50 protein-coding genes (1 of these 50 running past the window's edge) are annotated in these 57,671 nt (G+C 62.6%); 10 read left to right on the top strand and 40 right to left on the bottom strand.

Going from position 1 to position 57,671, the window contains the following annotated elements; genetic code table 11:
- Positions 1 to 594 precede the first annotated feature (594 nt).
- The 3 genes from BLT26_RS04835 to BLT26_RS04845 all read right to left on the bottom strand — a co-directional run bounded on the left by BLT26_RS04835 (position 595) and on the right by BLT26_RS04845 (position 6,049).
- On the bottom strand, positions 595 to 2,997 hold the full coding sequence (locus BLT26_RS04835) for an outer membrane protein assembly factor BamB family protein (protein WP_091509450.1): 2,403 nt from the start codon (positions 2,995 to 2,997) through the stop codon (positions 595 to 597).
- A 416-nt stretch (positions 2,998 to 3,413) separates the two neighbouring features.
- On the bottom strand, positions 3,414 to 4,610 hold the full coding sequence (locus tag BLT26_RS04840; protein WP_091509454.1) for a pyridoxal phosphate-dependent aminotransferase: 1,197 nt from the start codon (positions 4,608 to 4,610) through the stop codon (positions 3,414 to 3,416).
- Entirely contained in the window at positions 4,607 to 6,049 is a 1,443-nt protein-coding gene (locus BLT26_RS04845) for an amidase (RefSeq protein WP_091509457.1), read from the bottom strand. The genes BLT26_RS04840 and BLT26_RS04845 overlap by 4 nt, the downstream gene beginning before the upstream one ends.
- A 325-nt stretch (positions 6,050 to 6,374) precedes the next feature.
- Here BLT26_RS04845 and BLT26_RS04850 point away from each other — a divergent pair, with 325 nt between their 5' ends.
- On the top strand, positions 6,375 to 7,001 hold the full coding sequence (locus BLT26_RS04850; RefSeq protein ID WP_091509461.1) for a DUF2799 domain-containing protein: 627 nt from the start codon (positions 6,375 to 6,377) through the stop codon (positions 6,999 to 7,001).
- Between the two features lie 84 nt (positions 7,002 to 7,085).
- Here BLT26_RS04850 and BLT26_RS04855 read toward each other — a convergent pair whose 3' ends face one another.
- The 3 genes from BLT26_RS04855 to arfB form a co-directional block, all read right to left on the bottom strand.
- Positions 7,086 to 7,664, bottom strand: a complete 579-nt coding sequence (locus BLT26_RS04855) for an HD domain-containing protein (RefSeq protein ID WP_091509465.1) — start codon at positions 7,662 to 7,664, stop codon at positions 7,086 to 7,088.
- Positions 7,665 to 7,737: 73 nt separating this feature from the next.
- Complete coding sequence (locus BLT26_RS04860) at positions 7,738 to 8,793, bottom strand: Ldh family oxidoreductase (protein ID WP_091509469.1); 1,056 nt, start codon at positions 8,791 to 8,793, stop codon at positions 7,738 to 7,740.
- A 54-nt stretch (positions 8,794 to 8,847) separates the two neighbouring features.
- Positions 8,848 to 9,264, bottom strand: coding sequence for an alternative ribosome rescue aminoacyl-tRNA hydrolase ArfB (gene arfB / locus BLT26_RS04865; RefSeq protein ID WP_091509473.1), 417 nt, complete (start codon positions 9,262 to 9,264; stop codon positions 8,848 to 8,850).
- A 113-nt stretch (positions 9,265 to 9,377) separates the two neighbouring features.
- Between arfB and BLT26_RS04870 the strand changes: the two genes are divergently transcribed.
- Both BLT26_RS04870 and BLT26_RS04875 read left to right on the top strand, forming a co-directional pair.
- Positions 9,378 to 11,360, top strand: a complete 1,983-nt coding sequence (locus tag BLT26_RS04870; RefSeq protein ID WP_091509477.1) for a BCCT family transporter — start codon at positions 9,378 to 9,380, stop codon at positions 11,358 to 11,360.
- A 50-nt stretch (positions 11,361 to 11,410) separates the two neighbouring features.
- Entirely contained in the window at positions 11,411 to 11,926 is a 516-nt protein-coding gene (locus tag BLT26_RS04875; RefSeq protein WP_091509480.1) for a GNAT family N-acetyltransferase, read from the top strand.
- 127 nt (positions 11,927 to 12,053) lie between these two features.
- Here the strand turns inward: BLT26_RS04875 and BLT26_RS04880 are convergent, their stop codons facing one another.
- From BLT26_RS04880 to BLT26_RS04890, 3 genes are read right to left on the bottom strand one after another with little or no spacing between them, the layout of a single operon-like run.
- Positions 12,054 to 13,760 (bottom strand): sodium:solute symporter family protein, encoded by a 1,707-nt coding sequence (locus BLT26_RS04880; RefSeq protein WP_091509484.1) that lies wholly within the window; start codon positions 13,758 to 13,760, stop codon positions 12,054 to 12,056.
- 9 nt (positions 13,761 to 13,769) lie between these two features.
- Positions 13,770 to 14,087 carry a DUF4212 domain-containing protein gene (locus BLT26_RS04885; protein WP_091509488.1) on the bottom strand — a complete coding sequence of 106 codons (318 nt, stop codon included), beginning with the start codon at positions 14,085 to 14,087 and terminating at the stop codon, positions 13,770 to 13,772.
- 37 nt (positions 14,088 to 14,124) lie between these two features.
- Complete coding sequence (locus tag BLT26_RS04890) at positions 14,125 to 15,453, bottom strand: DcaP family trimeric outer membrane transporter (RefSeq protein ID WP_217631372.1); 1,329 nt, start codon at positions 15,451 to 15,453, stop codon at positions 14,125 to 14,127.
- A 261-nt stretch (positions 15,454 to 15,714) separates the two neighbouring features.
- On the opposite strand from BLT26_RS04890, the gene acs reads away from it, so the two are divergent.
- Both acs and BLT26_RS04900 read left to right on the top strand, forming a co-directional pair.
- A complete protein-coding gene (acs, locus tag BLT26_RS04895) occupies positions 15,715 to 17,673 on the top strand; it encodes an acetate--CoA ligase (RefSeq protein ID WP_091509494.1) in 1,959 nt (652 codons plus the stop codon).
- Positions 17,674 to 17,888: 215 nt separating this feature from the next.
- Positions 17,889 to 18,599, top strand: a complete 711-nt coding sequence (locus tag BLT26_RS04900; protein ID WP_091509500.1) for a response regulator transcription factor — start codon at positions 17,889 to 17,891, stop codon at positions 18,597 to 18,599.
- Here BLT26_RS04900 and BLT26_RS04905 read toward each other — a convergent pair.
- Complete coding sequence (locus BLT26_RS04905; RefSeq protein WP_091509504.1) at positions 18,565 to 22,023, bottom strand: hybrid sensor histidine kinase/response regulator; 3,459 nt, start codon at positions 22,021 to 22,023, stop codon at positions 18,565 to 18,567. The two genes, BLT26_RS04900 and BLT26_RS04905, sit on opposite strands and share 35 nt — an antisense overlap.
- 177 nt (positions 22,024 to 22,200) lie before the next feature.
- On the opposite strand from BLT26_RS04905, the gene BLT26_RS04910 reads away from it, so the two are divergent.
- Positions 22,201 to 22,497 carry a DUF1540 domain-containing protein gene (locus BLT26_RS04910; RefSeq protein WP_175453027.1) on the top strand — a complete coding sequence of 99 codons (297 nt, stop codon included), beginning with the start codon at positions 22,201 to 22,203 and terminating at the stop codon, positions 22,495 to 22,497.
- 147 nt (positions 22,498 to 22,644) lie between these two features.
- On the opposite strand, the gene BLT26_RS04915 is transcribed toward BLT26_RS04910, so the two are convergent.
- Positions 22,645 to 23,337 (bottom strand): single stranded DNA-binding domain-containing protein, encoded by a 693-nt coding sequence (locus BLT26_RS04915; protein ID WP_091509508.1) that lies wholly within the window; start codon positions 23,335 to 23,337, stop codon positions 22,645 to 22,647.
- A 232-nt stretch (positions 23,338 to 23,569) separates the two neighbouring features.
- Here BLT26_RS04915 and BLT26_RS04920 point away from each other — a divergent pair, with 232 nt between their 5' ends.
- Entirely contained in the window at positions 23,570 to 23,863 is a 294-nt protein-coding gene (locus BLT26_RS04920; RefSeq protein ID WP_091509512.1) for a DUF1540 domain-containing protein, read from the top strand.
- 30 nt (positions 23,864 to 23,893) lie between these two features.
- On the opposite strand, the gene BLT26_RS04925 is transcribed toward BLT26_RS04920, so the two are convergent.
- The 15 genes from BLT26_RS04925 to BLT26_RS04995 form a co-directional block, all read right to left on the bottom strand.
- Positions 23,894 to 25,630 (bottom strand): AMP-binding protein, encoded by a 1,737-nt coding sequence (locus BLT26_RS04925; protein ID WP_091509516.1) that lies wholly within the window; start codon positions 25,628 to 25,630, stop codon positions 23,894 to 23,896.
- Positions 25,631 to 25,847: 217 nt separating this feature from the next.
- Positions 25,848 to 28,013, bottom strand: a complete 2,166-nt coding sequence (locus tag BLT26_RS04930) for a prolyl oligopeptidase family serine peptidase (RefSeq protein WP_091509518.1) — start codon at positions 28,011 to 28,013, stop codon at positions 25,848 to 25,850.
- Positions 28,014 to 28,348: 335 nt separating this feature from the next.
- Positions 28,349 to 29,347 carry a lipoyl synthase gene (gene lipA / locus BLT26_RS04935; RefSeq protein ID WP_091509520.1) on the bottom strand — a complete coding sequence of 333 codons (999 nt, stop codon included), beginning with the start codon at positions 29,345 to 29,347 and terminating at the stop codon, positions 28,349 to 28,351.
- Positions 29,340 to 30,059 carry a lipoyl(octanoyl) transferase LipB gene (lipB, locus tag BLT26_RS04940; RefSeq protein ID WP_091509522.1) on the bottom strand — a complete coding sequence of 240 codons (720 nt, stop codon included), beginning with the start codon at positions 30,057 to 30,059 and terminating at the stop codon, positions 29,340 to 29,342. The genes lipA and lipB overlap by 8 nt, the downstream gene beginning before the upstream one ends.
- A complete protein-coding gene (locus BLT26_RS04945) occupies positions 30,059 to 30,340 on the bottom strand; it encodes an HP0495 family protein (protein ID WP_091509525.1) in 282 nt (93 codons plus the stop codon). Before BLT26_RS04945 ends, lipB begins: the two co-directional genes overlap by 1 nt.
- 189 nt (positions 30,341 to 30,529) lie before the next feature.
- On the bottom strand, positions 30,530 to 31,678 hold the full coding sequence (locus tag BLT26_RS04950; RefSeq protein ID WP_091509529.1) for a D-alanyl-D-alanine carboxypeptidase family protein: 1,149 nt from the start codon (positions 31,676 to 31,678) through the stop codon (positions 30,530 to 30,532).
- Between the two features lie 103 nt (positions 31,679 to 31,781).
- Positions 31,782 to 32,654, bottom strand: a complete 873-nt coding sequence (locus BLT26_RS04955) for a septal ring lytic transglycosylase RlpA family protein (RefSeq protein WP_091509533.1) — start codon at positions 32,652 to 32,654, stop codon at positions 31,782 to 31,784.
- 177 nt (positions 32,655 to 32,831) lie between these two features.
- Positions 32,832 to 33,821: a lytic murein transglycosylase B gene (gene mltB / locus BLT26_RS04960; RefSeq protein WP_245720594.1), complete on the bottom strand. Its 990-nt coding sequence runs from the start codon at positions 33,819 to 33,821 to the stop codon at positions 32,832 to 32,834.
- Positions 33,822 to 33,913: 92 nt separating this feature from the next.
- A complete protein-coding gene (gene rodA / locus BLT26_RS04965; RefSeq protein WP_245720595.1) occupies positions 33,914 to 35,059 on the bottom strand; it encodes a rod shape-determining protein RodA in 1,146 nt (381 codons plus the stop codon).
- Positions 35,052 to 36,941 carry a penicillin-binding protein 2 gene (mrdA, locus tag BLT26_RS04970; protein WP_091509541.1) on the bottom strand — a complete coding sequence of 630 codons (1,890 nt, stop codon included), beginning with the start codon at positions 36,939 to 36,941 and terminating at the stop codon, positions 35,052 to 35,054. The genes rodA and mrdA overlap by 8 nt, the downstream gene beginning before the upstream one ends.
- 129 nt (positions 36,942 to 37,070) lie before the next feature.
- Positions 37,071 to 37,547 (bottom strand): 23S rRNA (pseudouridine(1915)-N(3))-methyltransferase RlmH, encoded by a 477-nt coding sequence (rlmH, locus tag BLT26_RS04975; RefSeq protein WP_091509544.1) that lies wholly within the window; start codon positions 37,545 to 37,547, stop codon positions 37,071 to 37,073.
- On the bottom strand, positions 37,544 to 37,885 hold the full coding sequence (rsfS, locus tag BLT26_RS04980; protein ID WP_091509547.1) for a ribosome silencing factor: 342 nt from the start codon (positions 37,883 to 37,885) through the stop codon (positions 37,544 to 37,546). Before rsfS ends, rlmH begins: the two co-directional genes overlap by 4 nt.
- A gap of 8 nt (positions 37,886 to 37,893) precedes the next feature.
- Entirely contained in the window at positions 37,894 to 38,586 is a 693-nt protein-coding gene (nadD, locus tag BLT26_RS04985) for a nicotinate-nucleotide adenylyltransferase (RefSeq protein WP_091509551.1), read from the bottom strand.
- 47 nt (positions 38,587 to 38,633) lie between these two features.
- A complete protein-coding gene (locus tag BLT26_RS04990) occupies positions 38,634 to 39,926 on the bottom strand; it encodes a glutamate-5-semialdehyde dehydrogenase (protein WP_175453028.1) in 1,293 nt (430 codons plus the stop codon).
- A gap of 110 nt (positions 39,927 to 40,036) precedes the next feature.
- Complete coding sequence (locus BLT26_RS04995) at positions 40,037 to 40,612, bottom strand: LON peptidase substrate-binding domain-containing protein (protein ID WP_091509555.1); 576 nt, start codon at positions 40,610 to 40,612, stop codon at positions 40,037 to 40,039.
- A gap of 126 nt (positions 40,613 to 40,738) precedes the next feature.
- Between BLT26_RS04995 and ypfJ the strand changes: the two genes are divergently transcribed.
- Both ypfJ and BLT26_RS05005 read left to right on the top strand, forming a co-directional pair.
- Positions 40,739 to 41,599, top strand: a complete 861-nt coding sequence (gene ypfJ, locus BLT26_RS05000) for a KPN_02809 family neutral zinc metallopeptidase (protein WP_091509558.1) — start codon at positions 40,739 to 40,741, stop codon at positions 41,597 to 41,599.
- Positions 41,600 to 41,690: 91 nt separating this feature from the next.
- Positions 41,691 to 41,972 carry a peptidylprolyl isomerase gene (locus tag BLT26_RS05005; protein WP_091509561.1) on the top strand — a complete coding sequence of 94 codons (282 nt, stop codon included), beginning with the start codon at positions 41,691 to 41,693 and terminating at the stop codon, positions 41,970 to 41,972.
- Between the two features lie 207 nt (positions 41,973 to 42,179).
- On the opposite strand, the gene BLT26_RS05010 is transcribed toward BLT26_RS05005, so the two are convergent.
- From BLT26_RS05010 to mpl, 4 genes are all read right to left on the bottom strand, one after another.
- Complete coding sequence (locus BLT26_RS05010) at positions 42,180 to 44,789, bottom strand: MMPL family transporter (protein ID WP_091509564.1); 2,610 nt, start codon at positions 44,787 to 44,789, stop codon at positions 42,180 to 42,182.
- A gap of 112 nt (positions 44,790 to 44,901) precedes the next feature.
- Positions 44,902 to 45,174 (bottom strand): Rdx family protein, encoded by a 273-nt coding sequence (locus BLT26_RS05015; RefSeq protein WP_091509568.1) that lies wholly within the window; start codon positions 45,172 to 45,174, stop codon positions 44,902 to 44,904.
- The gene (locus BLT26_RS05020) at positions 45,171 to 45,815 is read right to left on the bottom strand and encodes a flavin prenyltransferase UbiX (RefSeq protein ID WP_281245465.1); all 645 of its coding nucleotides are present in this window, start codon (positions 45,813 to 45,815) and stop codon (positions 45,171 to 45,173) included. The genes BLT26_RS05015 and BLT26_RS05020 overlap by 4 nt, the downstream gene beginning before the upstream one ends.
- A gap of 11 nt (positions 45,816 to 45,826) precedes the next feature.
- The gene (gene mpl, locus BLT26_RS05025) at positions 45,827 to 47,227 is read right to left on the bottom strand and encodes a UDP-N-acetylmuramate:L-alanyl-gamma-D-glutamyl-meso-diaminopimelate ligase (RefSeq protein WP_091509571.1); all 1,401 of its coding nucleotides are present in this window, start codon (positions 47,225 to 47,227) and stop codon (positions 45,827 to 45,829) included.
- Between the two features lie 161 nt (positions 47,228 to 47,388).
- On the opposite strand from mpl, the gene BLT26_RS05030 reads away from it, so the two are divergent.
- Complete coding sequence (locus BLT26_RS05030; RefSeq protein WP_091510973.1) at positions 47,389 to 48,651, top strand: 6-phosphofructokinase; 1,263 nt, start codon at positions 47,389 to 47,391, stop codon at positions 48,649 to 48,651.
- 123 nt (positions 48,652 to 48,774) lie between these two features.
- On the opposite strand, the gene BLT26_RS05035 is transcribed toward BLT26_RS05030, so the two are convergent.
- From BLT26_RS05035 to BLT26_RS05085, 10 genes are all read right to left on the bottom strand, one after another.
- The gene (locus BLT26_RS05035; protein ID WP_091509576.1) at positions 48,775 to 49,296 is read right to left on the bottom strand and encodes a DUF421 domain-containing protein; all 522 of its coding nucleotides are present in this window, start codon (positions 49,294 to 49,296) and stop codon (positions 48,775 to 48,777) included.
- 138 nt (positions 49,297 to 49,434) lie between these two features.
- Positions 49,435 to 50,442: an LLM class flavin-dependent oxidoreductase gene (locus tag BLT26_RS05040; protein WP_091509579.1), complete on the bottom strand. Its 1,008-nt coding sequence runs from the start codon at positions 50,440 to 50,442 to the stop codon at positions 49,435 to 49,437.
- A gap of 67 nt (positions 50,443 to 50,509) precedes the next feature.
- The gene (locus BLT26_RS05045) at positions 50,510 to 50,770 is read right to left on the bottom strand and encodes a hypothetical protein (RefSeq protein ID WP_091509583.1); all 261 of its coding nucleotides are present in this window, start codon (positions 50,768 to 50,770) and stop codon (positions 50,510 to 50,512) included.
- Entirely contained in the window at positions 50,767 to 50,958 is a 192-nt protein-coding gene (locus BLT26_RS05050) for a DUF3185 family protein (RefSeq protein WP_091510977.1), read from the bottom strand. Before BLT26_RS05050 ends, BLT26_RS05045 begins: the two co-directional genes overlap by 4 nt.
- A gap of 204 nt (positions 50,959 to 51,162) precedes the next feature.
- Complete coding sequence (locus tag BLT26_RS05055) at positions 51,163 to 51,660, bottom strand: DoxX family protein (RefSeq protein WP_091510980.1); 498 nt, start codon at positions 51,658 to 51,660, stop codon at positions 51,163 to 51,165.
- A 62-nt stretch (positions 51,661 to 51,722) separates the two neighbouring features.
- Entirely contained in the window at positions 51,723 to 52,484 is a 762-nt protein-coding gene (locus tag BLT26_RS05060; protein WP_217631373.1) for a class I SAM-dependent methyltransferase, read from the bottom strand.
- A gap of 102 nt (positions 52,485 to 52,586) precedes the next feature.
- Positions 52,587 to 52,970: a nuclear transport factor 2 family protein gene (locus BLT26_RS05065; protein WP_091509587.1), complete on the bottom strand. Its 384-nt coding sequence runs from the start codon at positions 52,968 to 52,970 to the stop codon at positions 52,587 to 52,589.
- 1,522 nt (positions 52,971 to 54,492) lie between these two features.
- Positions 54,493 to 55,104, bottom strand: coding sequence for a peptide-methionine (S)-S-oxide reductase MsrA (gene msrA, locus BLT26_RS05075; RefSeq protein WP_091509594.1), 612 nt, complete (start codon positions 55,102 to 55,104; stop codon positions 54,493 to 54,495).
- 76 nt (positions 55,105 to 55,180) lie between these two features.
- Complete coding sequence (locus BLT26_RS05080) at positions 55,181 to 56,350, bottom strand: iron-containing alcohol dehydrogenase (RefSeq protein ID WP_091509598.1); 1,170 nt, start codon at positions 56,348 to 56,350, stop codon at positions 55,181 to 55,183.
- Positions 56,347 to 57,671 carry the 3' portion of an aldehyde dehydrogenase family protein gene (locus BLT26_RS05085; protein ID WP_091509602.1) on the bottom strand. It continues 64 nt past the right edge of the window, so 1,325 of the gene's 1,389 nt are visible here — the last part of the coding sequence; the start codon falls outside the window, past its right edge; its stop codon occupies positions 56,347 to 56,349. The genes BLT26_RS05080 and BLT26_RS05085 overlap by 4 nt, the downstream gene beginning before the upstream one ends.

Below are 57,671 nucleotides of genomic sequence, written 5' to 3' on the forward strand. Positions count from 1 at the left end.
CAGTGTATTGACCAGGATGCTGATAGTTTCGCTTTCAGTCTGTAAACCTTTACAGCAGTATCCGTTGGAACCATACCAGAGGCTGACCACACTGGCCTTATAGTAATAACGACCATCATCTCTCTCGACAGGAATCTCAAAAATGCTGCTTGAGCTCGCGAGCTCCGTCTCAAGTTCTGTCCAACTTACCCCGTCTTTTGATTCAGAGACATAAAAGTTATATTTGTAGAAGCTACAGCCATCGGGGCAATATTCACTGGCCTTGACCCTGACGGTATAAATTCCATCATTGCTTTCAGAGCCGTCATTAATAGAGATGGACGGCGGGAAACCCTCAAAGGTCGTGGGATTACCCGTATAGCTCGTCTGCGCCGAAGCCATCGCTATAAAGCATGTGCACAACAACCCACACATGATCTTGATGGCGATTAAAAAAGCACTTCCCCGGAATCCCTTGCCCATCTAACTAAAGCCTTCTCGTTTTCTTGCAGGCATACGGCCGAACAGGCGCACGCCCTCTATCTTTAGAAATACTGTTTTTTGTGTGAAATGCTGGTTACCGGCACCTGGTCACCGGAACGCAACCCTGTCGGATCAGTCCACCTTTCTGTGCCAGAGCAGGCGGTCACCAGCCACGTCTTTTCTCGCGTCCAGCGCGAATACCAGGTTGTTTTCGGTGTGAAAAACCAACCTTTCACCCGACAGCGCAGGTTTGGCGGTCAGGGTTACCTGCCCGGGCAGCTCGTAGTGCCACAACTGTTCACCCCCACTGACACTCAATGCATAGACATGGCCCGCGTGAGTCGCGACGAAGACGGTGCTTCCATCCGAATGAAGCAGCGGGCTCGCTGTCACCGCGCCCTGCGTGCTGAATCTCCAGAGGACTTCCTTATCACCTGTCAGGGACAGGACCATGCCATCCTTTCCTTGCAGCCCGCGCCCAGTAACATTGGAGCCGAAAATTATTCTGTTGCCTGTTACCACGGCCTTGCCCATCACGAGGCCAGCGTCCTCAAGCACCCATTCCACTTCTCCACGGGGATTCACCTTGTAGAAGCTCCCATCGAACCCGGCAACATAGGCGTAACCTTCATCAGTCACTGTCAGCGAGGTGGCGATATGCTCCTGCACGGGGATAGTCGGAGCCGTCCACAGCTCCGGAGGAGCCGGGACGTCGAGCGTTACCTCGACGCGACGGGTAGTTTTACCGGCCGGACCTTCAGCGGTCAGTGTGTACCGCGTAGTGATTTGCGGAGATACCTCGAAGGTCGCTTCAGTAGCGAGCGCTGTTACCGGCTCACTCTCATCGTCAGCCGCGAGGGAAACCACACTGGCTCCTTTTACCTGCCAGCGAAGCTCCACCCGCTCCCCGGGAGTGCCGATCACTGCCGGAGAGGCGATAAATGTCTCGATGGAAACCGCCGGGAAACTGTTTTCGTCCCCGGGATCACTGCCAGCGGCTATTTCCTCCGCATCGTTGATGCCATCACCATCTGTATCGCGCTGGTTTGCAGCACAGCCGTTGCCGTCAGCAATCTGGGAGAGGCCCGTTTCAGGGCAGGCGTCGGCGTAATCGGCAATAGTATCGCCATCGGAATCCAGAGCCGTGGTGACCTCTGCTGCACTCGTATTGCCTGCCATATCCTTTACGATCGCTGTCAGGGTGATCGCAGCATCATCGCTAACCGGTGCAGAGAGATTACAGATCGCTTGCCCTCCGCTTATGTCACAGCTTTCGATGGGTCGGCCGTCGAGGCGAACTTCCAGGCTCTCGCCATCCAGAGCGAGGTTATCCGAGAGAACCAGCTTCATGTCTGGCTGCGACTCACGCAACAGGGATCCATTGGCGGGGGCGACAAAGCTTATTTCCGGGGGCGTCTGGTCTAGGCTGACGATTATCTCGGCCGAACCTGTGTTACCGGCCAGGTCTGTTGCACTCCCACCGATCAGCTGGTTCGGGCCATCGCCCGCTACGCGTTGATCTTCCGTACAGCTCTCGATACCACTCAAGGCATCGCTACAGCTGAAGCTGACGGTTACCGGTTCCCGGTGCCAGCCTGCGGAATTTGGCGGTGCCGATAAGGTGGCCTGGACAGAGGGTGGCGTCATATCAATATTCAGGGTCACTTCGCTTTCTGCGAAGTTCCCTGCGATATCTGTGGCGCTGGCAGTTATCGGCTGGGCAGCCCCTTCCTCAGCCAGCTCCACCGTGTCCGGACAAGTCGCGACGCCACTGAGCAAGTCCTCGCACTGGTAGCTGACGGTCGCGGGCCCCTTGTGCCAGCCGGCGCTATTCGCGGATGGGCTCACCGTGGCCTCTATCGCGGGAGCAGTTTTATCCAGGCTGACAGCGACCTGCGTCTCCGCGCTGTTGCCGGCAACATCGATGGCCGCACCCATAACCTGCTGTGCAGCGCCTTCCTCGCTCACCGTCACGGGGTCAGTACAGCTGGCGACGCCACTCAGGTCGTCGGTGCAGGTGAAGGTGACCAGCACATCGCTGTTATGCCAGCCGGCCCCATTGGCATCGGGAGAGATCGCAGCGGCTATCTCCGGCTTTACTTCATCGATACCGATCACTTCTACCCGAAACCCACTGCCCGGCCTGCCAGCAAGGGTGATTTCGAGGGAATTCTGCAGCTGCAGGGAGAGCGGTACTTCAAGAAACTCAGCCTGCTTCCTGAAATCGCGGTTACTGAGCACGGTGGAGCCGTTCACAGCCACAGAGCCGGCTTGGACCGCCGATTCGGCCCCACTGCCGTTATAGATACGAAGGAAGTAATAATCGCCCGCTTTCGGGGCGCTGAAGGGGATGGTTTTGGGAGCCGGTTTGCCGCGGTCCCGCGTGACTGCATGCTCTCCGGAAACCGGGAATTCCCCGGCCGAGACACCCGCCGCAATACCCGTAGAGAGCGCCAGCGCGCCCAATTTGAACAGTGATTCCCCGAAATTCGCGCGCACGCGCGCCAGCAGCCGGCCAAAATCGTGCCCTGGCATACTCCCCCCAAAACAAAACGGTAGTGATTCTTATCTAGGAAAATTTGCTAACCACGGCACAATTTTCGCGCCAGCATGGTACATATTTCCTCTGAAAACACAATGTGAACGCCAAGGGGATTACATTCATGGCGCGAAATTCTTCATGTTTTGTTTGATTGAACTTTTAGACAGGTTGATTCCTGCCAGCCAGGAGAGAGGAAAGCGGAGGAAAGAGATACAGGAAAATCGCCGACGGAAGATCCCAACCAGAAAATTGAAATATTTCGAATATTTTTTGGTGTAATTAGTCGAACGCCGATTGGTGTTCAATTATCCGCGCACACGGTCTCATTTCTTTACCTGGCAGGACGCGACAAGGCCCGAGCAGTAACGGCGGGAGAAAAGTGACGTCGATGCTTTCGCTGTTGCCGGGCCTAGCCGAAGTCCTGCTTCTCCATCCACGGAATGATCCGCTCGAACGCCCGCTCTATCTGCTCGATGGAAGTGGCGTAGCTGAAACGCAGGGCGTTGCGGCAGGACTCGCCGAAGGTATCTCCGGCGATGGTACAGACCCCGGTTTCGCGAAGCAGGCGCAGGGCCACGTTGTTGCCGTTTACTCCCTCGGGCAATGCGGGGAACAGGTAAAAGGCCCCTTCCGGCACATACCCCTCCAGGTAGGGCGTATCCTCCACCAGCTGTACCAGCCGGTCCCGGCGGGCCTTGTAGGTGGCGATGATGTCCTTGATAAAGCTGCGGTCGCCGCGCAGTGCAGCCACGCCGGCCCACTGGCAAGGGGTGTTGGCCACTGTGGTGGTGAACATGTGGTAGCGGCGCAGCTTGCGGATGGCGCCCTGGCTGGCGATCAGCCAGCCGATTCGCATGCCGGCCATGCTGAAGGTCTTGGAGAAGCTGCTGATGATCATCACGTGATCGAGGTCCGAGCAGCAGGACAGTACGCCGGCGTAATCCCGGTCGTAGACCAGGTGATCGTATACCTCGTCGCTGATCACGTAGATACCGCGGTAGGCCGCCTCCTGCACGATTGTCTCCACGGTCTCGCGCGGGTAGACGGTACCGGTGGGGTTACTGGGCGAGTTGAGCACGATCGCGTGGGTGTTGGTGTCGATCGCGTCGATCACCTCCTGCGGGTCCAGCTGGTGGTTGTTCTCCGCTCGCGTGGGGATGTACTTCACCTCGCCGCCGTTCATGCGGATCAACGGTGCATAAAGCATGAAGGAGGGGTCGGGCACAATAAACTCGCGCCCGGGTGCAGACACCGCCGTCAGCGCCAGGTAGATGGCCTCGGTGGCCCCGGTGGTAACGAGGATGTTTTCCGGGGATATCTCCCGCCCGTAACGCTCGCCGTTGTAATCCGCCAGCGCCTCCAGCAGCTCCGGCAGACCCGCATCCATGGTGTAGCCGGTCTGCCCCGCCTCCAGCGCGTCGATGGTAGCCTGGATCACATGGGGCGGCGCCGGCGCGTCCGGCTGGCCGATGGACAGGTGGATCACATCGTCCATGGTGGCCGCGAGGTTGACCATCTTGCGGATACCCGGCACCGGTATGGTGTGCAGCGCCGGGTTCCAGATCGGGTCCTCGGACTCGTAGAAATCGAAATCCAGCCGGCTCACACCTGCACTCCCGCTTCCGCGCCTTCGTAGAACAGCGCCGGGCGCCTGTCGGTGAGCGGCGCGGCCAGCTGGTAGGCCTGGGCGGCGCGCAGCACGGTGGCGTCCTCGAAGCGCCGCCCTACCAGTTGCAGCCCGATGGGCAGCCCATCACTGGCAAAGCCGCAGGGTACCGAAATAGCCGGCTGGCCTGTCATGTTGAAGGGATAGGTATAGGGCGTCCACGACGGCCAGCGGGTACTGGGCCAGTCTTCCGGCACCTCCCGCCCGGCCTTGAAGGCGGTGATCGGCAGGGTGGGCGTCAGCAGCAGGTCATATTTGCGATGGAAATTCACCATGCGTTCGCACAGCACCATGCGATCGTTGGTGGCGCCCAGGTAATCGAGCATTGACAACTGCGCGGCCTTTTCGGATACGGCGACCAGCTGCGGGTCCATCTTCTCCCGCTGGCGCTTGCCCAGGTCGCGCAGGGCGTTGGCGGCACCGCCATAGAAAAGATGGCCGAAGGCAGCGAGCGGATCGTCGAAGCCGGGCGCCACTTCCACCACCTCCGCGCCCAGGGACTGCAGCAGGTGGGCGGCCTCGCGCACACTTTCCTCAATCTCCTGGTCGACATTCACATAGCCGAGAGTCGCGCTGAAGGCGATTTTCAGCCCCTGCAGCAATTCGCCCGGCTCGCCACGGATGGCGCCCAGGTAATCGATATTACGCCGGGGTATCGCGTTGGTATCGCGGTCGTCCCCCTCGCTCAGCACATTCATCATCAAGGCGCAATCGGCCACCGTCCAGGTCATGGGGCCAGCATGGGCCAGGGTGCCGAAGGGACTGGCGGGCCAGTGGGGCACCTCGCCAAAACTCGGCTTGAGCCCCACATGGCCGCAGAAGCCAGCGGGTATGCGGATAGACCCGCCCGCATCGGTGCCGAGTGCCAGCGGCCCCATACCCAGCACCACCGCTGCCGAGCTCCCGCCGCTGGAGCCGCCGGCGGTCTTGTCCGGGTCCCAGGGATTCGACGTCACACCGTCGATGGGATTATCGGTAACACCCTTCCAGCCGAATTCGGGGGTGGTGGTCTTGCCGAGCGGCACGTAGCCATTGCGGTCGAGTGCCGCCACACAGGGGGCCTGCTTGTTGAGCGTCGAGTCCGGGTCTATGGTGCGCGAGCCCTTCAGCGTCGGCCACATGGGCGTCAGGAACACGTCCTTGATGGCCACGGGCACGCCGTCGAGGAGGCCGCGGGTGTCACCGGACTGGTAGCGCTGCTCCGAGGCCCGGGCGAATTCCAGCGTCGTCTCCCGGTCCACCAGGCAATAGGCATTCACTGCCGGATTGCAGCGCTCGATCTGGTCCAGCAGCGCGCTCGTCACCTCGACCGGGGAAAATGACTTGTCCCGGTAACCCTGCAGCAATTCCAAAGCCGTCATGCTGGCGAAATCGTTCATCGGCGCGCCCTCTCGCTTGTATCTTGTTCTTGGATTGCCACCCAATCCTAGTACCAGATGGCGCCAATTCGGGCGTATTCTCGTGGACTCAGGCGCCCCGATTTGTTTCTTGTGTACCAGCTGACGCAGTCGAGCTCACCCCGGCCCTCCTCATGCGAAATTAGACGCCATCAGAGCTTTCGCCGACGCAATCCGCGTAGCGAACCTGGAAACCGGGAATATTGTTTTTTGTGACAAAAATCACAATTGCGGAGTGCACTTCAGGCTGGAGACAGGAAAGATCGGTTACCTTAGGCGCCGCAATCATCGCGAACAGGAAACAATCGTGAACAGGACACTACGGATTATTTCTGCCGGACTGCTGGCACTGGTGCTCGGTGGCTGCGCCACCATGAGCGAGGAGGAGTGCATGGTCGCCGACTGGCACGCCATCGGCTACGAGGACGGCGCCGCGGGCCAGCCCGTCGCCCAGCTGGGAAGACGCCGCCAGGCGTGTGCCGAGTACGGCGTACAGCCGGACAGCGCAGCCTACCGTGCCGGGCGCGACGAGGGACTAGAACTCTACTGCACCGAGATGCGGGGGTTCCGGCTCGGCCGGGCCGGTGGCAGCTATAACGGGGTATGCCCGGCGGACCTGGAAGGACTCTTCCTGCACGCCTACGAGGCCGGGCGCGAACTGTATGTGGCCCGTAGCGCGGTCAATGAGGTTTCCCGATCCATCGACCACAGGATCGACGAGCGCGAGCACATCCTCGACGACATTACCGAGATGAGTGCGCGGCTGATCAGCGACGAGGCCACCCGCGAGGAGCGGATAACCCTGCTGGCGGATATCGCGCGACTGAAAGAGCGGCACACGGAGCTCGGGATCGAGATCGACAGCCTGGAACACGAACTCGCCATGCGTGAGGCCGAGTACCAGGAAGTACAGCTCCGCTCCCCCTACCAGTGAGCCAGTGGGGTAGGGGCCAGTGAGCCAGTGAGGTAGGGGCCACAGCCGGCGGCGGGTGCACCGTCCCGGCTGAAGCGGGGGCGGCTATTTCAGCAGGCCCTCGTCCACCGCGCGCTGCAGTCGCTTTTCCATCTCCTCCCACAGGGCACTGCTGCCGAGCCCGATACGGCTGTTGAGCCCGAACACCCGCTCTCGGGGAATCTGGTGCTCGCGCCACGAATGGCCCCCCCCGTGCAGGTTGTGCAGCAGCGGCGGCACCCGGTCGATGGCGCGGGCAAAGCGGGCCTCCGCGCTCTCGCCCGCCTCGAACTCCTGCCACAACTCGAAATAACCGGCCCGGACATGCTCGGGCAACAGCGCGAGTATCCGCTTTACGCCCTGCGCCTCGTGATCCTTCTGGGCCGCGGTTTCGCTGGCATAGATGATCTTGTCCCCGGCATCGATCTCGCCCAGGTCGTGTATCAGCAGCATGCGGATCACCCGGTCGATATCCACCGGTTCATCGGCGTAGTCTTTCAGCATCAGTGCTGCCAGGCAGACATGCCAGCTGTGCTCGGCAGAGTTCTCATAGCGATCCAGGCCCACCGGGCGGGTGTGCCTGATCACATTTTTCAGTTTTTCGATCTCGACAATAAAGTCGAGCACCTGTGCTATTTCCCGCATCCAGTCCTATACCTGTCCGCCGGCTGATTCGCGCCGCCACTCCCCCGCAACGTTGTACCCATGCCGCTCTCGGTCATGCCTGCGGCTCGGGCATTTCCACCTGCAGTTTCTCCGCCCAGGGCCGGATATCCTCCATGATCGAGGGATACAGCTCGACGCCGTCGTGCAGCTGGGTCGAGCGCTGGGCCCAGGCCCGCTGGCCCGGCACCCGCACCTCGCCGTCACCGTCGCTGCGATTGCTCTCCCACAGCTGGCACAGGGCCCGGGTCTGGCGCAGGAAATTCGCCTCTGTGCCGAAGGCGCGGGGGTCGATGACCTGCAGGAACACTGAATTGGCCTCGCCGTCGTCGGCCGACGACGCATCGGCGCGACCGTAGCCGCCGAGTCCCATTGACAATACTTCCAGCATCGCGCTGAGCGCCGCTCCCTTGTAGCCGTGGTCCGCGCCGCCCACCGGCAGGATACTGCCTCCTTCCTGGAATGCCGCCGGGTCATCGGAGAGCCGCCCTTCGCTGTCCTTCAGGCAGGGCTGGGGCAGCTTCCTGCCCTCGCGGGCGGCCCGGGCCACGTAACCGCCGGCGGTCACCGACATGCTGATATCGAACAGCAGCGGGTACTCGCCGGCCGGCGCGGCGAAGGCCAGCGGGTTGGCGGAAAACAGCGGGTCGCGCCCACCCTGGGGCGATACCGTTCTCTCCGCCGGGGTGGAACAGGTGAGGATGCCCACGCAACCCGCCTCGATTACCGGTGGCAGGTAGGCCGCGAGGCAGGCGATATGCTGGCTGCGGCGGATGGTGGCGGTCACCACTCCGTGCTCCTCCACTCGCCGCAGCGCCTGGCCCACGGCCTGCGAAAGCACCCATGGCCCGGGCAGGAACTCCGCGTCCCAGTTGAAGCAGTTACCCCGGTCGGCCAGTACGCGGGGCTCTCCCTCCGTGCGCGACTCGCCACTCTCGAGCCAGCCCAGGTTGTGAGGTACACGGTTCATGCCGTGCGTGGTGAATCCCAGCAGGTCCGCCTGCAGGAAAATATTGGCCATCACCGCGGCCCGGTCTCCGGCGAGCCCGGCCCGCTGGAACAGCTCTGTGGAAAACTGGTGCAGGTCTGCGGCGGCGTAACGGCTACCCATGGCATCCTCCCTGTTTATTGATTACGGCTACTGAATGTAGTCTCTGCGGCCCGGCTAGTGATCGCTCACCTTGCCCCGCAACGATTTGATTTGCCCGCGCCGGGTCTTCTTCTTCAGGCGGCGCTCCTTCGAGGCCCGGGTGGGCCTGGTAGGCACGCGGTGCTTGCGGCGCCGCGCCGCGTGACCGAGCAGGTCGGCCAGTCGCTCCAGGGCATCCGCGCGGTTTTTCTCCTGGGTGCGGAAGCGCTGGGCCTTGATCACGATCACGCCGTCGCTGGTGATCCGCTGGTCCTGCATACCAAGCAGCCGCAACTTTATCTCCTGCGGTAATGAAGAAGCGGCGATATCAAATCTCAGGTGAATCGCGCTGGCCACCTTGTTGACATTCTGGCCGCCGGCGCCCTGGGAACGCACCGCGTGCATTTCCACCTCGTCGAGGGGAATCGAGATTTTGTTAGAAACTTTTAGCATGTCAGACTTCGTTTTAATACAGCGCCTTCATATCAGAAATTCTTGTCTATGCTGAGACCGTAAGGCGCAAAAGTTCACCTTACCAGTGCCGGCATTCAGGTGGTATCCGCACGATGATGAAAAACAACGCCCGAAAAGCCCATTTCGATCCCCCGGTATTCTACACCTCGACGGCCGTCCTCCTGCTGCTGGTCCTCTATGCAGTGGTCTTCCCGGAGGCCGCCACCAGCCAGTTCAAGGACCTGCAGGCCTGGATTATCACCAACATGAGCTGGTACTACGTACTGGTGGTGGCAGTCATCCTGATCAGCGTCATCGTAATCGGCATCTCCAGGCTGGGCGAGATCAAGCTGGGCCCCGAGCACGTCGAGCCCGATTACGGATTCGGCTCCTGGTTTGCGATGCTGTTCTCCGCCGGCATGGGTATCGGCCTGCTGTTTTTCGGCGTGGCGGAGCCGGTGATGCACTACCTCAACCCGCCTGTCGGCGCCACCGGTACGGTGGAGGCCGCACGCCAGGCCATGGTGCTTACCTTCTTCCACTGGGGCTTCCACGCATGGGCGATCTACGCCATCGTGGCGATGATCCTCGCCTATTTCAGTTACCGCCACCACTTGCCACTGACCCTGCGTTCTGCCCTGTACCCGATAATCGGCGAGCGCGTGCACGGACCTATCGGCCATGCGGTGGACATCTTTGCCATCGTCGGCACCGTGTGCGGTGTGGCCACCACCCTCGGCTACGGGGTACTGCAAATCAACTCCGGCCTCAATCACCTGTTCGGGCTGCCGGTGAGCAGTGGCGTGCAGGTGGTGCTGATCATCGTCACCACCATCCTGGCCACCATCTCTGTCGTTATGGGGCTTGATGCCGGCATCAAGCGCCTGTCGCAACTGAACATGACCCTGGCGGGAATACTGCTGGTGATGGTGCTGCTCCTCGGCAGCACCGTCTACCTGTTGCAGGCGTTCGTACAGAACTTCGGCAGTTACCTGTCGGTGCTGGTCAACAAGACATTCAATCTCTATGCCTACGAACCCACCGACTGGCTCGGTGGCTGGACCATCCTCTACTGGGGCTGGTGGATGTCGTGGTCACCATTCGTGGGACTATTCATTGCGCGCATTTCGCGGGGGCGAACGATTCGCGAATTTGTGGTGGGCGCCATGCTTGTGCCCGCGGCAGTCACCCTCATATGGATGACATTCTTTGGCAATTCCGCCATCCACATGATCCTCGATGAAGGTATCACTCAGCTGGGCGAAGTCGTGGCAAAAGACCAGTCGGTGGCCCTGTTCCAGTTCCTGGAGCAATTCCCCTTCTCCGGGGTCTTCTCCTTCGTCGCCGTAATCATGGTGGTCGTCTTCTTCGTCACCTCCGCCGACTCCGGCGCGCTGGTGGTGAACATGCTCTCCTCCCACGGTCGCGACGATACACCACTGTGGCAGCGTATCTTCTGGTGCTTCCTGATCGGCGCCGTCGCCATCGCCCTGCTGCTGGCGGGGGGCCTGGGCTCGCTGCAGACTGCCGTCATCGCCAGCGCCCTGCCTTTCTCCGTCATCCTGCTGGTCGCCATCTATGGGCTGGTCGCAGCCCTGCGCACCGATACCGTCAAGCGCATTACCCAGTCGGCGCCGGTATCCCCGATCAGTGCTCGCAACCCGGTGAGCTGGCAGCGGCGGCTGAAGAATGCCCTGCAACTGCCCTCGCTGGAGGACGTCAGGGAATATATCCGCGAGGTGGGCAAGCCCGCCTTCCACGAGTTTGTCGACGAGATGCAGAAGAACGGCTATTCGGCGCGGGTCACGGAGTCGGAAAACGAGTCGGTGAAACTGGAGGTCCAACAGGGCGAGGAAATCAGCTTTGTGTACGCGCTGTATCCGAAGGTCACCCTGAAGCCCGATGCCACCGATGCCGACAAGGCCCTGGACGACGCCCACGATGACGGTTCCCCGGACACCTATTTCCGGGCGGAGGTCCACCTGTACGAGGGCGGCCAGGATTACGACGTGATGGGCTGGACCAAAGAGCAGTTGCTCACCGACATGGTGTCCCAGTACGAGCGCCACCTGCAGTTCCTGCATACGCTCCGCTGACAGCGGTAGGGGAAGCATGCACAATGGCGCTTTTGCCGGGAGACCTGTGCATGGCCCGATTCCGCACCCCGCGGCTCACACTGGACGAGTTCACCGAGCGGGATACGGCTCCGGTGCTCGCGGTGTTGAACGATCCCGACTTTATCCGCAATGTTGCTGACCGTGGCGTCCGGAGCGAAGCGCAGGCACGCGATTACCTCCGCGCTACCATCCTGCCCTCTTACGGTCGGCACCGCTTCGGCATGTACCGTGTGCGACTGGCGGACGGGGCCGATATCGGCATGTGCGGCCTGGTGAAACGCGAACAGTTCGAGCACCCTGATATCGGCTTCGCCTTCCTCCCACAATTCCGCAGCCGCGGTTATGCGTTCGAGGCCGCTTCGGCCGTGATGCAATTCGCCCGCGCAGGGCTCGGCCTGAGGGTGATCTACGGACTCGCCAACCCGGACAACCGGGCATCAGTCAGCCTGCTGGAAAAACTTGGCCTGCGCCTCCGGGACCGGGTCCGCATGGCGGGCGACGCCAGCCCGGTTTTGCTGATGGCGTGGGAAACGGGAGAAAGCTGACAGGCCCGCTGCAGGACCACAAAAAAGCGGGCGGATATCAGGGATATCGCGCCCGCCAGGGATGGTGAAGAGAGTCTTTGTTGATACGGGCGGGCCGCAAGCGGCCCACCCTGGCTTACCGGCGATGTCAGTGTGCGCTGGCCTCACCCGCCCCTTTCGGGAAGCGGATGTCTGCAACCATCGCCTGCACATCCCGCGGTGCTTCCGAGGTGAAACGCGCCACCGCGACAGCCACGGCGAAGTTCAGCAGCATACCCAGGGTACCGATGCCCTCAGGCGAAATACCGAACCACCAGTTCTCGGGGGTGTTGGCCGCGGGGTTCACGAACTTGAAGTAGATGATGTAGGCCGCCGTGAAGGTGATACCGGAAACCATGCCCGCGATGGCCCCTTCCTTGTTCATCCGCTTGCTGAAGATACCCAGGATAATGGCGGGGAAGAAGGACGACGCCGCGAGCCCGAATGCGAATGCCACCACCTGCGCCACAAAGCCCGGCGGGTTGATCCCCAGGTAACCGGCAATACCAATAGCCACCGCCGAGGCAATACGTGCGTAGCGCAGCTCCTGCTTGTCACTGATATGTGGCATGAGGTTGCGTTTCAGCAGGTCGTGCGAAATTGAGGTGGAGATCACCAGCAGCAGGCCCGCCGAAGTGGACAATGCCGCGGCGACGCCACCGGCAGCTACCAGTGCGATCACCCAGGCCGGCAGGTCGGCGATTTCCGGGTTGGCGAGCACCATGATATCTCGATCGATATCCATCTCATTGCGCTCGTCGCCGGAGTAGAACATCTTGCCGTCGCCATTCTTGTCCTCCCAGCTGATCAGGCCGGTATTTTCCCAGTTACTGATCCAGCCCGGCGCCTCCTCGTAAGCGGTGCCCTGCGCATCCGGTCCGTTGATCGTGTCGATCATGTTAACCCGGGCGAAGGTGGCGATAGCCGGTGCAGTGGTGTAGAGCAGTGCAATGAACAGCAGTGCCCAGCCGGCTGACTTGCGTGCGTCGCGCACCTTGGGCACGGTGAAGAAGCGCACGATCACGTGCGGCAGGCCCGCGGTACCGACCATCAGCGCGGCGGTGATGAAGAATACATCGATGGTGCTCTTGGTCCCCGATGTGTATTCGGCAAAACCCAGCTCCGTCGACAGCCCGTCCAGTTTGTCCAGCAGGTAAGTGCCGGAACCGTCATTCAGTTCTGCGCCGAAACCGATCTGCGGAATAACGTGGCCGGTCATCATGATGGAGATGAAGATGGCGGGCACCAGGTATGCGCAGATAAGCACGCAATACTGGGCCACCTGGGTGTAGGTGATGCCCTTCATGCCGCCGAGCACCGCATAGAAGAATACGATACCCATGCCGATGATCACGCCCGCGGTGATATCAACCTCCAGGAAACGGGAAAAGACCACCCCGACGCCGCGCATCTGGCCCGCCACATAGGTGAAGCACACGAATACGGCACAGATCACTGCAACGGTGCGGGCAGTATTCGAATAATAGCGATCCCCGATAAAGGCGGGCACGGTAAACTTGCCGAACTTGCGCAGGTAGGGTGCCAGGCAGAGCGCCAGCAATACATAGCCACCGGTCCAGCCCATCAGGTAAACGGCACCGTCATAACCCATGAAGCTGATCAGGCCAGCCATGGAGATAAACGAGGCCGCCGACATCCAGTCGGCCGCTGTGGCCATGCCATTGGCCAGCGGGTTGACGCCGCCACTGGCAACATAGAAATCCCGGGTGGAGCCCGCGCGCGCCCAGATGGCGATGCCGATATAGAGGGCGAAGGTCAGCCCCACGATAATGAATGTGAGAGTTTGAATATCCATGACCCGCTCCTAGTGTGTGTATTCTTCTTCGAGGGATTCACCGAGCTCTTGCGGCTCTTCGTGGTCCTCGTGCACGTTGTACTTGCGATCGAGTTTGTTCATCTTGATCACATACACCACGATCAACGCCAGGAACACATAGATGGAACCCTGCTGGGCAAACCAGAAGCCGAGCTTGAAGCCGCCCAGGCGGATGGCATTCAGTTCGTCGACCAGCAGGATGCCGCAGCCGAAGGAAACCGCGAACCAGATGGCCAGCAGGGTGAACATCAGGCGCAGGTTCTCTTTCCAGTAATCCTCTGCATGTTTTTCGCTTTCGAAACTCATGATTGATCTCCAGGTTTATTGTTATCGCTTTCCGGGCCTAGAAAGTATATTTGACGGAAAACTGCAGGCGCTGCAAGTCACCCTCGTCGTCCAGCAGTGCTCCGCTGCCATTCTCCAGCTGTTTGCTGGCAAAAATGTACTCGCCACCCAGGGTCATCTTCGGCACGGGAGAATAGAGCAGATTCAGCTGGGCGCTGCGGTATTCACTGGCCACAGTATCCGCGGCGTAGTCCGGGTTGTCCGCGCTGCTCATGGACAGCACCAGGTTACTGCGCCAGCGCTCGCTCCAGAAATGCCGCAGGGCCAGGAAACCACCGGACTGGTCGATCAGCTCGATCTCGCCGTTCGCATCGATGATCCCTGCCCGGTAGCTGTTGAGGCCCATATAGCGCCCCAGCGCATTGCCGTAGCTGTACATCACACGGATATCGTCGCTGCCCAGCTGCAGCTTGCCCGCCAGGCTCACCGCATAGCCGCGGCGGGATTGCTGGCCCAGCAGGCTGTCGTAGGCCAGCTCGCGGCTCATGGACGCTACCGAATAACTCAGGGCACCGGCGCTGTTGTTGTAGCGCATCACGATATCCGGCGTGCCATTGTCGTCGTAGGGGTTTTCACTGCCGTTATAGAGCGTGGTGGCCGGATTTTCCGCCGCGAGCTGCACGCTGCCATTGCCGAGCCGCTGGGTGAAGCGCAGTTGCGGCTGGCGTGCGAAGACGGCACCGGCGGGCCCGACAAAGTCCATCCCCTCGGGTAGTGCGCCCACATTGAAAAATGTCGACCAGGTCTGTCCGGCCAGCAGCGAGCGGCTGCCGTCGATATCCCAGTCAACGTAGGCATGGCGCAGGCGCTGGGCCGAGGAATTACTGATGCGTTCATCTCCCTGGCCGCTGGCCATGGCATCGATCTCCAGGTGGGTATTCACCTGGCCGGCGCCGAACCTGGTCTGGGTCTTGACGAACAGCCGGGTCGACTTGGCGTGGGCGTGGTACTTGGCCTCGCCGCTCTCGCCCCCGACAGGGATGGTAGAAGGGACCAGGAAGTCCTCGCCGATGCCCACCGTGGCCGAGTCGCCATCGGAATAATCGCTGACGGCGCTGTCCAGCTTCACGAAACCGCCGATTTTCAGCTGGGTCTCGCCATCGGCAGGTTGTGCCGGCTCGGGATCCCGCACAATTTCCTGCGACTGTTGATTGCGGGCCTCTTTTGCCTGTTCGGCCAGGGTTTCCACCTGGGCCTGCAGTTCCTGGATGCGCAGCTGCAGCTCCTCGTTGCTGGGTGATTCGGCTGCACTGGCCATACCCGCGGCGGAACAGGCGAGGACACCCGCCGAGAGGCGGGCCATCAATTTTTGTGTGGTTCTGGTCATAACCTCTCCCTCATCGGTATTTGACTGCACGTCGTTCGAGCGCAATCAAACCCTGTCCTGGCCGCCAGTGGTATTAACCATTGGTCTAAACCAGGCCCAAACTAGACCAATGTCTAAGTCGGGATCCGGCCCAACATTTATTCAGCCATCACTGTTTCGACCTTTGTCTAATACGCGCAGGTAAGCCGCACTGCCAGAATGCACTGCAATACGTATAACTCCATCGATTGAACCAATCGCAAAATATCGAGGCAGTGCAAGATGACAGAACCAACGCTCTACCCCGTCCCCGGGCCGTATGCCGGGAAAACCCTGCTGGATGAGCAGGGCTACCTCGAAATGTACCGGCGCTCGCTTGAAGACAGCGAGGGCTTCTGGCGTGAACAGGCCCAGCGGCTGGACTGGATCAGGCCATTCACCCAGGTCAAGGATGTCTCCTTCGCCCGCGATGACCTGCATATCCGCTGGTTTGCCGACGGCACCCTCAACGTGGCCGCGAATTGCCTCGACCGCCACCTGGCCGAGCACGGAGACGATACCGCCATCCTGTGGGTGGGGGACGAGCCGGGCACCAGCCGGGAAATCAGCTACCGGGAACTGCACAGTGAGGTGTGCCGCTTTGCCAATGGCCTGAAATCCCTGGGTGTGCAGCGCGGGGACGTGGTGACCATCTACATGCCGATGATTCCCCAGGCGGCGGTAGCCATGCTTGCCTGCGCCCGCATCGGCGCCGTCCACTCCGTGGTGTTCGCCGGCTTCTCCCCGGAGGCTCTGGCGGGACGCATGGACGACGGCCAGTCGCGGGTGGTGATCACCGCGAACGCCGGCCGGCGGGGTGGCCGCTCGGTGGTGCTGAAAGAGAACGTGGATCGCGCCATCGCACTGTGCAAGGAGACCACCGTGGAAACCGCGGTGGTGGTCAATTACACCGACGATGCGGTGAACATGCAGCCCGGCCGCGACGTGGACTATGGGGAACTGCTGGCGGCGCAGGACGAAGACTGCCCGCCGGAGGAGATGGGCGCGGAGGATCCGCTGTTCATCCTCTACACCTCCGGTTCCACCGGCAAGCCCAAGGGGGTGCTCCACAGCGGTGGTGGTTACCTCACCTATACCTCCCTCACTCACGAATACGTATTCGACTACCGCCGCGGCGAGCGTTTCTGGTGTGCCGCCGATATCGGCTGGATTACCGGCCACAGCTATATCATCTACGGCCCGCTGGCGAACGGCGCCACCACCGTCATGTATGAAGGGGTACCCAACTATCCCGATGTGACCCGGGTGGCGCGTATCGTGGATGAGCACCAGATCGACGTGCTCTACATCGCTCCCACGGCTATCCGCGCACTGATGGCCGAGGGTGACAGGCCCACCGAGGGCGCCGACCTCTCCTCCCTGCGCCTGCTGGGCACGGTGGGGGAGCCGATCAACCCGGAGGCCTGGCGCTGGTACCACCGCAATTTTGGTCGCGGCCAGTGTCCGATCGTAGACACCTGGTGGCAGACGGAAACCGGCGGCGCACTGCTGACGCCGTTACCCGGCGCCACGGCGCTGAAGCCCGGCTCCGCCACCCGTCCCTTCTTCGGCATTCGCCCGGCGCTGGTGGACAACGACGGCAATATCCTGGAGGGCGCGGCCGAAGGCAACCTGGTGCTGCTGGACAGCTGGCCCGGACAGATGCGCACGGTGTTCGGCGACCACCAGCGCTTCGCTGACACCTATTTCAGTACCTTTCGCGACATGTACTTCACCGGCGACGGGGCGCGACGGGACGCCGATGGTTACTACTGGATCACCGGGCGGGTGGACGATGTGCTCAATGTCTCCGGCCATCGTATGGGCACCGCAGAGCTGGAAAGCGCGCTGGTGGCACACCCGGCGGTCGCCGAGGCGGCGGTGGTTGGCTTCCCCCATGACATCAAGGGCCAGGGCATCTACGTGTACGTGACCCTGAACAGCGGGGTGGAGCCCAGCGAGGAAATGCACCGCACCCTGCGGGACTGGCTGCGCAGCGAGATCGGCCCGATCGCCACCCCGGATGTGATCCAGTGGGCGCCGGGCCTGCCGAAGACCCGCTCCGGCAAGATCATGCGCCGTATCCTGCGCAAGATCGCCGCCGACGAGTACGACCAGCTGGGGGACATCTCCACCCTCGCGGATCCCTCCGTCGTGGAGCAGCTGATCGACAACCACACGCGGCTGGCTCAACCCGCCTGAGCCCCTCCGCGCACCCGGGAGGGGCGGCGTTGTCGCCCCTCTCCCGCTCGACCCCGTTCTCTCCCGGCCACCAGGCACTACCGCTCCAGCCTGGCGGGTCACGAACGGGGCGCACTACCAGAGCCAAACCGACCATTCCTGTCGTACACTACGCCGTAGATTAGCCAGAATAATGACAAGGGCTCGACAGAAGCCCAAAAGATGATGAGGGCGTTATGGGCATTCAATCCGACTCCCACCCCGTCGGGCGCAAGTTTATTGTCGCCGACGACCACCCCCTGTTTCGCAGTGCCCTGCGGCAGTCCATCGGCCAGGCCTTCCCGGACGCGGTCCTGGAAGAGGCGCACGACATGGAGAGCCTGCAGGAGTGTGTGGCGGCCAACGAGGACTGTGACCTGCTGTTGCTCGACCTGCACATGCCGGGCGCGCACGGCTTCAGCGGCCTGGCGTTCCTCACTGGCCAGTATCCCCAGCTGCCGGTAATGGTGGTTTCCGCCAATGAAAAACCGGAGATCATGTGTCGCGCCATCGACTACGGCGCCTGCGGCTTCCTGCCCAAGTCGGCACCGGCGGAGACCATCGCCGCGGCCCTGCACCGGGTGCTGGCGGGAGAGATCTGGCTGCCGGAAGGTGTTTCCGCCGCCTGCGCGCAGCAGGAATCGGCAGCCGAAGCCGTCGCCGATGCGGTGGCCACGCTTACCCCGCAGCAGTTCCGGGTGGCCAGCATGCTGGGCGAGGGGCTCCTCAACAAGCAGATCGCCTACGAGATGGACGTTACCGAAGCCACGGTGAAGGCCCACCTGACCGCCCTGTTCCGCAAACTGGGGGTCAATTCACGGACCCAGGCGGTGCTGGCACTGAACAGCCTGGATGTGGAGCCCCCGGGCCAGTTCAGTCCACCGCCACGGCAGCCCGCGCCCGCCTGAGCCTCCGCACCAGGTTGCGCAGCGCGGCCGGCTTGACCGGCTTCGGCAGGTAGTGGAGCCCGGCCCGTTGCGCACTATCGCGCACCGGCCCGGAGATGTCTGCGCTGACCAGGATGCCCGGCACCCGCCGCCCCCACTGACCCGCCAGGGCCTCGAAGGCAGCCACCCCGGTCTGCTCTCCGTCGAGGTGGTAATCCACGATAGCCAGCTCCGGCGGAGGCCCATTGCGATATATTGCTTGCGCCTCTACCAGCGAGCGGGCCGTGGCGACACGGCAGCCCCATCCCTCCAGCAGGCTCTGCATGCCCCGCACGATGGCCTCCTCGTTGTCGATGCAGAGCACCCGCAATCCCTCCAGGCCGCCGGGTCCGGTGGTGTCCCCGGCGGGCTGGGCCCGCTTCGGCACGGTGGTAACGGCGCCCAGGGGCACGCGGATGGAGAACATGGAGCCGCGCCCGGGCGCAGAGCGCAGGTCGATGACGTGCCCCAGCAACCCCGCGCTGCGGCTGGCGATCGCCAGCCCCAGGCCGAGCCCCTTGTCCGCGCTGCGGTCGACGGAGGACAGGCGCACGAACTCATCGAAAATCCGTTCCTGCTCCCCGGCGGCGATACCGGGACCGGTATCCCACACCTGGATTTCCACCTCCCCCCGGCGCCGGCGCACCCCCACCAGCACCCGCCCGCGCCGGGTGTAGTGCAGCGCGTTGCTGAGGAAATTCTGCAGGATCCGTCGCAGTAACTGCCGGTCGCTGCAGACCCAGGCAGAGGTGCGGGGATGGCGCAGCTCAAGGCCGCGGGATGCCGCGATCGCCCCAAACTCGGTGGCCAGCGCATCCAGCAGCTCGCTGAGGGGGAAGCCCTCCCGCTGGGGTGTCAGCTTGCCGGAATCCAGGCGGCTGATTTCCCGCAGGGCGCCGATCAGCTGCTCGGCGGAGTCGAGGGCGCTGTCGATGCTGGCGATATCGTGCATGGCCTGGGGCCAGTCGGCCCGCGCCGCCTTCTGCTGGGCCGAGGCGATGAACAGCCGTGCCGCGTTGATAGGTTGCAGCAGGTCGTGGCTGGTGTGGGCGAGGAAGCGGGACTTGGCGGCATGGAGCTCGGCGAGCTCGGCGGTGCGCTGTTCCACCCGCTGCTCCAGGGTGCGCTGGTTCTCCTCGAGGGCATCCACGGCCGCGCGGTAGTCGCTGATGTCGGTAAAGGTGGTGACGAAACCGCCCCCGGGCATGGGTGTGCCGCGCACCTCGACGATGATGCCATTGGGGAGGCGCCGCTCGAAGCGGTGGGCGCTGCCGTGGCGCAGCAGGTCCAGCCGCCGCGCCACCTGGGCCTCAAGGTCGCGCGGGTCACCGCCATAGAGCCCGCGCTCGGCGTTGTGCCGGTAGAGGCGCTCGATCGGGCAGCCGATATAGAGCAGGCGCTGCGGGTACTCGAACAGCTCCATGTATTGCTGGTTCCAGGCCACCAGGCGCAGGTCTGCATCCACCACGCTGATGCCCTGGCTGATGGTCTCCACCGTGGTCTGCAGCAGCTCCTGGCTGAAACGCAGTTTCTGCGAGGCACCGTCCACCAGCCGCGCGATGTCCTCCACCTTGAGCGGACGGTTGCGGCGCAGCAGGTCCACCACCTGGTGGGCGGTGGCGGAACCGATCACCCCTGCCAGTACCGCCTCTGCCTCACGCACGGCGAATCGGGGTGCGTGGTCGTCCGGCAACAACCTTTGGCCGGAGCGCTGCTCGAAGCCATGCCAGAAGCCGTCCAGGCGCTCGCTGCCCACGAATGGCTGCATCAGGCTGCGCAGCTGTCCCATGGGAACGCTGGTGGGGGCCAGCTCCGCACTCTCATCCAGCACTCGCTCGCCGCTGCCCACGAACGCCTCCGCCTGAAGGCGGTCCCGCGCGCCGGGGCGACTGAAACGGGAGACCAGAACGAACAGGCAGATATTGGCCAGCAGGCTCCAGAAGACCCCGTGGCTCAGGCTATCGAAACCGCCCAAGCCGAGAAGTTGCTGGGGCCGCAACCAGCCGATCCCAGCAGGCCCTGTCTCCAGCCACGGCTGGCCGGGAAAAATCACCGGCAGCACCAGGCAGTAGAACCAGAGCGCATAGCCCGCCATGAGCCCCGCCCAGACGCCATTGCGATGGGCGCGGCGCCAGTAGAGACCCGCCACCAGTGCCGGCGCCAGCTGGGCCGCGGCGGCGAATGACAGCAGCCCGATCGGCGCCAGGGTATCGAGGCCGGTAATGACGCGGTGCACTCCCCACGCCATCAGCATCAGCAGCATGATGCTCGCGGTCCTTACCTGGCGCAGGTGGGTACCAAAGGAAACCGCCGACAGGCGGGAGTAACGGCTCAGGTAGAGCCATACCGGTCCCACCAGCTCGTTAGAAATCATGACCGCCAGGGTCACCGCCGCCACCACGACCATGCCGGTGGCGGCCGAGAAGCCGCCCAGGTAAACCAGGGTGGTGAGCACCGTATTGTCCGCCGACATCGGCAGCGTCAGCACCAGGCTGTCAGGCGATAGGCCCTGGTCCAGCAGGGGCTGGCCCGCCATCGCGATGGGCAGTATGAGGACGGCGAACAACAACAGGTAGAGCGGCATCAGCCAGCGTGCCGCCTGCAGGTCCCGCGGCCCCCGGTACTCCACCACCGCCATGTGGAACTGCCGCGGCAGGCATATGATCGCCGCGGTAGCCAGCAGCGTCTGGGTGAGGAAGTTGGCGTCGACCTGCAGCGGGTCCCAGCGGCGCGCCAGCACCTCCCCGGAGGCGAGCGCCTCTCCCAGCAGGGCCCAGCAGGCGAACGCCGCCAGGGCCGCAAAGGCCAGCAGTTTTACCAGTGACTCGAGCGCGATGGCGGCCGCCAGCCCGCGGTTGCGCTCGCGGCCCTCCAGGTGGCGGGTGCCGAACAGCACGGCGAACAGCCCCATCATCAGGGCGGTGGCCAGGGCGGTATCGAGGCTGGGGAAGGCATCTGCGGTGTCGGTGCCACCGACCGTCTCCCAGGCCATGGTCACCGCCCGCAACTGCAGGGCGATATATGGCAGGGTGCCCACGAGCGCCAGCAGCGCCACCAGCGCCGACAGGCCGCGGCTCTTGCCGTAGCGGGAACCGATGAAGTCAGCAATAGAGGTGACTTTCTGGCGCTCGCCCACCATCACCAGGCGCTTCAGAAGCGGCATTCCGAACAGGAAGAGGAGGATGGGACCCAGGTAAATGGGCAGATAGCTCCACGTATCGCTGAGCGACTGCCCCACTCCACCGAAGAAAGTCCAGGAACTGCAATAGACCGCCAGCGCCAGCCCGTAGACCAGCGGCCGCATGCGGGTGCCGTCACCCACGCGCCGGTCCGCCCGCCAGGCCACGGTGAACAGCACTACCACGTAGAGCAGCGCAAAGAACAGCAGGAGGGGCTTGCCAATCATCAGTCAGTCCAGTGGGGGCGCCCGTGCGCAGAATTCATCACACCACCTTTTATAACCGATGCCGGGCGGCCGAGGCTATTAGCGGATGGTCGCACCCGTTTTGACAAGTGCGGCCGCTGGACTAGGCTGCAACATATTCCCCCTAACTTCCCCCAGGACCAGACCAGCGAGGCCGAAATGATCATCGCCACCGATATGCCGGAAGTCGCCAGGTGCGCAGTCAACCAGTGCGCATTCAACTCCGATGACGCCTGTCACGCCAGGGCCATTACCATTGGCGAGGGCTCGGATCCCGACTGCGATACCTTCTTCGACAATTCGCACCATACCCATAGCAGCCGCACCGCCGGGGTTGGCGCCTGCAAGATGACCGACTGCTCCCACAACGAGGACCTGGAGTGCTCGGCGGAAAGTATCCAGGTGGGCAAGAGCGGCGACTCGGTGGAGTGCCTGACGTATAACACCCGTCACTGATCCTCCCCCGGCCCCGCCAGCACGCGCCGCGGTGGAGCGAGGAGGACAGCCCGTTACCTGAGCGGGCAAAAAAAGGGATGCCAACCGGCATCCCTTTACAGCCTGCAGCGACCGGAGACAGAGGCCTCCGGCGCGCCCGCGCTGTGGTCAGTCGCGCTCCTCGGGGGCAAGGCTCAGTATCCGCCCGGCGCGAATTTCGTTCTCTTCAAAAAAACCGAGGTCGAGTTCGCCGGAAACACTGACAAAGTCCCCGGCATCGACCTGCTGGTAGCCCTCGTCATCCAGGGGGTTGTAGCCCATGCCGACGGTATCGACACGCATCTCACGGACCCCCGTATCCAGGGTGAACTCCCGACCGTCGATATCCGTTACCATCCCGGTGAGGCTCATTTCCCGCCCCTCGACCAGCGGAAAGGAGAAGTAGCTGCCCACATAAATACGGGGAATATCCTCCTCGTCCAGGGCGCTCGCAAAGAATGTGCTGTTGAGGCTGTCCACATGGACGCTGCTGGCCTCGATCGTGCGCAGCTCATACAGGTCATCGTCTACCCGGCCGTGGACAATCACCTCCTGGCCCGGCAGCAGCGCGCGCCCCTCCTGGTACCAGTCCCAGTCATCCATCTCGACGACAATGACGCCATCGCCGAAATCGAGCGAAAAACGGTCGTCTTCCGCGGTCACCACCTCGCCGGCGATGCTGATCCAGCTGTCATCCGGCTTTTTGTAGGGGTCGGCCGCCAGCGCGGGCAGCGACAACACAAGCCCGGCAGCACCCGCGGCAATACCACCGAGAGTGGTTCCGATAGCGCGCGTCAGTCTCTGCTTCTCGTGCGGAATCATAAAACCTCCTTCTCCGTGTGTGACTTTCGTCCTCACGTAACCACCTGCGATCGGCACCAACCGATTTAAAGGGCAAGATCGATTCGATTCTGAAATAAAGAGTTTTTATTGATAACCACCGGAAATAGACAGGCTGGCCGGCTGTACCGGCGGCGAATTTGACAAGGTCCGGCGCTGGACTAGGCTCCCTGAACCAGGCTTAGAAGCCGGATACATCACAACGAGGCCCGAGATGATCATCGCCACCGATATGCCGGAAGTCGCGCAGTGCGCCGTTTCCCAGTGCGCCTTCAACACCGATAACAGCTGCCACGCCCGCGCCATCACTATCGGGGACGGGGATAACCCCGACTGTGATACCTATTTCCGGAACTCGAGCCACACCCGCAGCCATCGCTCGGCCGGCGTGGGTGCCTGCAAGGTAGCTGCCTGCGACCACAACGAGGACCTGGAATGCTGCGCCGACAGTATCCAGGTCGGTGAGCAGGGTGGCGAGGTCAAGTGCCTGACCTGCACCTGCCATTGAACAGGGCCCCGCGGGCGCCTGCCGGCAGGGTCAGGCGCTGCGCCCAGTGTCCCCGGGCGCGGGCCTGAAGTTGTCACTCCGGGCCGGGGCCCGGGCACTCTCCTCCCGCTCCCATACCACCTGCCCAGTGCCCGGGTGAGCCTCGATCCAGCCCCGGTAGCGCTCCTCCAGCGCCTTGCGCTTGATCTTCAGGGTCGGCGTGAGCAGGTCGTTGCGCACTGACCACTCCTCTTCCGTGATGTAGATCGAAGCGATGCGCTCGTGGTGTTCCAGCCGTTCGTTCACAGCAGCGAGGGTGCGCTGCAGCTGTGCGTTCACCGCCCCCCGGTCCTGGCCTGCCGCCATCTCCGACAGGGTCGCCAGCAGGACCGGCTGGTCCAGGCCGTGGCCCAGCACACACACCTGCCCAAGCAGTGGCTCGTCCCCGAAATGCCCCTCCAGTTCGGGTGGCTGGATAAACTTGCCCTTGCTGGTCTTGAAGGTATCGGCGAGGCGCCCCGTCACATGCAGCAGGCCCTCCCCGTCGATGTACCCCGCATCGCCGGTGCGATAAAAACCGTCTACCAGCACCTCGGCAGTCTTTTCCGGCTCCAGGTAATAGCCCTTCATCAGGGCGCGGCTCCGGAAGAGAATCTCCCCTTCCGCGGAAACCTTTACTTCACAGCCCCAGAACGGCCTGCCCACGGTGCCCGGTACAGGGGTCTCGCCCATATGGGTGATGCAGCCATAGATAAAGTTCTCGGTCATGCCGTAGCCGTCGGCCACCATCATGCCCATGCGGTGGTACCAGCGCTGCAGGTCGATGGAGATCGGCGAGGCCCCGGTGACGAGCATGCGTGCCTGGTCCAGCCCCAGCCCCCGCTGCACCTTGCGGCGAAACCACCCCGCCAGGCCGGGGATGCCCAGCAGTGTGCGCTGGACGCGCGGCGGGATCCGCGCATCGATGCCCTCCTTGAACTTGGCCCACAGGCGCGGCACCGAGAAAAACATGGTGGGGCGGGTGCGCTGGAGGTCCTCGAGGAAGGTGTCCAGGGACTCGGGGAAGTGCACCGGCGTCCCCGCGTAGAGGCTGTGGAACTCAACCACGATGCGCTCGGCGGCATGGGCCAGCGGCAGGTAGGAGAAGAAGCGGTCGTGCTCGTCATAGCCGAAGCCACGCACCATGTTCGGCACCGCAAAGGAGATCGCGGACCAGGTATGCATCACGCCCTTGGGCTTGCCGGTTGTCCCCGACGTGTACATGATGGTGAAAACATCGTCCTTGTCATAAAGCGGGCACCCGGACATTGGATCGCACCGGGATACCAGCTGCTCCAGGGACTGGTCGCACTCTATTTCGCAGCGCTGGATGGCGACCGAGGGCAGGGTCGCGGCCACTTCCCGCAGGGCATCGTTGTCGTCGCTGGCGCCACAGAACAGCAGCCTGCACTCAGCGTGGCCGAGTACAAAGCGCATGGAGCCGGCGGACTGGCCCGGGTACAGGGGCACACTCACCATGCCCGCCAGCATGATGGCGATATCGACGATGATCCAGTCGGCACAGTTCTTGGCGTGGATGGCGATCCGGTCGCCGCGGGCAAAGCGCTGCCCCAGGAAGGTGGCGATACGCCGGGCCCGGTCCATCACCTCACCCCAGGTGTATTCCCGCCAGCGCCGGTCCTGCATCTGGCGCAGGTATACCCGGTCCGGCTGCTCTCGCTCGCGCTGGTAGAGGATATCCAGGGGCTGCCGGTCCCTGAGACGCTCGTATTTTTCCTCGGGAGTCATCGCGGCACCTCGCACTCGTTATTCTGTTTGTCATGGAACTGCTACGTGGTCGTAGCTATAGTCTCCCCGGAGGCGACCAGCATCAAGTATAGGCACAACTTTTAGCGACTCTGCCGGAATAAGGTGAAGGGGGCTGCGCCGGGTCCCCGGAAGGGGTGGAGGGCGCAAAAAAAAGCCCGGCTATGCCGGGCTTATGGATACAGGTGCTATTACAGATCTAGTTTGGCAGGCTTTTAACCCCCATATTAAACAGGGTGAAGCTGAAAATATCAGCGTACTGCTCGATACTCTTCGAGACCGGCGTGCCCGCCCCATGGCCAGCATTCGTCTCGATGCGTATGAGCGTCGGTGCCGCGCCGGCCTGCTTTGCCTGCAGCTCGGCCGCAAACTTGAAGGAGTGAGCCGGCACCACGCGATCATCATGATCGGCAGTGGTCACCAGCGTCGCCGGGTATTCCACCCCCGCCCTCACGTTGTGTACCGGCGAGTAACCTTTCAGGTACTCGAACATCTCCCTGCTTTCCTCCGCGGTACCATAGTCATAGGCCCAGCCGGCACCCGCGGTGAAGGTGTGGTAACGCAACATATCCATCACCCCCACCGCCGGCAGGGCAACCTGGACGAGGTCAGGGCGCTGGGTCATCACCGCACCTACGAGAAGCCCCCCGTTGGACCCACCGCGGATAGCAAGGTAGTCGGAAGAAGTGTACTTCTTGTCGATCAGGAACTCGGCGGCGGCGATAAAGTCATCGAACACATTCTGCTTCTGTAGCTTCGTGCCGGCCTTGTGCCACTCCTTGCCATACTCGCCACCCCCACGAATGTTCGGCACCGCGTACACACCACCCAGCTTCAGCCAGGCAGCATTGGCGATACTAAAACGTGGTGTCTGGCTACTGTTGAAGCCACCGTAACCGTAGAGGATGGTGGGATTCTTGCCATCGAGTTCGAGCCCCTTCTTATGGGTAATCATCATGGGAACCCGGGTGCCATCCGCGGAGGTATAGAACACCTGGGTTGACTCATAGAGTTCACTGTCAAAATCTGCACCGGACTTGCGGTACACAGTGGATTCACCCTTGTCGGCATCGAATGCAAAGATGGTCGAGGGCGTTTTGTAGTTGGTAAACGAGTAATAGAGGGTGTCGTCCTCGCGCTTACCACTGATGGAAGTGGCGCTACCCGGGCCGGGCAACTCGATTTCCCGCAGGCGCTTGCCGTCATAACTGAACTGGTAGACTTTCGACAGTGCATCCACCATGTACTCTGCAAATATGTAACCCCCGCCGGTCGAAGCCGTCAGGACATTCTCGGTTTCCGGAATAAGGTCAGCCCAATTTTGCGGGGTTGGATCAGATGCATCCACCGTTACTATTTTTTTATTGGGAGCGTCCCGGTTGGTTACCAGGTAAAGCTTGCTGCCTACATTATCGATCACGTAAGTGTCGGATTCGAAATCCTCAAGTACCGGCACCAGCGGGGCCGCCTGCTTTGACAGGTCCCGGATATAGAGATCATTACCAGAGGTGGATTTGGCCCCGGCAATCACCAGGAAGCGGTCATCCTCCGTGACATAGCCCTGGACATAGCGGCGCTTCTGTTCCGGTGTGCCACCGTAGACAAGCCGGTCTTCTGTCTGCGGCTCGCCCAGCTTGTGGTAGTAGAGCTTGTGCTGATCGGTCTTCGCGGAGAGTTCACTGCCTGTCGGCTTGTCATAGCTGGAATAGTAGAACCCCTCATTCCCTTTCCAGGAAATACCGGAGAACTTGACGTCCACGAGGGGCTCCTCGAGGACCTCTTTGCTCTCGGCATCCATGACAATGATCTTGCGCCAGTCGCTGCCCCCCTCGGAGATAGAGTAGGCCGCGATGGAGCCGTCTTTGGAAAAGCTCAGGGTAGCGAGCGATGTGGTACCGTCCTCGCTGAACTGGTTGGGATCAAGGAAAACTTCAGCCTCACCATCGCCCTTGCGGCGCCATACAACGTACTGGTCCTGCAGGCCATCGTTGCGATAGAAATAGGTGTATTCCCCTTCGGTAAAAGGGCGCCCTACTTTCTCGTAATTCCACAGCGACTCCAGCCGCGTTTTCACTTTCTCGCGATAGGGGATGCTTTCCAGGTAGTTGAAGGTAACCGCGTTCTGCGCCTCAACCCAGGCTCCGGTCTCCTCGCTACGATCGTCCTCCAGCCAGCGGTATGGATCTGCCACGTCTGTGCCGAAGTATGTATCGACAGTTTCCCCTTCCCTGGTTTCCGGGTAGGCGATGGTGGCAGCGGAATTGTTCGCGGCGATATCACCGCTTGCTGCTTGAGATTGTTCCGGGGATTCCCCGCTACAGGCTACGAGCAGGCCGACCACAGCCAATGAGGTAAGCTTCTTCATGCGTAAATCTCTTGCGTGTTTTTATTAGATGGACAGGCAGCGCTGCAGCCCAATGGGGGAGCCTTGCCTGACACTGCAATAACACCTAGAAAACAGCTTCGAGCGCCAAATAGCAAGCAGGGCCCTGCTCCACGGTAAATCTGCCGGGTCAAAACCAGTATTTCAGAGCAATCGGCTGCAAGAAGGGATTTGGCCAGGACTTTCGGCGACCACCCACCCTGTGCCCCCGCCCGGGGAATTCCGGGTTGTGAAGGTTCTGGTTCACGAGCTATCGACAAAAAAAGGGCAGGGCCTAAAAGGCACTGCCCTCCTGTCAGGCGTAGGGTGTGGGGGAACTAGCCCACCTTTTCACCATGTGCCTGTTTGTCGGCGTGGTACGAAGAGCGCACCAGGGGGCCGCAGGCGGCGTGCTTGAAGCCGATCTGCTCGGCATAACGGCGGTACTCCTCGAATTCGTCCGGGTGCACGTAGCGCTGTACCGGCAGGTGCTCCTTGCTCGGCTGCAGGTACTGGCCGATTGTGAGCATGTCGATATCGTGCTCACGCATATCGTCCAGTACCCGGAAGATCTCTTCCTTCTCTTCGCCGAGCCCGACCATCAGGCCGGACTTGGTGAGCACGTCGGGGCGGCGCTTTTTGTATTCCTGCAGCAGCTTCAGGGACCACTTGTAGTTGGCGCCCGGGCGCGACTCCCGGTACAGGCGCGGCACCGTCTCCAGGTTGTGGTTGAACACATCCGGTGCCTCGGCTTCGAGAATGTCCAGCGCCACGTCCATCCGGCCGCGGAAATCCGGCGTCAGGATCTCCACCTGCAGTTCCGGTGAAAGTTCCCGTGCGGTACGGATGCAGTCGGCAAAATGCTGGGCGCCGCCATCGCGCAGGTCATCGCGGTCGACCGACGTGATCACCACGTAGCGCAGGCTCATGGCAGCAATGGCCTCAGCGAGGTGCCGGGGCTCCTCCGGGTCGAGCGGGTTCGGCTTGCCATGGCCCACGTCGCAGAAGGGGCAGCGGCGGGTGCAGATTTCGCCCATGATCATGAAGGTGGCGGTACCGCCGCTGAAGCACTCGTGCAGGTTCGGGCAGCTGGCTTCCTCGCAGACGGTGGCCAGCTTCTGGGAACGCAGGATCTTCTTGATACGGTCCACTTCCTTCGAGGCCGGTACCTTGACGCGGATCCAGTCCGGCTTGCGCAGTACCTGGTCGCTGGCGATCACCTTGACCGGGATGCGCTCGACCTTGTCCCCATCGCGTAACTTCTCGCCCTGCTGCAGGCGGCGGGTACGTTTTACCGGTACCAGGTCGGGCTTCTCCGTTTGGGAATTGTCAGCCATTGCTTGTTTCCTGCTCCTCTCTACCCTTTTCAGGGGCGCTGGTTGCGCGTGCGAAAATTTGCTCGTCCACCGGTTGCCAGTCGGCTTCCGGCAGGGAGAGTGCGCGAAGCAGCTCGCGCACGAAGATGTCCGCCACCTGCGCCCAGGCAGGCACCGGCTGGATCACTTCGGCCATCTGCACCATCTGCATGCCGGCGTAGCCGCAGGGATTGATGCGGAGGAACGGCGCCAGGTCCATATCGATATTGATGGCGATGCCATGGAAGCTGCAGCCGCGACGCACCCGCAGGCCAATTGAGGCGATCTTGTTGCCGGCGCGGGGCCCCTCGGTGAGATAAACGCCCGGGGCGTCCGGCCGCGGCGCGGCGTGAACACCGTATTCCGCCAGCACGGCGACGGTGGCGTTTTCCAGGGCGGTGACCAGGTCCCGCACCCCGACTTTTGCCCGGCGCAGGTCCAGCAGCGGGTAGACCACCAGCTGGCCCGGCCCGTGATAGGTCACCTGGCCGCCGCGATCCACCTGCACGACGGGGATATCGCCGGTGTTGAGCAGGTGCTCGGCCTTGCCGGCCTGGCCCTGGGTGAATACTGGCTCGTGCTCCACACACCAGACCTGGTCTGCGCTGCTCTCATCGCGGCTGTCGGTATAGTGCGACATGGCGCGCCAGACGGACTCATAGTCACGGCGGCCCAGGTTACAGACTCGGGTCATTACAGCACCATGTGCACGGCCGGATGGGCCTTGAGTTCTTCAAATAGCGCCTGCAGCTGCGGCTCGCCGGTAGCGAGGATATAGAAGGTCATCGAGGTGAACTTGCCGTTGCGGCTCTCACGCAGGGTGACGCGCTCCTCGTCCAGGCCCGGCGCGTGGCGCCGCATGACCTCGAGTACGAACTCGTGGGCCGCGTCGTCGGAGTCCCGCACCACCTTGACCAGGTAGTCCTCACAGGGGAACTCGATTTTCGGTGGCTGCTGGTTGGGATCTTGACTCATCAGGCTCTCTCCGGACCACGCGATTGCACACAAAATAATCACGGGCATGGTCGGGCGGCGATTATACAGCGCCGGAAAGCCGCTGGACAGGGATCGGGGAGGGTGGCGAGAACCGCGTGGTCAGTGGGCCAGAACAGCGCGGCCCCCGGCCACCCCGCTGACAGGGGTAAGCCGGGGAACGCCGTGATTTTACTGGAAGAAGCTCATCACAAAGCGCTTGAGGGCATCCCACATGCGCTTGAAGAAACCGGCCTGCTCCACTTCCTCGGCGGCCACCGCGCGCACGTCGGCCACGGTCTCCCCGTCCAGGGTCACCACGACCTTACCGACGGGCTCGCCTTTCTTGATAGGGGCCTCGAGCTCCCCATCGATGATCAGGTCGGCCTTGATGCTCTCCTCGCCACCGCGGGGGATGGTGACAAACACGTCGCGCTCGACAGCGATGCCCACCTGGGGCTCCTTGCCGCCCCAGATGCGCTCGCTCTGCAGCACGTCGTCGGCGCTGTAAACCTTGTGGGTCTGGTAGTAGCGGAAACCGTAAGCCAGCAGTTTCTGCGATTCGGCGGCACGCTTGTCGTCACTCTCGGTCCCCAGCACGACGGAGATCAGGCGCATGCCGCGCTTCTGCGCCGAGGCCACCAGGCAGAAGCCGGCTTCCTCGGTGTGGCCGGTCTTGATGCCGTCAATCGCACTGTCGCGCCACAGCAGGCGATTGCGGTTCGGCTGGTTGATCCCGGCGTAGCTGAAGTACTTCTCCGAGTAAATCTTGTAGTGCTCGGGGTGATCCCGGATCAGCGCCCGGGCCAGGGTCGCCAGGTCCCGGGCAGTGGTCATGTGGCCCTCGGCCGGCCAGCCGGTGGCGTTCTTGAAGTTGGTATCGGTCATACCCAGCATCTCTGCCTGCTGGTTCATCACCTCGGCGAACACCTCCTCGCTTCCGGAAACAAATTCCGCCAGCGCAATGCTCGCGTCATTGCCGGACTGGATGATCACGCCCCGCATCAGGTCGATCACCGGTACCTTGTCACCCACCTTGACGAACATTTTGGAGCCGCCCTTCTTCCAGGCTTTCTCTGAAATGGGGACCAGGTCCGTCTCCTTGATGCTGCCCTTCTCGATCTCCTCGGAGACGATATACGCCGTCATCATCTTCGTGAGGCTGGCGGGCGGCACCTGCTTGTCCGCATTGTGCTCCACCAGCACCTGGCCGGTATGGGCGTCTATCAACAGGTAGGCGCTGGCGGCCAGTTGTGGCGGCGCGGGAATCAGCGGCTGTTCAGCGAGGGCTACGCCGGCGGTAAACATAAGTAGCAGGCTGGCGAAAAGGCGTTTTAGCATGGCTGAAAGTCTCATTATTCCTCGTGTCAGGTTGGTATCCATGGGTCCCGGCCCGGCCTCCTGGCCCGGCTGGCTTTGTCGGGCGCCAGATGGCGCCCGCGGCTCAATCGTATACTACCTGGGGCGTGCCCAGGCGATTCTCCTCCACCGATTCGCGCGCCGCGACCAGCGCCCGTTGCTGTGCGATAGGGCCGATGCGGACCCGGTAGAGCGTCTGTTCGCCGCTCTGCACCGGGCTGACCGATACAGGATAGTCGACCACGGATGAAACCTGGCTGCGCATGCGGTCCGCCTGGGACTGGCTGCTGTAGGCCCCCACCTGCAGGTAGGTATTGTCCGGCAGCTTGAAGCTGGCATCCTGGGCCAGCGCTTCGCGCGCCGCGACATCCTTCTCCATCGCCAGCGTCTGGTTGGCGGGCGGCAGGCTATCGGGATCGATGGCCGTCACCTCGACGCGGGCCACCCCCTTGTCGATGTAGCCGAGCTTCTGGGCCGCGGTATAGCTCAGGTCAATAATCCGGCCCGGCACAAACGGCCCCCGGTCGTTGACGCGCACGATCACGCTGCGGCCGTTCTCGAGGTTGGTCACCTTGGCGTAGCTCGGCAACGGCAGTGTCTTGTGCGCCGCAGACATGGCGTACATGTTGTAGACCTCGCCGTTGGCCGTCCGCCGTCCGTGGAACTTGGTGCCATACCAGGAGGCATGTCCCTGCTCCTGGTAACCCTTCACTCCCTGAAGTACACGGTAGCGGACACCGTTCACAGTGTACGGGGATTTGTTGCCGGCAACCCCGATTGGTTCCCGAACGGGGGTCGGTTCAGGCGCGGCGAGCATATCCACCGGCTGGGGCGGGCCGCTGTCCTTGACGGTGTCCGGGGCTGGCTTGCGCGCCGGTTTCTGCGGCGCAGTAGTATTACAGGCGGCGAGCACGAGCGCGGCCGCGGTCACAAGAATTCGCGAACTGTTGAGAAACATGGTCCCCCCGAAACGGTGCCCTACCGCACACACTTCTGCTTATTGATCTGCTGGTCGAAGATAAAAATAGAAACTGTTTTATATGTTTCTTTATAAAACGCGCCTTATATGGCGCGCTCTGCCCGCCCTGCCGCACCAGGCGCGGCAGGGCGGTTGCACCCGGCTATGCGAGTGTAATCAGGAGCGTCCGCCGCGCGCCTTGACGATTTCCTGCGCCAGGTCGTGGGCGGCCATGGCGTACAGGCGGCTGCGATTGTAGCGTGTTATCACGTAAAAGTTTTTGAGCCCGATCCAATATTGCTTGCCGTCTTCCGTCTGCAGGGAGAAAACATTGGCAGCTACGTCATCTTCCACCTGGCTGGTGGCGGGAAACCCCTTCTCGGCCAGCTGCCCGACGGTCCACTTGGGCTCGAGGGAGTCGTTGACGATGGTCATATCGGCATTGGGACGGGGGTTGGCCAGCACGGTCACCGGCTCCAGCGGCAGCCAGCCGTGCTTGGCGAGATAATTGGCGACACTGCCGATGGCGTCCTCTGTATCCCGCCAGATGTCCACCTGGTTGTCATTGTTGAAATCCACAGCGAAGGCGCGGTAACTCGACGGCATGAACTGGCCATAGCCCATGGCACCGGCGTAGGAACCCTTGAGTTCACGGGGATCCATGCCCTGCTCACGTGCCAGCAGCAGGAAGTTTTCCAGCTCCTTGGTAAAGAACTTCGAGCGGCGCGGGTAATTGAAGGCGAGGGTCGCGAGGGCGTCGAGGACGCGGTAGCCACCCATATTGCCGCCGTAACGGGTCTCGATACCGATGATGGCAACGATCGTCTCCGCAGGCACACCGTAGCGCTGCTCGGCCTCTGCCAGCGCCTTGGCATTGCGGTCCCAGAAATCCACCCCACCGCTGATGCTCTTGGGCGTGACGAACAGTTTGCGGTATTCGTACCAGGGCTTGGCTTTTTCCGCCGGGCGCTTGATGGCCTTGAGGATGGAATCTTTGCGCTTGGCGTCGTCCATCAAATCCTGGAGCTCTTCGCGGTCAAAGTCGTGTTCGGCCACCATGTACTCGATAAAGGCCCGGGCGTCGGGATTGTCCCCGTGGCCGGCCTCCTGTGCGCACGCGGCGAGCATCATGCCCATCCCTGCCAGTAATCCTGTGGTCCATTTCAAAACAACCGCTCCTGTTCTCATATAGTGCTTCTCTACTTCCAAGTTCTTATTGATTGAGTCAGCAGGCCGCCGGAGCGCGGCAGCTGACAGCACTAAAACGACACGCGTCGCCGCTCTGTGCCTATGGCCATGAGGATACCGAAGCCCGCCATCAGCGTGATGACAGAGGTGCCGCCATAACTCACCAGCGGCAGGGGCACCCCCACCACCGGCAACAGGCCGGTCACCATCCCGATATTCACAAATACATAGACAAAGAAAGTCAGCGTAATACTCCCCGCCAATAACCGCCCGAACACATGTTGGGCCATAAAACTAATATAGATGCCCCGCGCAATGATCAGGACATAGAGCAACAACAGCAGCAGTGCGCCGCGCATGCCCCACTCTTCAGACAGCACTGCGATAATAAAGTCCGTGTGACTCTCGGGTAAAAAGTCCAGCTGGGACTGGGTGCCCTGCATATAGCCCTTGCCGTAAATGCCGCCGGAGCCGATGGCGGCCTTCGACTGGAAAATATTCCAGCCAGCCCCCAGCCGGTCGGCATCGGGGTCGAACAGGGTGAGGATCCGCTGGCGCTGGTAGTCCCGCAGTCCCCACTGCCAGATTGGCCAGGCCGCCACGGCCAGGGCCAGCAGCGCGCCGCCCATCATGCGCCAGCTCAGGCCGGCCAGGTAAAGCGCAAAGAGCCCGGAGGCGGCGATCAGGATGGAGGTACCCAGGTCGGGCTGCTGCACGATCAGGGCGGCCGGCAGTGCGGCAATCGCCAGTGCGCCGACAATGCTGACGAGCGATGGCGGCAGGGTTCGCTTGTGCAGGAAGGCGGCCACGGACATGGGTACCGCGAGCTTGAGCGCCTCCGATGGCTGGAAGCGGAAACCGCCAATTTCGAGCCAGCGCTGGGCACCTTTGGCGCCCACCCCCACAAACAGTACCGCCACCAGCATGCAGCAGCCGGCTACGTAGAGCCACGGCGACCAGCGCCGGTACATGTCCGGTGGGATTTGCGCCGCAACGAACATGCCGCCAAACGCGATCCCCATGAAAATGGCCTGCCGGCGCACATAGTGCAGCTCACCGCCGGACGCACTGTAGAGAACGCCGAGGCCGACACCACAGAGAAGGACAAGCAGCGTCAGCAGGGGCACATCGATGTGCCAGCGCCGCGAGAGACTGACCGGGCGACTGAGGCTGCTGTGGGAATCCGGAAGCCGGTGCATGAAATCGCGACTAGCCACTGAAGCCTCCCTCCCGTTCTGCGGAGATCATTTGCACGGTTTCCTCCAGTGGGCGCGAGACCCAGTCGGCAAACAGCTCCCGCGCCACTGGCGCGGCCACGCCGCCCCCGCTCTCGCCGTTCTCCACCAGCACCGCCACCGCGATCTGCGGGTCGTCGACCGGCGCGAAGGCAATGAACAGGGCGTGGTCGCGATGGCGCTCCTTCAGCGCCTCCGAGTCATACTGCTCACCCTGGGCGATACCCACCACCTGGGCGGTACCGGATTTGCCCGCCACGCGGAAGTCCAGGCCGGCACCGGCCTTCTTGCCGGTGCCCTTTTCGTCGTAGACCACGGCCTCCATGCCCTCGAACACCAGGTCCCAGTTGTCTTCGCTCGCCTCCACATGGTGCAGGACCTCGGGCGGCTGCTCGATACCGTCGACGGCCATCACCACCTGCGGCTTGTAGTGGGTGCCGCGGTTGGCAATGGTGGCGGTCATCACCGCCAGTTGCAGCGGGGTGGCCAGCACGTAGCCCTGGCCCAGCACGGCGTTGAGGCTGTCGCCCGGGAACCATGGCATGCCCCGGGCACCGCGTTTCCAGGCCCGCGACGGGAACAGTCCCGGACGCTCGATCGGCAGGTCGATACCGGTCCGTGTCCCCAGGCCGAAACGCGTGGCGATTTCGTGCATGCCGTTGATATCCCAGCGATGTGCGGTGTCATAGAAATAGACGTCGCAGCTCTCCGCCATCGCCTGTACGAAGTCGACCGTCTTGCCGTGGCCCCAGCGCTTCCAGTCGCGGTACAGGCGCCGGTCATTGGGCAGGCGGTAGAATCCCGGGTCCTTCACTTCGGTCTCGCGGTCGATCACTCCCGCCGCCAGCGCGCCCAGTCCCATCATCGGCTTGAGGGTGGAGCCCGGTGGGTACTGCCCCTGCAGGGCGCGGTTGAACAGCGGGACATCCAGGGAGTCACTCAGGGCCCGGTAGTCCTTGAAACTGATACCGGTCACAAACATATTGGGATCGAAGGACGGCTTGCTCACGAACGCCAGCACGCCGCCATTCTTCACGTCGATGGCGACCACCGCACCACGGTTTTCTCCCAGGGCGTCAGAAGCCACCTGCTGCAGGCGCGCATCCAGGTGCAGGGTCAACTCGCTGCCCGGCCTGGGGTCGTGGCGCTCCAGTACCCGCAGCACGCGGCCGCGGGCATTGGTCTCAACATTCTCGTAGCCGACTTCACCCAGCAGTACATCCTCGTAGGAGCGCTCCAGGCCTGTTTTACCAATGCTCTGGGTACCGCGGTAACGGCGGACATCCTCTTCGGAGAAGTCGTTCAGCTCGCGCTCACTGATGCGCCCCACGTAACCAACACTGTGGGCAAAGAGCCTGGTCATGGGGTAGTAACGGACCAGCTCTGCCTCCACCGAAACGCCGGGCAGGCGGAATTCGTTGACACTGATGCGGGCGATTTCCTGCTCGGACAGGTGAAAGCGCAGCGGGATCGGCTGGAAGGGACGCCGGCGCTGCAGGCGCTTGCGGAATTTCTGGACGTCACTCTCATCGAGCTGCACCAGCCGCCCGATCAGCTCCAGGGTGGAGTCCAGGTCGGAGATACGCTCCATGACCAGCGACAGGTTATAGCTGGGCCGGTTGTCCGCCAGCATGGTGCCGTTGCGGTCGTAGATCAGCCCCCTGGTTGGCGGCACCGGCCGCATCTGGATGCGGTTCTCATCCGACTGGGTGCGGTAGTCCTCGAAGTTGACCACCTGCAGGTAGTAGAAACGCGCCACCAGCACACCGAGCAGTGCCACCACCCCGGCGCAGGCCACCAGCATGCGATGGCGAAATAGCCGCTGCTCGGTGTAATGGTCTTTAAGATGCAGATCTTCGGCCATGGAAATTTGCTGGCGACTCTCAGGCTAACTGGCGCAAAAATTGTCTATTTTGCATACATTATCACAACTGACCAGTATTTAATGGGCGGCAGTCGCCACCGGGGGCAACCCGCCGGGCTGACGCAGGGGTCACTTGTGGTAGGGGTGGCCGGCCAGCAATGTCCAGGCCCGGTACAGCTGTTCCGCCAACACCACACGTACCAGGGGGTGCGGTAGCGTCAGGGGCGAGAGCGACCAGCGCTGGCGCGCCCGTGCCAGCGCCTCGCCGGCGAGTCCATCCGGCCCCCCGACCAGCAGGCTGACGTTCTCACCCAGCATCTGCCAATCCGCCAGTTGCCGGGACAGCTGCTCGGTGGACCAGGGCTTGCCCTTCACGTCCAGCGCCACCACGTGGTCACGCGGGCCCAGGGCGGACAACATGGCCTCACCCTCCTTGCGCCGGGCCTTTTCCACCAGTGCCGGAGAGCTCTTCTGGCCGCGCTGGCCAAGGGGAATTTCCACCATCTCCAGTGAAATTTCACGTGGCAGGCGCCGGGCATACTCGTTGTAGCCCTCCTGGACCCACTGCGGCATCCTGCCACCGGCGGCGAGGATGCGGATCTTCACCGGTGCCCGTCGCGGGACGCGGGAGTCATCGACCAGAGCTTTTCCAGGTCATAGAAGCTACGGGTCTCAGCCTGCATCACGTGCACCACTACATCGCCGTAATCCACCAGGACCCATTCGCCCTGCTCGATGCCCTCCACCCCGATGGGGCGGATGCCGGCCTTCTTGCCCTCTTCCACCACGTTGTCCGCCAGCGACTTGACCTGCCGGTTGGAGGTACCGGTGCAGATCACCAGCGTATCCATCACGTCGCTCAGCTCCGATACATCCAGGGCCACGATGTCCTTGCCCTTGAGGTCCTCCAGTGCCGCTACGGCAATAGTCTTGATATCTGTCATAACACCTTTTACTGGCCGGATCCTGTGCCGGCCTCCCGATAAAGTTGATGGTCTTCTATGTACTCTAATACCGCCGCCGGCAGCAGGAAGCGCGGCGAGCGCCCACCCGCCACCAGCTGGCGAATATGGGTTGCGGATATCGGCAGCAACGTCTGCTCGCGCACCAGCAGGCGCCCGCCGGCCTCCCGGCGCAGGTCCTCCGGGGTCCCCGCGTGGTCCCCCAGCAATTGTGCCAGTTCGCCCTGGTCCGCACCGCGGCCGCCCTGCGGCAATTGCCAGCCCGGACGCGCTACCACCACCAGGTGAGCCAGCTCCAGCAATCGCTCCCAGCGATGCCACGAGGGCAGGGTGAGAAGCGAATCCAGTCCCATACAGAAGCTGAGCGACACTTCGGTACCAAGTTCAGCGCGCAGTTCCTCCAGGGTGTCCACGGTGTAGGTGGCTCCCCCCCGGCGTAATTCGCGTTTGTCCAGCTGCAGCTCCGGGCAGCCCCGCAGGGCGATTTCCAGCATCTGGCACCGGTGCTCCGCCGACACACCCGGCGTCTCGCGATGCGCCGGTCGGTGGCTGGGCACCAGGCGCATCTCATCGATCGCCAGCGCCTCTTTCAGCTCCAGTGCCATGCGCAGGTGGCCGAAATGCACCGGATCGAAGGTGCCGCCGAACAGCGCAATCGTATGGCGGCGTTGCCTAGCAGCCACGTCGGCGTCCCCACTTGCAGAAAATCCTGGCCATGGATGAACGGTACTTACTGGCGAATCTGGCCGTCGCCCAGCACTATCCACTTCTGCGAGGTGAGGCCCTCGAGCCCCACGGGACCGCGGGCGTGGATTTTATCCGTGCTGATACCGATTTCGGCGCCCAGGCCGTACTCGAAACCGTCGGCAAACCGGGTGGAGGCGTTCACCATTACTGAACTGGCGTCCACCTCTGACAGGAAACGGCGTGTACGGCTGTAGTCCTCACTCACGATGGACTCGGTGTGGCCGGAGCCGTAACGCGCGATATGGTCCATGGCCTCGTCCATGTCGGCCACCACGCGGATCGCGAGGATGGGGGCCAGGTACTCCTCGGCCCAGTCCGACTCCTGCGCCGCATTGCAATCCCCGAGTACTCTCAGGGTCTGCTGGCAGCCGCGCAACTCGACACCCTTCTCACGGTAGGCAGCCGCCAGCCGCGGCAGTATTTCCTCGGCCACGCCACCGGCGACCAGCAGTGTCTCCATGGCGTTACAGACGCCGTAGCGATGGGTCTTGGCATTCAGGGCGATATTGAACGCCTTCTCCAGGTCCGCGCGATCATCGATATACACGTGGCACACGCCGTGCAGGTGCTTGATCACCGGCACCCGCGCGTCGCGGCTGACCCGCTCGATCAGGCTCTGGCCACCGCGGGGCACAATGACATCCACGTATTCCGGCATGCTGATCAGCGCCCCCACTGCGGCGCGGTCGGTGGTATCCACTACCTGCACCGCCGTTTCCGGCAGTTCGGCCTCCCTGAGCCCGGCGGCGATACATGCAGCAATGGCACCGTTGGAGTGCAGGGCCTCACTGCCGCCGCGCAGGATGGTAGCGTTGCCGGACTTGAGACACAGGCTCGCCGCATCGATGGTCACATTGGGCCGCGACTCGTAAATGATACCGACCACGCCCAGTGGCACACGCATCTTGCCCACCTGGATACCGCTGGGCCGGTAGGCCAGCCCGTCGATTTCGCCCACCGGATCGGGCAACTTGGCGACCTGCCTCAGCCCCTCGATCATGGCATCGATGCGGTCATCGTTCAGCTCGAGCCGGTCGAGCAGTGCCGCATCCAGCCCGTTCTGCCGCCCCGCGTCCATATCGCGGCCGTTCGCCTCCTTTACCGACTCCCGCCGCTCGTGCAGCTGGTCGGCAATGGCGTGCAAGGCACGGTTCTTGGTGGCAGTGTCGGCGCGCGCCATCAGGCGCGCAGCGGCGCGTGCGGCACGCCCCATGGCGGCGATCCGATCTCGTGTCGACTGCTGGTCGGCGGCCCCGGTCGGGCTGGCACTATTCACTGTGGCTCTCCGTGCTGTTCTCTGGTACCGGTAAATTGGGTCGCGCAGTATAACGCACCGGCCGCGAGTTTCCGCGCTGCGGGGACGGGGAATGCAGGAATTCGCTGGAATTATTCCCGCGTCCAGCGATCCAGGTTGGAAGCAATGACGGCGAGCCGGGCAAGCGGGTCCTGGGTGGTGAGCAGCTCGATGCGGACCCGGTCCTCCAGCGGCAGCAGCTGGGCCAGCTGCCAGGAGAGGGCGTCCGCGGAGTCAACCGGCGCAAACTTGAGAGACAGCATGGCTGCGTGCTCCTTCAACTCCTGCAACATCGAGAGCAGCCCGTCGCACTCGGGCGGGATCGGCTGCGCCGGTTCATCGGGCAACCACTCCACCTCTCCCATAAGCAGGTCATCCTCGGCACGGCTGGTATCCACCACCCGGAAACGTCGCTCTCCCGCGACATCCACGTGCAACAGCCCCTCGTCTCCCTGGCTCCAGTCGACGATATTCACATGGACACCAACCGGCCAGATCTCGGCCCGCCCCACCTCGGTGCCGGAGCGGATCAGTACCACGCCGAAGCCGCTCTCGCTCTTCAGGGATTCGCTCACCAGGTGCAGGTAACGCTGCTCAAATATACGTAACGGCAGGGTCACGCCGGGGAACAGCGCCACGCGCAGGGGAAACAGGGGAAGCTGCTGCAAAATCCGCTCTCAGTTCGGCCGGGCCTCCCTACAAGATAACATCTCCCGCGGCCCAACCAAGCTTACATGACGAATTCCCCGCCGCGCGCACTAGACTCACTAGAACCTGGATGGTGGAGAATTCCCATGCGTTGGCGGCAGGGCCGCAGGAGCAGCAATATCGAGGACCGCCGCGGGCAGTCCGGCCCCGGGGGCCTTGGCAGCCTGGTGGCCCTGGCCCCGCTGTTGCTGCGCAGCAAGACCGCCTGGGTCGCCCTGGCGCTATTGCTCCTGTTTTACTTTTTCGCGGACAACCAGCAGTTTCTCGGCGGGCAGGCGGGCAGTGACGGGGCGGGCACGGCCAATGCCGAGGTGGTGGAATTCATTGCGGTGATCCTGGCGGATACCGAAGACACCTGGGATAAGCTTTTCCAGACCGCAGATGCCCGCTACGTGCGCCCCAAGCTGGTGCTGTACGACGACATTATCCGCTCCGCCTGCGGCACCAACTCCTCAGCGGTCGGCCCCTTTTACTGCCCCGCAGACGGCAAGGTGTACCTCGACCTGGACTTCCTCGGCGAACTGCGCAAGCTGGGGGCTCCCGGGGACTTCGCCTTCGCCTATGTGATCGCCCACGAGGTGGGCCACCATGTGCAGAACCTGATCGGCACCTCCCGCAAAGTGCAGGAGGCGCGCGCGCAGGTCGACCGCGCCACCGCCAACCGCCTGTCCGTGATGCTGGAGCTGCAGGCGGACTGCTTTGCCGGCATCTGGGCGTTTTACGCCCATCGCGACCGCCGGATGCTCGAACCCGGCGATCTCGAGGAGGGCCTGGCGGCAGCCGCCGCCGTGGGGGACGACATGGTCCAGGGCCGCGCCGGTCGCGAAGTGAGCCCCGACGCATTCACCCACGGCAGCGCGGGCCAGCGCATGCACTGGTTCAAGCGCGGCTTCACCACTGGCGACGTCGCCAGGTGCAATACTTTCGCCGAATTGGCTGGCCAGTGAGCGCGCATGCCGCATAATGGCCGGTGCCTGCTGCTAAGCTCTAGCGGCACGCACAAACAACCTGGACTTTCAGAACGAACGGAGACACACCATGCCGAAAGCGACAGCCCGCCACATTCTCGTGGAGACTGAAGACAAGGCCGAGGAGCTGAAAAAGAAAATCGAGGAAGGTGCTGATTTTGGCGTCATCGCCCAGGAACACTCTAAGTGCCCGTCCGGACGCAACGGCGGCGACCTGGGAGAATTCAGCAAGGGCCAGATGGTGCCCGAGTTCGACGAAGCGGTATTTACCGGTGAACTGAACAAGGTACTGGGGCCAATCAAGACCCAGTTCGGCTACCACCTGGTGGAAGTGACCGGCCGCAGCGACTGACCGCCAGCGGCAGAGCCTTCAGCTGGCAAAAGAGCCTTCAGCTGGCAAAAAAGCCTTCAGCGCGAGAGAGCCCTCAGCCAGCAAGAGCCCTCAGCCAGCAAAAAAACCTCCCGCAGCCCCGGGGCGCACGGACAAGCGCGCCCCGGCTACTCCCCACGGGTCGTACCGGCAGCAGCCAGGCCCGGACCCGACACCTCTCCCTGGCGATCACTCCGCCGCGATGCGGGTACCATCGTCGCGTTCAGTCGCCACTTCCCGCTTTCCCCGCGCCTCCGGCTCCGTCAGCGGACGGATCAGCAGCAGCAACAGGGGCAGGAGAGTCAGCGAGCCGAGCAGCGCCGCGGACATGGCCAGCGCGGTCAGCAGTCCGAAATAGATCGACGGCACGAACTTGGACAGCGCCAGGATCGAGAAGCCGGCGATGATGGTGATCGCGGTATAGAACATGGCGCGGCCAATGGTGGCGTGGCTGCGGTGCATGGTGGCCACGTAGTCCCCGTCTTTCGCAAACTCCGCGCGGAAGCGGTACAGGTAGTGGATGGCGTGGTCCACGCCGATACCCACCGTAATTGCGGCGATGGTGATTGTCATCATGTCCAGGGGGATCCCCGCCAGCCCCATGCCTCCCAACACCACGGTGGCCGCCAGCATATTGGGAATCAGGGCGATGACCGCCAGCCACAGCGAGCGGAACAGCACCAGGAACATCAGCAGGATGCCCACGAAAACCGCACCCAGGGTCAGGATCTGCGACTTGAACAGGCTCTGCAGCATGTTGTTGTAGAGCACCAGCAACCCGGTCTGGCGGATGTTCTCGGGGGCTATGCCAAGGTCGTTGTGGGCGTAATCGTAGATGCGCTGGATCAGCTCGTCGCGGCGCAGGTCCGGGTCGGTCTCCATCACCCGCAGGGTGATGCGGGCCTGGTTGTGCTCCAGCGACAGGTACGGCTCGACCAGCACATCGCTGATCTCCTCCGGCAGACCGGTGCGGGCCACCGCCAGCTCGAAATCGTTCAGGGGACCGTTGTTCAGGTCGCGCGCCACCTTGTACAGGGTGGCCAGCGACTGCACCTTGCCGATTTCCGGCTGTTCTTCCAGGTAGTCGTGCAGCTTCTCGATCTTGTTCAGGCCGGCCACGGTGAACCAGTAGCTGTCCTGTACGCCCTGCCCTTCGGCGGCAAACGGGTCGTCGCTGGCGAAGGGGTCCTCCTCCGCCCCGAAGGGGTCTTCCACTTCGGCGTATTCGTCCCCGCCGCCGACGGCAAACGGGTCCTCTTCTCCCTCGAAGGCGGGCTCTTCCTGCTCCGGCTTGTCGAGGATGATATCCAGCGTCACGGTGCCCCCCAGGCGGCGATCGATCACCAGCATGCCCTGGTAGATCTCCGTGGACTCGTCAAAGTAATCGATGAAGCGGTTCTCCACCCGCAGCTGGGTGACCCCCGCCACACTGACGAGGCCGGCGACCAGCGCCACGCCCAGCACCACCGCCCGGCGACGCTCGGCAAAGCGGGAGAACAGCAGCGTGAACGCGTGGGAGTTGTCCTCGCTCACGCCGTCGACGCGCTTGGGCAGCACCACCAGCAGGGCGGGGATTATCAGGAATGACAGCACCAGCGCCAGTGAGACGCCGATCACCATCATCCAGCCGAAGTCGATCACCGGCCGGATACCGCTGACCACCAGTGATGCGAAGGCCACGATGGTGGTGAGCGCCGTATACAGGCACGGCTTGGCCATGAAACGCACCGCCGCCAGCGCCAGTTCCCTGCGGCTCCAGTCCGGGTTCTGCGCCACCAGCTCGCGGTAGCGCACCGACAGGTGGATGGTGATGGCCAGGGTAATGATCAGCAGCAGGGCCACAAAGTTGGCGGAGATCACTGTAAGGCGCCAGTCCAGCCAGCTGAGCAGGCCCAGCATCATCACCGCCGTGAGCACGCAGGTGGCCAGCGGCAACAACACCCAGCGCACCTGGCGGAAGATGATCAGCAGGGTGACGACGATGAACAGGAGTATGCCCACGCCGAACACCACCAGGTCGCTCTTGATAAACGAAATCATGTCGGCGGTGATCATGGAGACACCGCCGAGGAACAGCTCCGCATCGGCCTGGTAACCGTCGAGGATACCGCGCACCTCCTCGACCCGCGCGCGGGACTCCAGGTCCTGTTCGGTGCGGTGGCGCAGGTAGGTAGCACTGACCTCCTCCAGGCGCGCTGCCTCGGCCTCGCTCAGGCCTTCCTCATTGCGCTTGCGCCGCAGGGCGTCGCGCTCGCGCACCAGCTCGATGCCGCGCTGGTCCAGCTCCAGGTTCACCAGCAGCGCTGTGGTCTGGCCGTCGGGACTCAGGATAAGGTCGCGGTAGATGGGGCTCGACAGGAACTCCTGGCGCGCCAGGTCCTTGTCGGTACCCGGTGAGGACAGGCTGCGGATACCGTCGGAAATCTCGGAAATAGCCGGCTTCGGGCTGTACAGCAGGGGTACGTCGAGGATGGTCTGCACACTCTCGACCCCGTCCACCTGCGCCAGTTCGTCGCGCAGGTTGCGCAGGGTGGCCAGCGACTCGTCCTGGAACAGGTCGCCGTGCCTGTAGCGGTAGGTGACCACCAGGAAATCCCCGGTGGCGTAGCGCTCGGCGATCTTGCGATAGTAATCCAGCGCATCGTCGGTCTCCAGGGTCAGGGAGTCCGCCGAGGCGTCGATCTTGAAGCGCGGCAGGCCCGCAGCTGCCGCGAGGGTAAGCAGTACCACCAGCGCCAGCACCATCTTGGGGCGCTCGGTTACCAGTTTCTCGTAAAAGGTCTTGAAAGCAGACAGCATAAATATTCGCTATTTCGTCCAGTATGCGGGCACTCGCCCGTCTTGGCCTGCAGGCAGGCGAAAACCGCCGGTCATTCCCCCCGGGGCCGGCGGCAGGCTCGGGCCGGGATCGCTAGCGATCCACATGCCCCAGGTCCCGGTCCGGGAATAACAGATCCCGAACCCGGCGCTTGAGTTCCTTCGGGGAGGGAAATCCCCCGTCGCGGACCCGCTCCCAGATCAGCTCCCCGTCCACGGAAATCTCGAACACACCGCCGCTGCCCGGTTGCAACGCCACCTGCTGCAGGTCGTCGGCGAAGGTGTAGAGCAGCTCCTGGGCCATCCAGGTGGCGCGCAGCATCCAGTTGCACTGCACGCAGTAGTGAATGGTTACCGTGGCCTTCACTGCTGCCGCACCGGAGCTGCGGCCTCGCCCCAGCGCGGCAGCAGCGCCTGGGCGACGCCCAGCTGGTCGAGCAGCCTCGCCACCACGAAATCCACCAGGTCCTCCACCGACTGGGGGCGCTGGTAAAAGCCGGGGCTCGCCGGCAGCACCGTGGCGCCCATGCGGGTGAGCTTGAGCATATTCTCCAGGTGGATCTCCGAGTACGGCGCCTCGCGCGGCACCAGCACCAGCTGGCGGCGCTCCTTGAGGGCCACGTCTGCGGCCCGCTCGATCAGGTTGTTCGAGGCACCACAGGCAATCGCCGACAGGGTGCCGCCGCTGGCCGGGCAGATCACCATGCTGGCCGGCGCCCCGGTGCCCGACGCCACCGGCGAGAACCAGTCGCGCTTGCCGAACAGCCGCAGCTGGCCCTCCCGCGCCCCGTAACGGGCCGCCAGGAAGGCCTCCACCTCAGCATCACCGCCTTCCGGCAGGCAGCAGTCGGTCTCGGTGTCGATGACCACCCGCGCCGCGTCGGACAGCAATAACCAGACGCGGCAATCCGCGGCCAGCAGGCACTGCAGCAGGCGCAGGCCGTACTGGGCGCCCGAGGCGCCGGTCATGGCGAGGGTGACGGTCTTGCTGAACAGTTCCTGGCACAAAACAGGTTCCCTTAAGAAGAGGCGGGCCCGGCATCGCCGTGCTTGTGTTCCAGGGCCGCCAGCAGCCGCTGGTGGATACCGCCGAAGCCGCCGTTGCTCATGATCACGATGTGACTGCCCGGTTCGGCCAGGTTAACGGCGGATTCTACCCCAGCCTCGATGTTGTCGAAAATCTTTGCCGGCACGGGCGAGTGGTGAACCACATTGCCCAGGGACCAGTCCATACCCTCCGGTTCGTACCAGAGCACCAGGTCGGCGCCGGCACAGGCCTTGGCCAGCCGCCCCTGGTGGATCCCCATACGCATGGTATTGGAGCGCGGTTCAATCAGCGCGATGATCTTGTCGCTGCCCACTTTCGCCCGCAGGCCGTTGAGGGTGGTCTCGATGGCACTGGGATGGTGGGCGAAATCGTCGTAGACATTGACCTCCGCGACCCGGCCGATGCACTCCATGCGCCGCTTTACGCCCTCGAACTTCTGCAGGGCCTCGGCCGCTACGGCCGGATCCACGCCCACGTGGCGCGCCGCCGCCATGGCCGCCAGCCCGTTGCGCACGTTGTGCAACCCGGTATAGGGCCACTCCACCCGGGCCACCCCGGCACCGCGGAACTGCACCGCGAAGCTGGTGCCGTCGGCTGCGACATCCACTGCGCTCCAGTCGCCCAGGCGCACGCCGTCCTCGCCCTCACAGGTGAAGCGCTGCACCTCGGTCCAGCAGCCCCGCTCCAGCACCTGCTCCACCGCCTCGTCCGGTGCCGAGACGATCAGGCCGTTGCCGGGCACGGTACGCACCAGATGGTGGAACTGGCGCTGGATGGCCGCCAGGTCGTCGAAGATGTCCGCGTGGTCAAACTCCAGGTTGTTGATCACCAGGGTGCGCGGGCGGTAATGGACAAACTTGGAGCGCTTGTCGAAGAACGCGGTGTCGTACTCGTCCGCCTCCACCACGAAAAAGGAGCTCTCGCCGAGGCGCGCCGACACATCGAAGTTGCGCGGCACCCCGCCGATCAGGAAACCCGGCTTCATGCCCGCGTGCTCCAGCACCCACGCCAGCATGCTGGCCGTGGTGGTCTTGCCGTGGGTACCTGACACTGCCAGTACCCAGCGCCCGCCCAGGAAGTGGTCACACAGCCACTGGGCGCCGGAGGTATAGGGCAGCCCGCGGTCGAGCACCGCCTCCACCGCCGGGTTTCCCCGCGACAGGGCGTTACCGATGATTACCAGGTCCGGCGCCGGCTCCAGCTGGGCCGGGTCGTAGCCCTCGGTAAGGTGGATACCAGCCTGCTCGAGCTGGGTGCTCATGGGCGGGTAGACGTTGGCGTCGCTGCCGGTGACCTTGTGTCCCTCTGCCACCGCCAGCTGGGCCAGGCTGCCCATGAAGGTGCCGCAGATGCCTAATATATGAATATGCATACTGTAAAAGATGACTCGTGCTGGTCGCGAAAGCGGGCAAGCTTACCACGCTGCCCGGCGCCCGTGATTGTCAAATCCCCCGGATTCCTGTGCAAATGCAACCCCGTTCCAGTAGAATCCGCCCCGCAATTTGCCCGTCTCAGCCCGTTTGTAGGATGACCATGCCCAAGAAGAACGCTTTTTATGCCCAATCTGGCGGTGTTACCGCCGTGATCAATGCCTCGGCCTGCGGGGTCATCGAGGCCGCCCGCGAGCGCCACGACCAGATCGGCAAGGTTTACGCGGGCCTTAATGGTATTTTAGGCGCCCTGCGGGAAGAGCTGATCGACGTGAGCCAGGAGAGCGTGGACACCATCGCCGCCCTGCGCCATACCCCGTCCGGCGCCTTCGGTTCCTGCCGCTACAAGCTCAAGAGCCTCGAGGACAACCGCGCCGAGTACGAGCGCCTGATCGAGGTCTTCAAGGCCCACGATATCGGCTACTTCTTCTACAACGGCGGCGGCGACTCCGCGGACACCTGCCTGAAGATCTCGCAGCTGTCCGAGACCATGGGCTATCCCATCCAGGCCATCCATATCCCCAAGACCGTAGACAACGACCTGCCCCACACCGACAACTGCCCGGGCTTCGGCTCGGTGGCCAAGTATGTGGCGGTCTCCACCAAGGAGGCGGCCCTGGACGTCGCCTCCATGTGTGACACCTCTACCAAGGTATTTATCCTCGAGGTGATGGGCCGCCACGCCGGCTGGATCGCCGCCGCCGGCGCCCTGGCCCAGGAACACGAGGGCGACGCCCCGCATATCATCCTGCTGCCGGAAGTGGCTTTCGACCGGGAGAAGTTCCTGGCCAAGGTGCAGAAGACCGTGGACGAGAAAGGCTTCTGCGTGGTGGTGGCCTCCGAGGGTGCCCAGTACGCCGACGGCACTTTCCTCGCCGACGCAGGCACCACCGACGCCTTCGGTCACAAGCAGCTGGGCGGCGTGGCGCCGACCCTGGCCAACATGATCAAGGACGAGCTGGGCCTGAAATACCACTGGGCGCTGGCCGACTACCTGCAGCGCTCTGCACGCCACATCGCCTCGGCCACCGACGTAGCCCAGGCCTACGCCGTGGGCCACGCCGCGGTGGAGATGGCACTGAACGGCAAGAACGCCATAATGCCCTGCATCGTCCGCGACAGCGGCCCCGAGTACGGCTGGTCCGTGGGCGAGGCGCCGCTGTCAGAGGTGGCCAACGTCGAGAAGATGATGCCCAGGGAGTACATCAGCGAGGACGGCTTCGGCATTACCCAGGCGGGCCGCGATTACCTGCTGCCGCTGATCCAGGGCGAGGACTACCCGCCCTACAAGGACGGCGTACCCCAGTATGCGCGCCTGAAGAAGCAGCTGGTAGAGAAGAAGCTGCAAGAGGGCTTCGATGCCTGACGGCGGGACTCCGGCCCCGTGAGCTAAATTGAAAAGCCCCGCACCCGCGGGGTTTTTCGTCTCTGCATCCACTGTTCCAGCGCCCCCGCTGCGCCACAAGGCCTCCTGCATCCAGCCGGCTCTCTACCGGTCGGCTCGCCTCGTACCCTGCAATAAATTCTCCGCGCATGCGTCGCCGTGCAGCACCGAAATATCACCGGTGGTCTCCAGGATGACCGCGCGCACCTCGGAGAAGTCGAGGACATTGGCCTCACGAAGCTTGGCGATCAGGTCATCCTTAGCTACACGCGTCTCGACAAGCGCCTGCTCGATTACCTTTCCGTCACGCATCAGCACAACCGGCCGGTTCTGCATCAGCGTTTCGAATGTTTCCGAGGTACTGCGGAGCCGCGCAGCGAGATACTGGACGAGGAACAGGGCAGCCATACCGGTCAGCGTCTGCGCAAAAGCACTCCAGCTGGTTGACTGGCTTGCTCCCGCCAGCAGGGACCCCACTGCCACAGTCATGACGAAGTCGAAATTCGTCATTTTCGAAAACGACCTCAAGCCATTGAAGCGCACCAGGATCACTACCCAGACCATGGCAAGCGCGGTCAGGACCAGGCCCCGAAGTAACAGGTCCGCTACCGGCTCGGCTATAAACATGGCGAAGCTCCCTCCCCGGGACTCGAACTCATTTTCACTGTAGCCATAGCAGAGCGGCGATACCTGACCGGTTCCTCGCTGTTCCGGCCCGGTTAAGGCTCCAGGGTGACTGGAACCTACCGGGGCGCGCAAATGCGGTTACCGCCGCTGCTGACTCATGCGATTGGCCAGGATCTCCCCCGCAATCCGGAAAGACTCCAGTCGCGCATCGTGATCGTACATGGCCCCGGTGACGATCAGCTCATCCACCCGCGTCCGTTCCAGGAAGCGGTCGATGAAGTCGGCAACATCGGACTGGTCGCCCACCGCGGTCTCCGCCAGCGCCTGCGCCACCTGCTGGCGCTCTGCATGTGGCGCGATGGACTCCGGGTCATCCACCGGGGGCTGCAGTGGTCCCGGTGTGCCCCGGCGCAGGGCGATAAACTGCTGCTCCACCGACGTCATCAGCCGGCGTGCCTCCTCCCTTGAATCCCCCGCAAACACGTTGATTGCCGCGGCAGCATAGGGCGCCTCGAGGTATTCCGACGGCTCGAACTGTTCGCGGTACAGGTGTAGCGCCCGGTCGAGCATGGCCGGGGCGAAATGGGAGGCAAAGGCAAACGGCAGCCCCAGCGCCGCCGCCAGCTGTGCGCTGTACAGGCTGGAGCCCAGCAACCAGACCGGCACCCGCAGCCCGGCGCCGGGCACCGCCCGCACCTTCTGCCCGGGCTCCTCCGGCGCGAAATAATGCAGCAGCTCCTGCACGTCCTCGGGGAAGTGGTCGGCGGCAGTGGTGGGGTCACGCCGCAGGGCCATCATGGTTGCGCCGTCGGTCCCCGGCGCCCGGCCCAGTCCCAGGTCCACCCGGCCCGGGTAGACCGAGGCCAGGGTACCAAACTGCTCGGCGACCACCAGCGGCGAATGGTTGGGCAGCATCACGCCGCCGGCAGCCACGCGGATTCTCTCGGTGCCCGCCGCCACATAACCCAGCGCCACCGCCGTGGCCGCGCTGGCGACCCCCGGCATATTATGGTGCTCGGCCATCCAGAAACGCCGGTAACCCAGGTCCTCGGCGTGGCGCGCCAGACTGCGGGAATTCCACAGCGCGCGGCCGGCGTCGCTGCCTTCGGTGATGGGGGACAGGTCGAGCAGGGAATAGGCTTGCACTCTGGCTCCTGGAAACTTAACGGGACGGGAGACTGTTACACAGGATAGCGTTGCGGGTGGCGCAGCCTCAATGGCGGGACCAGCGCCAACGCATGCGCTGCAGGGCGAGTACCAGCAGCAGCGGCAGGCATACCAGCAACGCCGTGCCAAGCCCACTGGCCATATAGTGCCTCCGGCTCAGGTAGGACCAGCCGGACTCGGTACCCCAGGGATACCGGGCGAGCTCGGCTGGCGATGCGAAGAGGCCGACGTAAAGGGCGTCGGCGGCAAAAAACAGTGAAATACAAACGGTAACCAGCGCAAGGCAGGCAGTGAATACTGCTTTCATCTCACCTTGAGCGCGCCGATGAGGAAACAGATAGCCCCACCCACCATGCCGGCCCAGGCTTCCGCCGGTGAATCACCAGTGATCGCCCGGGTAACCTCGGAGGTAGCCGAATCGTAGATATTGTAACCCCACATAATTGCCGCAACGCCCACAACCATAAGTACGATACCGAAATACTTCTTTTTCATGATCCCCCCAACTATCAAGAACCAGATGCCAAGCAGATGCCGCCGGGCAAGTAGCTGGCCCATCTGCCATATATCGAGCAACAAGACGAAAATTCACCTACCACTACGATTCGGCGGTTAGCGCTGGCAATCGCCGAACTCAACTTCACTATACACGCCAACCGCGAGATAGTCCCCTGGTCACTTGCCCCTCAGCGTAACGCCTTAAGCAGGACTTTTACCAAGGCCCTTCTGGCCCGGTTCTTCCTGGCTTTTTACACACAAGCAATATGCCCAAAGAATAAGCACAAGCTGCAAGGGCAGGCGGATCAACAGGTATACCGGGCCCCACTGGTGCCCGCCAAGACCCACACCGTTTAAAGCGGCATAAATATTCGCGGGGAAGAAGACTACCAGTAAAATTATCGCCACCTTGGCCGCAGGTGCCCGCCACCTCCTGAAAAACAAGGCACAGCCAATTGCCAGTTCAAGCACGCCGGTTATGTAGATTATGGGTAATCGCATTGGAACCCAGGCCGGCAGCATTTCCACCATACCTGCAGTCTTTATGAAATGGCCGAGCGAAAAAAACAGGAAGGCTATGCCCAGCCCCCAACCTGCATATTTCCCGGTGTCAACTGCACCCCCCCTTGCTTTTGAAAAGCAGAAAGCGAGCAGGAGGGGCAAAGTGAGCAAGATCAAGATAATTATTGGGGTCGTCATGGTATCCCTGTCGATTTGAGCCTTCGAATGAGCTCCCATTGATAGCGATTTACAGGCTGCTGCTAACCGCATTTCCTGCCAACCAGAACAGGCTGAAAGAAGGCGCCATCCAACCTTTGCACCTCAGAAAATCCCGCTACCCGCATCAATTCAACTACAGCGTCAGGTGACACCGCATAGTAACGTGAACGCATAACATGGGTTTTTACCGCCGCCGATTTCATATCGTCCGCAACGAAATACATCGACAGGTCGTAATGATCGCCCTCGAAACCCCATACCTGCCAGACCAGATATCGCGTTCCGCCAGACTCCCTGACCCCGTAGGGCTTGACGAGACCACGGCCTCTCTCAGCCTGGTCGTAATCGCGCATGGTAATGATACAACCACCACCGGGGCGAAGGCGCGAATACATACCTTTCAGCGCTTGACGGATCTCTGAATCCGTCAATAAATGCGGGAGAGAGTTATCAGCTGAAATGACAACGTCAAATTCTGCCGGGTGATGGGCTTCAACTTTCCGCATATCACAGACCGAGAAGCGGATATCCAGCCCGCGAGAAGCAGCCTCCTGCCTCGCCCGATCGATCGACGCGGGAGAGAGATCGGATCCCGTAACAGTGAAACCTTCCGCCGCAAGCCCCAGCGACTGGGTCCCTATTCCGCATGAAACATCCAGGACTGATTTTGCACCCGAACCCCAAAGGTTGCGAATCAGGTCGGCGAGCTGCCGACCCTGTCGATCCACACTTGACTCCCAGTCGGGGTAAATCAGGTGGTAGAAAGGTGACAGGCCATCGTAGAAGTCTTCTATCAGGCTCATTAGTTAAGGCGTCTCACGCTCAAAGATGCCGGATACCCTGCGCCTGGAGCTCCGGCGCATTTATAGCTGCCCCCTTTAATGCCATCAGGATGCAAGGCCTGGTCAAACCTTTAGCTCAAATGGCTCTACCCTGGTGCCTTGATGATAAACCATTTTCCATAGCCCAGCCTCTATGCGCCATATGGAGGTTCTGTGGGAGTAGCTATAGCTACTTGCCTCATCCTGGCCCTTCACCACAATCGCCTTGTACATCACCTGTACAACATTGTCAGCAAGAAGGCGAAATTCCCACTCTCCTGCTTTTGCGGACCAGAACTCTTCTTGCGGAAGCCGATCGAGGACTTCTTCAAGTTCGAAATATGCCCCGCTAGCCCCAAGCTCCTTAAACTCTTCTGAAAGCAACTCTTTTAGCTTTGCAGGCGAGCTTCTCACCTCAAAGCTCAACAGCGATTTTTCGCGTGCGATAATTTCATCGCTAAGAGTCATGTAAAGAAAACCCCAAATACCTTAATAGGCGTGCGCCACTCAAACTCTGAAAAAACCTCACCCAAGCGGATCTCCAGGTCACCACCAGCCTGAAATGGAGTAACTTAGCGTATATAACGCTTTCGGCTCTCTGAAACGAGGTAGCCACCCACCAGAAATGTTAATAAACTCGAACCGATCACTAGAGCCCAAAATAACTGCCCTCCTCCAACAACCTCTCCCACAAAAGGTACGCGTACGGCAATTTCTGAAAACATGGCAGCGATCAGCCCCACATAGGACCAGAGCATGAAATCGTAATGCACCCGGAGCCATGCGGGATTTCTCCGAAAAAATAATGGGGCAATAATTCCTCAGCTCACAAACGTTAACGATCCGATCGCCATCCAGTGAAAGGGACCGAACGAATATATGGATTGCGTGAAAAGCGCGGTGATGTTCATTAACACCATGGCAGCGAAAAACCCATACCCCATAACCTTGTGCACCCCGGTTCCTTTCCGAAACGCTATTACCAGCGCTCCTAGCGTTATTGCGACAACGGCGAATAAACTGTGGAAAAGCCCGACAGTAGAGCTGAACACTTATATCTTCCCTATACCCCAACCTACGGCTGGTCATACTACCCAGATTTAAGCTGGCCCAAGGAGGTAAATGGTTATGAGTTAGTGAAAGGAGTAACGTAATCCAAGGTTCAGGCTATGGACCCCTGTCCTAAGCTCCCTCCGTCGCCGAGCAGAATTCAGGTAGGCCTCGTAATACATATTCACCGCCAGCGACTGCGAAGCCTCCCAGAGGAGACCGGCAACGGCCAGAGGACTGACCTCGTCCCCAAACAAAAGCCCAAGTTGTACATAGGGCAAGAAATTACCGAATCTTTTCCTAAGCACGCCCTCTGCATGAAGCCCCCCGATCTTATCGGTCTCGATCCAGCTTTCACCTGAATCCCCACCTAGAAAAATCGAATGGGTTGAGTGATCAGAAACATGCTCGCTGAACTCTGTATAACCAACCTCAAGCGCGTATAAGTCGTTAAAAAGATAGCCAGCTGTAAGACTGAATGAACCACTGTTAGCTCTATCTTCAATGCTTTGCACCCCTCGCGGCGCCCCGGAAGGGTCATACTCGTCATATTTGAACCTGGTAAATGCGGCTTCCGCATACCAGTCACTAGCATACCCATGCATTTAAAAAGACAGGAAAACCGCTCCCCAAAGTAATCGCTTCACCAGTCGTGGTTTCGCTAGTGTTCGCAATTTTTTGCCCTCCCCCAATCTTTTTTCCTGTCTACCTATTGAGCCACAAGTGAAAACAGGTTGCATGCGCTCAGGCGTAGCAGGAAATTACATGCTATTACAGGCACCGCAGTCGCCTTCAGCTTAACATCCGGAACGGCGGGCACTTCTAGAGGAAGAAGATCAAAATGGCGTCGGAGGTTGCGGCACTTGCCACCACCCTATTGAGGGAGGTGACAGATGAAACTAACCCTCGCTCAAAGGACGGGAGTGCAATAACCGGGGCTTCATCTACCAGCCCCACCCCAAACTTTCTCCAGACGCTGGTCGCGGCCGCAGCGGTAGCGGTAGAACTTGTAGCGGATGGGATTGCGCTGGTAGTAATTCTGGTGGTAGTCCTCGGCCGGGTAGAAGGTGGCGGCGGGAACGATCTGGGTGGCGATGTCCTTGCCGAATTTCTGCTCCAGCGCCCGCTTGCTCTCTTCGGCCAGCTTCTTCTCGCGCTCGTTGGCATAAAAAATGGCGCTGCGGTATTGGTTACCGCGGTCGCAGAACTGCCCACCGGCATCGAAGGGGTCCACGTTGCGCCAGAAGACCTCGAGCAATTGCGGGTAACTGACCTTGCTCGCGTCGTACCTGACCTGCACCACCTCGGCGTGGCCGGTGCGGCCACTGGACACCTGCTCGTAGGTGGGGTTGGCCACCTTGCCACCGCTGTAGCCGGAGATGGTTTCAACTACCCCGTCGAGCCTGTCGTAGGGCGGCTCCATGCACCAGAAGCAGCCACCGGCAAACACCGCCGTGCGGATGCTCTTGGTGCCCTCTTCCGCGAATGGGGACGCGGCGCCCAGGGGCAATAGCAGGGCCAGTATCAGGCCAAGAAGCCGGCGAATAATCATCTTCCCTCTCCTCCACGTTTCCTCACGGGGGGTTACAGCCAGAGACCCCGAGCGGATTCAGCGGCGTCCTGTGCCATCAGACCACGCCCCGCAGCGCCCGTTCGTAAATGGCGCTGTAGCCGGCCGCATCAAACTCGAGGGGATTGCCCCCCGCCGAGGGATCCCTGACTGCCATCTCGCCCACCCGCTCCACCTGGTCACTGCCGATCCCGATCTCCTCCAGGCTGTGGGGAATGCCGATTTCCGTGCGCAGGGCCAGGATCCAGTTGAGCACGCCGGCGAAGCCCTGCTGCGGCAGGCCCAGGTGACGGGCAAGCCTGTCCATCCTGTCTTCCAGCGCTTCCCGGTTGGCTTGCAGCACATAGGGCATCAGGATGGCATTCAGCAGCCCGTGGTGGGCGTCATAGAGTGCGCCGAGCGGATGGGACAGGGCGTGCATGGCGCCCAGCCCCCGCTGGAAGGCGGTGGCGCCCATGCTGGAAGCCACCAGCATCTGCTGGCGCGCCTCCAGGTCGCGGCCATCCGCCACGGCGCGGGGCAGGTAGTCGTGCACCAGCCGGATACCCTCGAGTGCGATGCCTTCTGCCATCGGGTGGTAACCCCGCGCGCAGAAGGCCTCCAGGTTGTGGGACAGCGCATCCATGCCCGTGGCGGCTGTAATGCTGTGCGGCAGGCCCGTGGAGAGCTCCGGGTCCAGGATCACCAGCTCTGGCAGCATGCGCGGGTGGAAAATGATGCGCTTGACCCGCGCCACGTCGTCGGTGATCACCGCGGAGCGGCCCACCTCCGAGCCGGTGCCGGCGGTGGTGGGCACGGCGATCACTGGCACCATGCCGGCCTCGTCAACGCGGCGGAAGTTATCGTCCTTGTCCTCGAAATCCCACAGTGGGCGTTGCTGGCCGGCCATCAGGGCGATGGCCTTGGCCGCGTCCATGGCGGAGCCACCGCCGAAGGCGATCACGCCGTCGTGCCAGCCGGCGCGCAGTGCCGCCACTCCACTGTCCACGTTGGCGCCGTTGGGGTTGCTCTTCACGTCGGCGAACACGGCGATATTGAGGCCGTCGTTACGGCAGATCCGCAGCAAGCTCTCCACCATGGGGAGGTCGGCAAGGCCCGGGTCGGTCACCAGCATGGGCGTGTGGATCCCCAGCTCCCGGCAGGCCGCCGGTAATTCGCCCACGCGGCCGGGACCCACGCGCATGGCAGTCGGATAATTCCAGTCGGTGGCAGGGGGTTGGGTAGTCATGGGGTCACCTTCAGGTGGAAGGACTTGGGGCGGGTGAGGTGTTCGTAGCCGATACCGGACAGGGTGCAGCCACGGCCACTGTGCTTGACGCCGGTCCAGGCGAGCGCCGGATCCAGGTAGTCGCAGCGGTTCATGAACACGGTGCCGCACTCCAGCCGCTCACCCAGGGCCAGCGCCACCTCCTCGTCCGCTGTGAAAATCGCGGCGGTGAGGCCGAATTCGCTGTCGTTCATCAATGCCAGCGCCTCCGCGTCGTCGCGCACTGGCATCACGCCCACCACCGGGCCGAAGGACTCCTCGCGCATCAACCGCATGCGGTGGTCCACGCCGGTGAGCAGCTGCGGCGCCAGGTAGGGCGTACCGCGCCGGTCCAATGGGAATGCCGCGGGGTCCAGATGGGCGGTGGCCCCGGCAGCCACGGCCTCGTCCACCTGGGCACGAACGAAATCCGCCGCCTCGGCACGCACCAGCGGCCCGAGGCTGGTATCCGGGTCGTCCGGCCGCCCCAGCCGGTAGGCGGCCACTATCTCCCGCGCCCGGTCGACGAAGGCGTCGTGCAGTGACTCGTGCACGTAGATGCGCTCTATGCCACAGCAGGACTGGCCAGAATTGAAGAAGGCACCGTCGATGGCGGTTGCCACCGCGTAATCCAGGTCGGCGTCGGCACGGATATAGGCCGGGTCCTTCCCGCCCAGCTCCAGGCCCAATTTGATAAAGCGTCCCGCCGCGGCGCGCTCCACCATGCGCCCGCCTGCCACCGAGCCGGTGAAGGCGACGTGCGCTATCTCCGGCGCCCGCACCAGGTTCTCGGTATCGGTATGGGACAGGTGGAGGTACTGGAACACCCCCTGCGGCAGCCCCGCCTCGGCGAACACCTCCACCATGTGCTCGGCGCACAGCGGCGTCTGGGCCGAATGCTTGAGGATCACCGCGTTGCCCGCCAGCAGCGCCGGCACCACGGCGTTCACCGCGGTCAGGTAGGGATAGTTCCAGGGGGCCACCACCAGTGATATGCCCAGCGGTTCCCGGCGGATCAGGCGGGTAAAGCCCGGCTTTTCCGGCAGGCGGATCTCCGCAAGGGCCTGCTCGGCGATCTCCGCCATGTAGTTGGCGCGCTCGGCGAACCCCAGGATCTCGCCGGCGGCGAAGCGCACGGGACGGCCCATCATGTGGCAGAGCTCCTCCCCCAGCGACTCTTTGCGGTCGAGCATCAGCATGACCGCCTGGCGCACGATGGCCACCCGCTCTCCCAGCGGCGTGCGCGCCCAGGCCGGCTGCGCCCCGCCGGCCCGCTCCAGCGCCGTGCGGATCTCGTCGGGTC

Source organism: Microbulbifer yueqingensis (assembly GCF_900100355.1).
In the GTDB taxonomy this organism is placed as follows: Bacteria; Pseudomonadota; Gammaproteobacteria; order Pseudomonadales; family Cellvibrionaceae; genus Microbulbifer; species Microbulbifer yueqingensis.

Excerpts from the sequence above, each read along its gene's own strand:
- BLT26_RS04945 (WP_091509525.1), bottom strand. The coding sequence starts at position 30,340 with ATGAGTCAAGATCCCAACCAGCAGCCACCGAAAATCGAGTTCCCCTGT.
- mrdA (WP_091509541.1), bottom strand. The coding sequence starts at position 36,941 with ATGGCCGAAGATCTGCATCTTAAAGACCATTACACCGAGCAGCGGCTA.
- BLT26_RS04955 (WP_091509533.1), bottom strand. The coding sequence starts at position 32,654 with ATGTTTCTCAACAGTTCGCGAATTCTTGTGACCGCGGCCGCGCTCGTG.
- BLT26_RS04885 (WP_091509488.1), bottom strand. The coding sequence starts at position 14,087 with ATGAGTTTCGAAAGCGAAAAACATGCAGAGGATTACTGGAAAGAGAAC.
- ypfJ (WP_091509558.1), top strand. The coding sequence starts at position 40,739 with ATGCGTTGGCGGCAGGGCCGCAGGAGCAGCAATATCGAGGACCGCCGC.
- msrA (WP_091509594.1), bottom strand. The coding sequence starts at position 55,104 with ATGATTATTCGCCGGCTTCTTGGCCTGATACTGGCCCTGCTATTGCCC.
- BLT26_RS04845 (WP_091509457.1), bottom strand. The coding sequence starts at position 6,049 with ATGAACGATTTCGCCAGCATGACGGCTTTGGAATTGCTGCAGGGTTAC.
- BLT26_RS04930 (WP_091509518.1), bottom strand. The coding sequence starts at position 28,013 with ATGAAGAAGCTTACCTCATTGGCTGTGGTCGGCCTGCTCGTAGCCTGT.
- BLT26_RS04905 (WP_091509504.1), bottom strand. The coding sequence starts at position 22,023 with ATGATTGGCAAGCCCCTCCTGCTGTTCTTTGCGCTGCTCTACGTGGTA.
- BLT26_RS05045 (WP_091509583.1), bottom strand. The coding sequence starts at position 50,770 with ATGAAAGCAGTATTCACTGCCTGCCTTGCGCTGGTTACCGTTTGTATT.
- lipA (WP_091509520.1), bottom strand. The coding sequence starts at position 29,347 with ATGGCTGACAATTCCCAAACGGAGAAGCCCGACCTGGTACCGGTAAAA.
- arfB (WP_091509473.1), bottom strand. The coding sequence starts at position 9,264 with ATGCTAAAAGTTTCTAACAAAATCTCGATTCCCCTCGACGAGGTGGAA.
- BLT26_RS04875 (WP_091509480.1), top strand. The coding sequence starts at position 11,411 with ATGGCCCGATTCCGCACCCCGCGGCTCACACTGGACGAGTTCACCGAG.
- BLT26_RS05050 (WP_091510977.1), bottom strand. The coding sequence starts at position 50,958 with ATGAAAAAGAAGTATTTCGGTATCGTACTTATGGTTGTGGGCGTTGCG.
- BLT26_RS05065 (WP_091509587.1), bottom strand. The coding sequence starts at position 52,970 with ATGACTCTTAGCGATGAAATTATCGCACGCGAAAAATCGCTGTTGAGC.
- BLT26_RS05030 (WP_091510973.1), top strand. The coding sequence starts at position 47,389 with ATGCCCAAGAAGAACGCTTTTTATGCCCAATCTGGCGGTGTTACCGCC.
- BLT26_RS04890 (WP_217631372.1), bottom strand. The coding sequence starts at position 15,453 with ATGACCAGAACCACACAAAAATTGATGGCCCGCCTCTCGGCGGGTGTC.
- BLT26_RS04880 (WP_091509484.1), bottom strand. The coding sequence starts at position 13,760 with ATGGATATTCAAACTCTCACATTCATTATCGTGGGGCTGACCTTCGCC.
- lipB (WP_091509522.1), bottom strand. The coding sequence starts at position 30,059 with ATGACCCGAGTCTGTAACCTGGGCCGCCGTGACTATGAGTCCGTCTGG.
- BLT26_RS04855 (WP_091509465.1), bottom strand. The coding sequence starts at position 7,664 with ATGCGGGAAATAGCACAGGTGCTCGACTTTATTGTCGAGATCGAAAAA.
- acs (WP_091509494.1), top strand. The coding sequence starts at position 15,715 with ATGACAGAACCAACGCTCTACCCCGTCCCCGGGCCGTATGCCGGGAAA.
- BLT26_RS05055 (WP_091510980.1), bottom strand. The coding sequence starts at position 51,660 with ATGACGACCCCAATAATTATCTTGATCTTGCTCACTTTGCCCCTCCTG.
- BLT26_RS05005 (WP_091509561.1), top strand. The coding sequence starts at position 41,691 with ATGCCGAAAGCGACAGCCCGCCACATTCTCGTGGAGACTGAAGACAAG.
- BLT26_RS04925 (WP_091509516.1), bottom strand. The coding sequence starts at position 25,630 with ATGACTCCCGAGGAAAAATACGAGCGTCTCAGGGACCGGCAGCCCCTG.
- mpl (WP_091509571.1), bottom strand. The coding sequence starts at position 47,227 with ATGCATATTCATATATTAGGCATCTGCGGCACCTTCATGGGCAGCCTG.
- BLT26_RS04910 (WP_175453027.1), top strand. The coding sequence starts at position 22,201 with ATGATCATCGCCACCGATATGCCGGAAGTCGCCAGGTGCGCAGTCAAC.
- BLT26_RS04950 (WP_091509529.1), bottom strand. The coding sequence starts at position 31,678 with ATGCTAAAACGCCTTTTCGCCAGCCTGCTACTTATGTTTACCGCCGGC.
- BLT26_RS05080 (WP_091509598.1), bottom strand. The coding sequence starts at position 56,350 with ATGACTACCCAACCCCCTGCCACCGACTGGAATTATCCGACTGCCATG.
- BLT26_RS04915 (WP_091509508.1), bottom strand. The coding sequence starts at position 23,337 with ATGATTCCGCACGAGAAGCAGAGACTGACGCGCGCTATCGGAACCACT.
- BLT26_RS04835 (WP_091509450.1), bottom strand. The coding sequence starts at position 2,997 with ATGCCAGGGCACGATTTTGGCCGGCTGCTGGCGCGCGTGCGCGCGAAT.
- BLT26_RS05010 (WP_091509564.1), bottom strand. The coding sequence starts at position 44,789 with ATGCTGTCTGCTTTCAAGACCTTTTACGAGAAACTGGTAACCGAGCGC.
- BLT26_RS04900 (WP_091509500.1), top strand. The coding sequence starts at position 17,889 with ATGGGCATTCAATCCGACTCCCACCCCGTCGGGCGCAAGTTTATTGTC.
- rsfS (WP_091509547.1), bottom strand. The coding sequence starts at position 37,885 with ATGACAGATATCAAGACTATTGCCGTAGCGGCACTGGAGGACCTCAAG.
- BLT26_RS05060 (WP_217631373.1), bottom strand. The coding sequence starts at position 52,484 with ATGAGCCTGATAGAAGACTTCTACGATGGCCTGTCACCTTTCTACCAC.
- BLT26_RS04860 (WP_091509469.1), bottom strand. The coding sequence starts at position 8,793 with ATGGGTAGCCGTTACGCCGCCGCAGACCTGCACCAGTTTTCCACAGAG.
- BLT26_RS04870 (WP_091509477.1), top strand. The coding sequence starts at position 9,378 with ATGATGAAAAACAACGCCCGAAAAGCCCATTTCGATCCCCCGGTATTC.
- BLT26_RS05035 (WP_091509576.1), bottom strand. The coding sequence starts at position 49,296 with ATGTTTATAGCCGAGCCGGTAGCGGACCTGTTACTTCGGGGCCTGGTC.
- BLT26_RS04920 (WP_091509512.1), top strand. The coding sequence starts at position 23,570 with ATGATCATCGCCACCGATATGCCGGAAGTCGCGCAGTGCGCCGTTTCC.